The sequence below is a fragment of the Nocardia sp. NPDC020380 genome (assembly GCF_044386975.1).
In the GTDB taxonomy this organism is placed as follows: Bacteria; Actinomycetota; Actinomycetes; order Mycobacteriales; family Mycobacteriaceae; genus Nocardia.
Genome location: NZ_JBIRVQ010000004.1, coordinates 228,769 through 286,283, shown reverse-complemented (window position 1 = coordinate 286,283; position 57,515 = coordinate 228,769). Strand labels below are relative to the sequence as shown.

General features: G+C 66.3%; 47 protein-coding genes and 1 pseudogene (2 of these 48 only partly in view). 23 read left to right on the top strand and 25 right to left on the bottom strand.

Features of this window, described 5'->3' with window-relative positions:
- On the bottom strand, positions 1-98 hold the 5' portion of the coding sequence (locus ACH438_RS12050) for a S1 family peptidase (RefSeq protein ID WP_397004152.1). 595 nt of this gene lie to the left of the window's left edge; only the first 98 of its 693 coding nucleotides appear in the window; it begins with the start codon at positions 96-98; the stop codon falls past the left edge of the window.
- Positions 99-106: 8 nt separating this feature from the next.
- Complete coding sequence (locus ACH438_RS12045; RefSeq protein ID WP_397004150.1) at positions 107-499, bottom strand: hypothetical protein; 393 nt, start codon at positions 497-499, stop codon at positions 107-109.
- A gap of 399 nt (positions 500-898) precedes the next feature.
- Between ACH438_RS12045 and ACH438_RS12040 the strand changes: the two genes are divergently transcribed.
- Positions 899-2,071, top strand: a complete 1,173-nt coding sequence (locus ACH438_RS12040) for a cytochrome P450 (RefSeq protein ID WP_397004148.1) — start codon at positions 899-901, stop codon at positions 2,069-2,071.
- A gap of 10 nt (positions 2,072-2,081) precedes the next feature.
- Complete coding sequence (locus ACH438_RS12035; protein ID WP_397004146.1) at positions 2,082-3,308, top strand: cytochrome P450; 1,227 nt, start codon at positions 2,082-2,084, stop codon at positions 3,306-3,308.
- A gap of 63 nt (positions 3,309-3,371) precedes the next feature.
- On the opposite strand, the gene ACH438_RS12030 is transcribed toward ACH438_RS12035, so the two are convergent.
- Positions 3,372-4,427, bottom strand: coding sequence for a YeiH family protein (locus ACH438_RS12030; protein ID WP_397004144.1), 1,056 nt, complete (start codon positions 4,425-4,427; stop codon positions 3,372-3,374).
- A 296-nt stretch (positions 4,428-4,723) separates the two neighbouring features.
- On the opposite strand from ACH438_RS12030, the gene ACH438_RS12025 reads away from it, so the two are divergent.
- From ACH438_RS12025 to ACH438_RS12015, 3 genes are all read left to right on the top strand, one after another.
- On the top strand, positions 4,724-5,641 hold the full coding sequence (locus ACH438_RS12025; protein ID WP_397004142.1) for a LysR family transcriptional regulator: 918 nt from the start codon (positions 4,724-4,726) through the stop codon (positions 5,639-5,641).
- A gap of 102 nt (positions 5,642-5,743) precedes the next feature.
- Complete coding sequence (locus ACH438_RS12020) at positions 5,744-6,754, top strand: LLM class flavin-dependent oxidoreductase (RefSeq protein WP_397004140.1); 1,011 nt, start codon at positions 5,744-5,746, stop codon at positions 6,752-6,754.
- Between the two features lie 207 nt (positions 6,755-6,961).
- Entirely contained in the window at positions 6,962-7,846 is an 885-nt protein-coding gene (locus ACH438_RS12015) for an EamA family transporter (RefSeq protein ID WP_397004138.1), read from the top strand.
- A gap of 13 nt (positions 7,847-7,859) precedes the next feature.
- Here the strand turns inward: ACH438_RS12015 and ACH438_RS12010 are convergent, their stop codons facing one another.
- Positions 7,860-8,948, bottom strand: coding sequence for a dihydrodipicolinate reductase (locus ACH438_RS12010; RefSeq protein WP_397004136.1), 1,089 nt, complete (start codon positions 8,946-8,948; stop codon positions 7,860-7,862).
- Positions 8,945-9,772 (bottom strand): SDR family oxidoreductase, encoded by an 828-nt coding sequence (locus ACH438_RS12005; RefSeq protein ID WP_397004134.1) that lies wholly within the window; start codon positions 9,770-9,772, stop codon positions 8,945-8,947. Before ACH438_RS12005 ends, ACH438_RS12010 begins: the two co-directional genes overlap by 4 nt.
- 95 nt (positions 9,773-9,867) lie before the next feature.
- On the opposite strand from ACH438_RS12005, the gene ACH438_RS12000 reads away from it, so the two are divergent.
- On the top strand, positions 9,868-10,506 hold the full coding sequence (locus ACH438_RS12000; protein ID WP_397004132.1) for a TetR/AcrR family transcriptional regulator: 639 nt from the start codon (positions 9,868-9,870) through the stop codon (positions 10,504-10,506).
- 19 nt (positions 10,507-10,525) lie between these two features.
- Here ACH438_RS12000 and ACH438_RS11995 read toward each other — a convergent pair whose 3' ends face one another.
- Together ACH438_RS11995 and ACH438_RS11990 are read right to left on the bottom strand one after the other, a co-directional pair.
- A complete protein-coding gene (locus ACH438_RS11995; protein WP_397004130.1) occupies positions 10,526-11,827 on the bottom strand; it encodes a carotenoid oxygenase family protein in 1,302 nt (433 codons plus the stop codon).
- Complete coding sequence (locus ACH438_RS11990) at positions 11,824-12,429, bottom strand: hypothetical protein (protein ID WP_397004128.1); 606 nt, start codon at positions 12,427-12,429, stop codon at positions 11,824-11,826. Before ACH438_RS11990 ends, ACH438_RS11995 begins: the two co-directional genes overlap by 4 nt.
- A 97-nt stretch (positions 12,430-12,526) precedes the next feature.
- Here ACH438_RS11990 and ACH438_RS11985 point away from each other — a divergent pair, with 97 nt between their 5' ends.
- Positions 12,527-13,051 (top strand): PadR family transcriptional regulator, encoded by a 525-nt coding sequence (locus tag ACH438_RS11985; RefSeq protein WP_397004126.1) that lies wholly within the window; start codon positions 12,527-12,529, stop codon positions 13,049-13,051.
- 48 nt (positions 13,052-13,099) lie between these two features.
- On the opposite strand, the gene ACH438_RS11980 is transcribed toward ACH438_RS11985, so the two are convergent.
- On the bottom strand, positions 13,100-13,507 hold the full coding sequence (locus tag ACH438_RS11980; RefSeq protein WP_397004124.1) for a hypothetical protein: 408 nt from the start codon (positions 13,505-13,507) through the stop codon (positions 13,100-13,102).
- Here ACH438_RS11980 and ACH438_RS11975 point away from each other — a divergent pair.
- The gene (locus tag ACH438_RS11975; RefSeq protein ID WP_397004122.1) at positions 13,506-13,712 is read left to right on the top strand and encodes a hypothetical protein; all 207 of its coding nucleotides are present in this window, start codon (positions 13,506-13,508) and stop codon (positions 13,710-13,712) included. The genes ACH438_RS11980 and ACH438_RS11975 overlap by 2 nt on opposite strands.
- 220 nt (positions 13,713-13,932) lie before the next feature.
- Positions 13,933-15,579 (top strand): DEAD/DEAH box helicase, encoded by a 1,647-nt coding sequence (locus ACH438_RS11970; protein ID WP_397004120.1) that lies wholly within the window; start codon positions 13,933-13,935, stop codon positions 15,577-15,579.
- Between the two features lie 191 nt (positions 15,580-15,770).
- Here ACH438_RS11970 and ACH438_RS11965 read toward each other — a convergent pair whose 3' ends face one another.
- Entirely contained in the window at positions 15,771-15,944 is a 174-nt protein-coding gene (locus tag ACH438_RS11965) for a hypothetical protein (RefSeq protein ID WP_397004118.1), read from the bottom strand.
- Between the two features lie 108 nt (positions 15,945-16,052).
- On the opposite strand from ACH438_RS11965, the gene ACH438_RS11960 reads away from it, so the two are divergent.
- Entirely contained in the window at positions 16,053-16,862 is an 810-nt protein-coding gene (locus ACH438_RS11960; protein ID WP_397004116.1) for a ParA family protein, read from the top strand.
- A gap of 10 nt (positions 16,863-16,872) precedes the next feature.
- Here ACH438_RS11960 and ACH438_RS11955 read toward each other — a convergent pair whose 3' ends face one another.
- Entirely contained in the window at positions 16,873-18,063 is a 1,191-nt protein-coding gene (locus ACH438_RS11955; RefSeq protein WP_397004114.1) for a low temperature requirement protein A, read from the bottom strand.
- Positions 18,064-18,228: 165 nt separating this feature from the next.
- On the opposite strand from ACH438_RS11955, the gene ACH438_RS11950 reads away from it, so the two are divergent.
- From ACH438_RS11950 to ACH438_RS11920, 7 genes and pseudogenes are all read left to right on the top strand, one after another.
- Complete coding sequence (locus tag ACH438_RS11950) at positions 18,229-20,175, top strand: primary-amine oxidase (RefSeq protein ID WP_397004112.1); 1,947 nt, start codon at positions 18,229-18,231, stop codon at positions 20,173-20,175.
- 214 nt (positions 20,176-20,389) lie between these two features.
- The gene (locus ACH438_RS11945; protein WP_397004110.1) at positions 20,390-21,019 is read left to right on the top strand and encodes a fasciclin domain-containing protein; all 630 of its coding nucleotides are present in this window, start codon (positions 20,390-20,392) and stop codon (positions 21,017-21,019) included.
- Positions 21,020-21,034: 15 nt separating this feature from the next.
- On the top strand, positions 21,035-21,691 hold the full coding sequence (sigK, locus tag ACH438_RS11940; RefSeq protein WP_397004108.1) for an ECF RNA polymerase sigma factor SigK: 657 nt from the start codon (positions 21,035-21,037) through the stop codon (positions 21,689-21,691).
- Positions 21,688-22,431, top strand: coding sequence for an anti-sigma factor domain-containing protein (locus ACH438_RS11935; RefSeq protein WP_397004106.1), 744 nt, complete (start codon positions 21,688-21,690; stop codon positions 22,429-22,431). The genes sigK and ACH438_RS11935 overlap by 4 nt, the downstream gene beginning before the upstream one ends.
- Positions 22,432-22,470: 39 nt before the next feature.
- Positions 22,471-24,036, top strand: coding sequence for a molybdopterin-dependent oxidoreductase (locus ACH438_RS11930; RefSeq protein ID WP_397004104.1), 1,566 nt, complete (start codon positions 22,471-22,473; stop codon positions 24,034-24,036).
- 134 nt (positions 24,037-24,170) lie between these two features.
- A pseudogene (locus tag ACH438_RS11925) lies at positions 24,171-25,361 on the top strand (lipase family protein).
- A gap of 34 nt (positions 25,362-25,395) precedes the next feature.
- Positions 25,396-25,680, top strand: coding sequence for a hypothetical protein (locus ACH438_RS11920; protein ID WP_397004102.1), 285 nt, complete (start codon positions 25,396-25,398; stop codon positions 25,678-25,680).
- Here the strand turns inward: ACH438_RS11920 and ACH438_RS11915 are convergent.
- Positions 25,652-26,422: a CoA transferase subunit A gene (locus ACH438_RS11915; RefSeq protein WP_397004100.1), complete on the bottom strand. Its 771-nt coding sequence runs from the start codon at positions 26,420-26,422 to the stop codon at positions 25,652-25,654. The two genes, ACH438_RS11920 and ACH438_RS11915, sit on opposite strands and share 29 nt — an antisense overlap.
- 245 nt (positions 26,423-26,667) lie before the next feature.
- Between ACH438_RS11915 and ACH438_RS11910 the strand changes: the two genes are divergently transcribed.
- Together ACH438_RS11910 and ACH438_RS11905 are read left to right on the top strand one after the other, a co-directional pair.
- Positions 26,668-27,633 carry a GAF domain-containing protein gene (locus tag ACH438_RS11910; protein ID WP_397004098.1) on the top strand — a complete coding sequence of 322 codons (966 nt, stop codon included), beginning with the start codon at positions 26,668-26,670 and terminating at the stop codon, positions 27,631-27,633.
- A complete protein-coding gene (locus ACH438_RS11905) occupies positions 27,634-28,563 on the top strand; it encodes a PucR family transcriptional regulator (protein WP_397004860.1) in 930 nt (309 codons plus the stop codon).
- Positions 28,564-28,572: 9 nt separating this feature from the next.
- On the opposite strand, the gene ACH438_RS11900 is transcribed toward ACH438_RS11905, so the two are convergent.
- The 4 genes from ACH438_RS11900 to ACH438_RS11885 all read right to left on the bottom strand — a co-directional run bounded on the left by ACH438_RS11900 (position 28,573) and on the right by ACH438_RS11885 (position 31,160).
- Positions 28,573-29,355: a class I SAM-dependent methyltransferase gene (locus ACH438_RS11900; protein WP_397004096.1), complete on the bottom strand. Its 783-nt coding sequence runs from the start codon at positions 29,353-29,355 to the stop codon at positions 28,573-28,575.
- Positions 29,356-29,422: 67 nt separating this feature from the next.
- Positions 29,423-29,707, bottom strand: a complete 285-nt coding sequence (locus tag ACH438_RS11895; RefSeq protein ID WP_397004094.1) for a hypothetical protein — start codon at positions 29,705-29,707, stop codon at positions 29,423-29,425.
- Positions 29,708-29,849: 142 nt separating this feature from the next.
- The gene (locus ACH438_RS11890; RefSeq protein WP_397004092.1) at positions 29,850-30,668 is read right to left on the bottom strand and encodes a maleylpyruvate isomerase family mycothiol-dependent enzyme; all 819 of its coding nucleotides are present in this window, start codon (positions 30,666-30,668) and stop codon (positions 29,850-29,852) included.
- Positions 30,669-30,716: 48 nt separating this feature from the next.
- On the bottom strand, positions 30,717-31,160 hold the full coding sequence (locus ACH438_RS11885; protein WP_397004090.1) for a VOC family protein: 444 nt from the start codon (positions 31,158-31,160) through the stop codon (positions 30,717-30,719).
- Between the two features lie 94 nt (positions 31,161-31,254).
- Between ACH438_RS11885 and ACH438_RS11880 the strand changes: the two genes are divergently transcribed.
- The 3 genes from ACH438_RS11880 to ACH438_RS11870 all read left to right on the top strand — a co-directional run bounded on the left by ACH438_RS11880 (position 31,255) and on the right by ACH438_RS11870 (position 35,407).
- On the top strand, positions 31,255-32,649 hold the full coding sequence (locus ACH438_RS11880; protein WP_397004088.1) for a glycosyltransferase 87 family protein: 1,395 nt from the start codon (positions 31,255-31,257) through the stop codon (positions 32,647-32,649).
- A gap of 13 nt (positions 32,650-32,662) precedes the next feature.
- The gene (locus ACH438_RS11875) at positions 32,663-34,468 is read left to right on the top strand and encodes an AAA family ATPase (protein ID WP_397004858.1); all 1,806 of its coding nucleotides are present in this window, start codon (positions 32,663-32,665) and stop codon (positions 34,466-34,468) included.
- Positions 34,469-34,555: 87 nt separating this feature from the next.
- On the top strand, positions 34,556-35,407 hold the full coding sequence (locus ACH438_RS11870; protein WP_397004086.1) for a CPBP family intramembrane glutamic endopeptidase: 852 nt from the start codon (positions 34,556-34,558) through the stop codon (positions 35,405-35,407).
- Here ACH438_RS11870 and ACH438_RS11865 read toward each other — a convergent pair.
- The 7 genes from ACH438_RS11865 to gmd all read right to left on the bottom strand — a co-directional run bounded on the left by ACH438_RS11865 (position 35,339) and on the right by gmd (position 44,445).
- Positions 35,339-36,730, bottom strand: a complete 1,392-nt coding sequence (locus ACH438_RS11865; RefSeq protein ID WP_397004084.1) for a purine-cytosine permease family protein — start codon at positions 36,728-36,730, stop codon at positions 35,339-35,341. The genes ACH438_RS11870 and ACH438_RS11865 overlap by 69 nt on opposite strands.
- A 95-nt stretch (positions 36,731-36,825) precedes the next feature.
- Entirely contained in the window at positions 36,826-38,328 is a 1,503-nt protein-coding gene (locus ACH438_RS11860) for a DHA2 family efflux MFS transporter permease subunit (protein ID WP_397004082.1), read from the bottom strand.
- Positions 38,329-38,342: 14 nt separating this feature from the next.
- Positions 38,343-39,635, bottom strand: coding sequence for a flavin-containing monooxygenase (locus ACH438_RS11855; protein WP_397004080.1), 1,293 nt, complete (start codon positions 39,633-39,635; stop codon positions 38,343-38,345).
- A complete protein-coding gene (locus ACH438_RS11850; RefSeq protein WP_397004078.1) occupies positions 39,632-41,203 on the bottom strand; it encodes a glycosyltransferase family 87 protein in 1,572 nt (523 codons plus the stop codon). The genes ACH438_RS11855 and ACH438_RS11850 overlap by 4 nt, the downstream gene beginning before the upstream one ends.
- 32 nt (positions 41,204-41,235) lie before the next feature.
- Positions 41,236-42,159, bottom strand: coding sequence for a GDP-mannose 4,6-dehydratase (locus ACH438_RS11845; protein WP_397004076.1), 924 nt, complete (start codon positions 42,157-42,159; stop codon positions 41,236-41,238).
- A 1-nt stretch (position 42,160) separates the two neighbouring features.
- On the bottom strand, positions 42,161-43,426 hold the full coding sequence (locus ACH438_RS11840) for a class I SAM-dependent methyltransferase (protein WP_397004074.1): 1,266 nt from the start codon (positions 43,424-43,426) through the stop codon (positions 42,161-42,163).
- Positions 43,423-44,445: a GDP-mannose 4,6-dehydratase gene (gene gmd / locus ACH438_RS11835; RefSeq protein WP_397004072.1), complete on the bottom strand. Its 1,023-nt coding sequence runs from the start codon at positions 44,443-44,445 to the stop codon at positions 43,423-43,425. The genes ACH438_RS11840 and gmd overlap by 4 nt, the downstream gene beginning before the upstream one ends.
- Positions 44,446-44,530: 85 nt before the next feature.
- Between gmd and ACH438_RS11830 the strand changes: the two genes are divergently transcribed.
- On the top strand, positions 44,531-45,280 hold the full coding sequence (locus ACH438_RS11830) for a glycosyltransferase (protein ID WP_397004070.1): 750 nt from the start codon (positions 44,531-44,533) through the stop codon (positions 45,278-45,280).
- Positions 45,281-45,291: 11 nt separating this feature from the next.
- On the opposite strand, the gene ACH438_RS11825 is transcribed toward ACH438_RS11830, so the two are convergent.
- The 3 genes in view from ACH438_RS11825 to ACH438_RS11815 are tightly spaced (each overlapping or abutting the next) and all read right to left on the bottom strand, a layout consistent with a single transcriptional unit that may run on beyond the window.
- Positions 45,292-46,050: a thioesterase II family protein gene (locus ACH438_RS11825; RefSeq protein WP_397004068.1), complete on the bottom strand. Its 759-nt coding sequence runs from the start codon at positions 46,048-46,050 to the stop codon at positions 45,292-45,294.
- Positions 46,047-48,350, bottom strand: coding sequence for an acyltransferase domain-containing protein (locus ACH438_RS11820; RefSeq protein WP_397004066.1), 2,304 nt, complete (start codon positions 48,348-48,350; stop codon positions 46,047-46,049). The genes ACH438_RS11825 and ACH438_RS11820 overlap by 4 nt, the downstream gene beginning before the upstream one ends.
- Positions 48,347-57,515, bottom strand: the 3' portion of a protein-coding gene (locus ACH438_RS11815; RefSeq protein WP_397004064.1) for an SDR family NAD(P)-dependent oxidoreductase. Its footprint extends 2,693 nt past the window's final position; only the last 9,169 of its 11,862 coding nucleotides appear in the window; its start codon lies beyond the right edge, outside the window — the gene reads right to left on this strand; it ends in the stop codon at positions 48,347-48,349. Before ACH438_RS11815 ends, ACH438_RS11820 begins: the two co-directional genes overlap by 4 nt.

Here is a 57,515-nt window from a genome sequence, read left to right as displayed (position 1 = left end):
CCGAGAGTGACGGGGGCGGCCGCGTGCGCGGTGGCGGTGCCGGCCAGCGTGGCGGCGCCGGCCGTGGCGGTCAGGGCCAATACGGTGCGGAGCTTCATGATTCGGCCTACCAGTCCTGGACGATGCCGACCTGACCGCCCGGCGTGTACGGGTTCGAGGGATCGAGCAGGAACAGTCCGACGGTGCCGCCCGGATGTGCGGCGGCCTCGCCGATGATCTGGGCGTCGGAGGCGAAGATCCCGTTCTCGTCGGCCGGAATGGTCGATCCGTCCGCGAGCCAGATGACGTGCCCCTGCGGGGGCACCGCGGCGTCGATGAGGTTGGGGATGGGGCTGTTGGCGACCGCGGCGGTCTCTCCCGGATTGAGCCAGACGCCCGTGGCCCCGAAGTCCGGATCCGAGACGGGCTGGAATGCGGCGGCGGTACCCGCGTCGAGCACGGTGAGGGCGGCGGCGGTGGCGACGAGGCCGGTGGCGGCGGTGAAAAGGGTACGGCGCATGACGAGACTCCTTACGGATGGAAGATGTCACCTCAGGAATTGGGTGGCAGGTTCCGCGGATCCCCCGATCCAGCGAACTTTGAGCAAATCGTGTGGTTAGAGGATTCTCGACGTGGCGGCCCGGCGGAAGAGGAATGTGACCGGCACCACGGCCTGTCGCTGAACCGTTACCTGCCTGATGAGACCGACTGGTCCAGGAGGGTGCGGGACCCCCGTCGCGAGGCCCGCGACCTGCGTACGTTTCACAAAAGAAGTGCGTGTGCTGCGGTGCTGCTAGTGTGCGAGTCGTCGAAATGACCGGTCCGGCCGGTCTGCTCGATGAAAACTGTTCCTCGGTAGGGAGTTTCGTTCTTGCACCCGACAGGCTCTTACGCGCCCTACAACCAGTGCCCGCGAATCATGTTGGGCACCCCGGAGTTTGCCGCCGACCCGCACGCCGCCTACCGGGAGATGCGCCGGCAGCACGGTTCCATGGTGCCGATCGACCTGGCCCCCGATGTGCCCGCCACGCTGGTTGTCGACTACCGCACCGCGGTACGGATCCTCAACGATCCGGAACACTTTCCGGCCGACCCGCGCATCTGGCAGCAGGGCATCGCCGAGGATTCCCCCATCCGCCCGATGATGCAGTGGTACCCGAACGCGCTGCGCAATGCCGGCGCCGAACACGCACGGTACCGCCAGGCCTACACCGCCGCCATCGACGGAATCGACCTGCACGCACTGCATTCGACCGTCGAGGCCATCGCCGCGCCGGTGATCGCGTCCTTCGCCGCCGAGGGCGGCGCCGACCTGATCTCGCAGTACGCGCTGCCGCTGGTCTTCGAGACGCTGAATCGGATGGTCGGCTGCTCAATGGAATTGGGGCAGCGCGTGGCCACCGGTATGGCCGCGCTGTTCGACACCGTGAACGCCGCCTGGGGTATGCAGACGCTCAGTGAGGCGCTGCTGGAACTGATCGCACTGCGCCGCGTCGAGCCCGGCGACGACGTCACCTCCCGCATGGCGCACCACCCGGCCAATCTCAATGACGAGGAGATGCTGTACCAGCTGGTCAGCTTCTACGGCGCCGGCCTGGAGCCGATGCAGAACCTCATCGCCAACGCGCTGCTGCTCATGCTCACCGATGAACGCTTCGGCGGAGATGTGCTGGGCGGCAGCCTCTCCACCCGCGACGCACTCGACGAGGTGCTCTTCAACGACCCGCCGATGGCCAACTTCGCCATCAGCTACCCGCGCCAGCCGATCCTCATCGACAGCACCTGGCTGCCCGCGCATCAGCCGGTGCTGGTCTCCTTCGCCGCGTGCAACAACGATCCCGCCATCGCCGGCGGCGACCGCACCGGTAACCGCTCGCATCTGGCCTGGTCCGCGGGCCCGCACGCCTGCCCGGCCCGCTCGGTGGCCTACCTGGTGGCGCAGAACGCGATCGATCAGCTGCTGGACACGCTGCCCGACCTGGAGCTGGCCGTCCCGAAGGACGAGATCGGCTGGCGGCCCGGGCCTTTCCACCGTGCGATGGTCGCGCTGCCGGTGCGCTTCCCGACTTCTTCCGCGTTGAACATGCACTAAGGAGACGCTGATGTCACAAGAACCGATCGTCCTGGATCTATCCGGTACCGATATCCAGGGCGAGTCGGCCCGGATTCGCGCGCGCGGACCTGTTGCCCTGGTGGAACTTCCCGGCGGCGTGCCCGCATGGTCGGTCACCGATCAGGCCGTGCTCAAGGATCTGCTGGCCGGCCCCCGCGTCTCGAAGGACCCGCGCCAGCACTGGTCGGCCTTCATCAACGGCGAGATCACCGAGGCCTGGCCGCTGCTGCCCTGGGTCGCGGTCGACAATATGTTCACCGCCTACGGCGGCGATCACCGGCGCCTGCGAAAGCTGGTGTCCCCGGCCTTCACCCACCGCCGCACCACCGTCATGCAGGACCGCGTCAACGAGATCGTCACCGAGCTGCTCGACGACCTCGCCGCCCTGCCCGCCGGCGAGGTGGTGGACCTGCGCGCCCGCTACTGCTACCCGGTGCCGATCCGCGTGATCAGCGAATTGATGGGCGTGCCCGCACATCTGGGCCCCGATATGCACCGCTGTGTCGACGGCTTCTTCGACGGCTCCTTCACCGCCGAGCAGGCCCAGGCCAACTACGTCGAAATGTACGGCCTGGTGGGGCAACTCGTGGCCTACCGCCGCGACAACCCGGGCGACGATGTCACCAGCGTGCTCATCGCCACCCGCGACGACGACGGCTCGGCGCTGACCGAGAAGGAACTCGTCGACACCCTGATGCTGGTCATCAATGCCGGCCACGAGACCACCGTGAACCTGCTCGACCAGGCCATCACCGCGCTGCTCACCCATCCGGCGCAGCTGGCCGAGGTGACCGGCGAGCAGGTGCCGTGGTCCGATGTCATCGAGGAATCGCTGCGCTACCAGGCGCCGGTCGCGCACCTGCCGCTGCGATACGCGGTGGAGGACATCGAGATCGGCGATCAGATCATCACCAAGGGTGAGGCCGTTCTCGCCTCCTACGCTGGAGCCAGCCGCGACCCGCAGCTGCACGGCGACACCACCGACGAGTTCGACATCCACCGCAAGACCAAGGAACAGCACGTGGCCTTCGGCTACGGCGCGCACCACTGCCTGGGCGCACCGCTGGCCCGCATGGAGGCGACCACCGCGCTGCCCGCCCTCTTCGGGCGCTTCCCGGGGCTGCGCTTCGCCGTCGACCCGAGCGAGCTGACCCCGATCGGCAGCTTCATCTCCAACGGTCACACCGCACTGCCGGTGTACCTGAACGCCGAATAGCCACAGACACTTACGGAGTCGGCCACCGAGCACCGGTGGCCGACTCCGTTCGTCTTTGCGGACTCAGCGCCAGCCGGTGGCCGACTGCAGGGCGAGACTGCCGACCGCCAAGGTGACGGACAGGATCCCGCCGAACAGCAGCGGCCGCGTCCCCGCGCGGCGGATCTGCGCCCACGTCAGCGACGTGCCGATGCCGACCAGCGCCGCCGCGATGAGCCAGCCGCCGGCCAGCGAGATATCGGAATGCCACGACGCCGGAATCACGCCGGTCCCGGCGATCACCGACGCGACGAGGAACAACAACACGAACACCGGCACGATCTTGCGCACCGAGAGCCGTTCGCTCCCCGGCTCGGCAGTGCGCCGCCGCTGCATATGCAGGCCCAGGCACATCGGCACGATCATCAGGCTGCGCGCCAGCTTCACGATCACCGCGAAATGCGCTGCGGCCGCACCGAAGATCACCCCGGCGGCCAGCACCGAGGACGTGTCGTTGATCGCCGTCCCCGCCCACAGCCCGAAAGCGTCCTGCGACATGCCCAAAAGCCGCCCGACCGGCGGGAACGCCAGCACGGCAACCACATTGAACACGAAGATGGTGGCCAGCGCGTAGCCGACGGTATCGCGCCGCGGCTTCATCACCGCCGTGGCCGCGGCAATCGCCGACGCCCCGCAGATGGTGGTGCCGACCGCGACCAACGTGGCCGATTCCGCATCCAGGGCAAGCATCCTGCCCACGGCGAACGCGGCAATCGCTCCGATTACCAGCGTCCCGATCAGCACCGGAGCCGTCCGATTCCCCACGGCGAGCACCGCACTCACCGGCAACCCGAGCCCGAGCATCACAATCGCGGCCTGCAGCAACCGCTGTCGCGCGAACGCGAGCCCCGGCGCGAACCGGCCGTCATCCTGTAAAGCCTTCCCACCGACCGCTGCCACGATCGCGCCCGCGACCAATCCGAGCACGGGCGCCCCCACGACGGGCAATACCCGCCCGAGCACAGTGGCGAGAGTAGCGAGGGCCGCGGCGAGAGCCACACCCGGAAGATACGAGCGCATGCTGCACACGATCTCCTGTGACCCCGGCCACGAGTAGCCACCGATCTCGAAAGGACTCATAAACCGGAGTTATGAGTCCGTGAGCCGGGCGGCAAGCGGTTGCCGCCGGATCGACCGGACCCGCGCCGCGTCGCCGAGTGGGTATCCCGGGGCACCGGACGAGTTGGTTCCCTAGCGGGACTCGGGTCGACACCGCAAGTGATGACCGGGCCGTCCGCGGGGACCGGCTGGGGTGGTCCGCGCGGGTGGACCAGGCTCCGGCGGCGGGTCCGGCCAGGCATGGGTGTGCGGCCCGAGCGGTCTATCGCACGGGTACCGGCTGGCGCGATCGGCCGCGCGCCTGCTAATCAGGACTTATGCCATTGCCGCCCGGAACACCCGACCTCGAGGCGCTCGATCTGCTCGTCTCGGTCGCTGATCTGGGGAGTCTCGGCGCGGCGGCCCGGCGTCACGGCATCAGCCAGCCCGCGGCGAGTATGCGGATCCGGGCGCTCGAACGGCGGTTGCGGTTGCATGTGCTCGAGCGCGGGCCGAACGGATCCGTGCTCACCGATGCGGGCCGCACGGTGGTGACCCATGCGCGAGCGGTGCTCGCCGCGGCCGCCGCGTTGGTCGAGGGGGTCGCCGAAGTGCGGAATGCCGGGGCGTCCCGGCTCCGTATAGCGGCGTCGAAAACGATTGCGGACTATCGCATTCCACACTGGCTGGCCGCACTGCGGTCGATGCAGCCGCAGGTCTCGGTGGCGCTGGAGGTCGAGAACTCCTGCCAGGTGGCCGAATTGGTGCGGACGGGCAGCGCGGATCTCGGCTTCGTGGAAGGCCCGCATCTGCCCGATGGCCTCGCGGGCCGGGAACTCGGGTCCGACGACCTCGTGATCGTGGTCGGGGCCGGCCATCCCTGGGCGAAACGCAAGCGCGCGCTGTCCCTGCGGGAACTCGCCGAAACACCGCTGCTCTGGCGCGAATCCGGTTCGGGCACGCGCGATACGCTCTGGGAGGTGCTCGACGATTACGGCGTTCCGGCCGCGCCTGCGGCCGAACTCGGCTCGGCGGTCGCGATTCTGGCCGCGGTCCGTGCGGGTGTCGCGCCCGCGGTGCTGAGCCGCCTCGTGGCCGGGCCCGATCTGGCGGCCGGCGCGCTGCACGAGGTGCCGCTGGCCGATGCCACCGTGTTCAGCAGGCAGTTCCGGGCGGTCTGGCGTCCGGGCGCGCCACCGGAGGGTCCCGCCGAACTGCTGGTCGACTGTGCCGCCCGCATCGAGTCCTCGCGGTGAGGCCCGCCCGGAGACGGTCGGGAATCGGCCGGGAATGCCACCGGGGTTGTATGCGCTGTCATAGATTGAAATTGCTCGCTTCCCACTGAAAGGCTGCGCCGCATGCCCATCGCGCTTTCCATCCTCGACCTGGCGACCATCGCCCCCGGCCAGTCGGCGCGGGAGAGTTTCGCCAATAGCGTGGTACTGGCGCAGGCCGCGGAGCGCAGCGGCTATCGGCGGGTCTGGTATGCCGAGCACCACAATATGGATTCCATCGCCTCGAGCGCGACCAGCGTGCTCATCGGGCACGTGGCCGAGCACACCGACACCATCCGGCTGGGCGCGGGCGGGATCATGCTGCCCAACCATTCCCCGCTGGTGATCGCCGAACAGTTCGGCACCCTCGAGACGCTGTTCCCCGGCCGCATCGACCTCGGCCTGGGCCGCGCACCCGGCAGCGACCAGAAGACCATGTACGCGCTGCGCCGCGACAACTCCTCCGCAGACAGCTTCCCGCAGGATGTCCTGGAACTGCAGGGCTTTCTGAGCGGGAATTCGCGCATCCCCGGAGTCAACGCCGTTCCCCGCGCCGAAGGCATTGTGCCGCTCTACATTCTGGGATCGTCGCTGTTCGGCGCCCAGCTAGCCGCGCATCTGGGCCTTCCGTACGCCTTCGCCTCGCACTTCGCGCCGGGCGCCCTGCACGAGGCCGTCGCCGTCTACCGCGACAAGTTCCAGCCCTCCGAGCAGTTGGCCGAGCCGTATGTGATCGCCGGTGTCAACGTGTTCGCCGCGGACGATTACGAGACGGCCGCCGAACACCGCGCCATCGCCTACCGTGACCGCGCCCGCCGGATGATCCAGCGCCGGCCCGGACAGCACGATTTCAGCGATGACGAGATCGACGCCTTCCTCGCCTCGCCCAACGGCGCCCAGCTCTCGTCCATGACGAAGTACACCGCGGTCGGCACGCCGGATGAAATCCGTGCCTACCTCGCCGATTTCGCGGACTCGATCGGTGCCGACGAACTCATCACCGCGCACTATTCCCAGCGCATCGAGGACCGGATCCGTTCGGTCGAGCTCACCGCACAGGCGGTCGCGACGGTCGCCGATCCTGCTGTCAGATAAGGGTGTTAGGGTGCGTACGAGATCGTGCATAGGGTTCCGTACGCATACCGTCGGCAAGACAACACAATCAGGTAGTGCGTGGACTGGTCCGAGCTGCACCTAGGCGCTTCCCCCGTGGGGAGCGCCGACATCTGAAGGGACAAAAGCCTGGAGGACTCTCATTGGCATGCCCTGGATACCCGGGGTTGTTGACTGGAGTTCCCCGGAATGGGTATTGTCGCCGCCTCGTCGTCCCTGTCCTCGCAACCATTATCGGTGGACGTCCTGCTGGCCACCTTGGCGGCGGCCTGCCTGCACGCCACGTGGAATGCCATCGCGCACTGGATTCCAGACAAGACGGTGTCGTTCACCCTGGTGAATCTGGGTTCGATGCTGTGCGGAGTACCGCTGATCTGCCTTGCGGCCCCGCCGGATCCGCGCAGCTGGATCTGGCTGGGCGCCTCGGCGGTACTGCATCTGGCCTACAACGGCCTGCTCATGGCGTCGTATCGGCTCGGTGATCTGAGCCAGACCTACCCGCTCGCGCGCGGCACCTCGCCGCTCGTGGTGACGCTCGTCGCGGCGATCTTCCTGGGGGAGTTGCCGACCGCGAGCCAGATCGCCGGCGTCCTGCTGATCTCCGGAGGACTCGCCCTGCTGGTCTTCTGGGGCTACCGCACGCACCCCGCGTCACCGACAGCGATCCGGACCGCGGTAGCCACCGGAGTGATGATCGCGGCCTACACCACCTGCGACGGCATCGGTGTCCGCGCGGCGGGCAGCACCATCGGATATATCGGCTGGCTGATGGTGCTGGGCGAGTTCGGAGTTCCGATACTGGCGGTCGCACAGCGCGGCCGCGGACTCTGGAAACAGTTGCGGCCGTACCTATTACTCGGACTCTCCGGCGGCCTGTTCAGCGTGCTCGGCTACGGGCTGATCCTCTGGGCACAGACACGCGGCGGCCTGGCCGACATCGCCGCGCTCCGCGAATCCAGCATCATCGTCGGCGCATTGATCGGTGCCTTGTTGTTCAAGGAGGGCTTCGGCCGCGCCCGCATCGTCGCTACGTGCGCGGTCGCCGCAGGCATCGCGGTGATGTACCTGCGATGACCGCGCCGCCGGATCAGCGAATCGTGCCCACGCCCGGGACGAGTGGTAGATCCAGTGCGGTCACCCAGCCCGCGGGCAGATCGTTCACCGCGGGAACGGCATTCAGGGCGCGCATGCCGGTGGCGAGGCAGCCCGCGACCGCGGGAGTGCGGCCGGAACCGTCGGTGAACCGGAACGAGGTCTCCTGCGAGATCGACGGGGAGCCCAGGATATCCACGCGGTAGACGTCGTCGCGGGTGCCGGCGGGCCAGTCCGGGGCGCCGTCGAGGCCGATGCGGTTGACGTGTTCCAGGGTGATGACCTCACGGCCCTGGTAGATGCCGTTGATGGTGAAGCGGATGGCGGCTACGGTGCCTGCCTTCACGATGCCCTTGGCGGATTCGCGGTCCTCGGGTGTCACCCATTTGTCCCAGGTGGTGGTGATGTCGTCGAGTTCGATCCCGGCGGCGCGGGCGATCATCGGCACGGTCGGGCCCCAGGCCATGATCAGTACATCCGGATATTCCAGCAGCGCTTTGAATTCCGGCGGATGGCCGATGCCCATCTCGAACTCGTAGTCACCCTCGTAATCGGTGTAGTCGAGCAGCTCCGAGGCCCGCACCGACTGCACCTCGCCGCACAGGCCCATGAGGGTCAGCGGGAACAGGTCATTGGCGAAGCCCGGATCGATGCCGGTGGTGAAACATGATGCGCCGCCCTCGGTGCACGCGTCGGTGATGGGATCGCGCCACACGCTGGGCAGCTGGTCCATGGCGGGATACACCCACGGGGTCATGGCGGTGGAGCACACATCGATGCCCGCGCGCAGGAAAGCGCCGATGACCCGCATGTTCTCATCGGCGAACTGGGCGGTGGGGCCGTAGTGCACGACGGCGTCCGGGCGCAGCGCGATCAGCTCGTCGACCGAATCCGTGGCCAGCACACCGGTTTTCGCCATGCCGCAGAGGTCACCGGAGTCCTTGCCGACCTTGCCGGGATTGCTCACGCCGACGCCGACCAGTTCGAAACGCGGGTGGCGCAGGATCTCCGCCAGCACCATGGAGCCGACGACTCCGGTGCCCCACAGCACGATTCGCTTCTTCACGTGTACTCCTGCACTCATCGGTGGAACTCGCCGCAGTCGACGGTGAGCATCTGGCCGGTGACGGCCGTGGCCAGGTCGCTGGCCAGGAAGAGCGTGGCCCGCGCGACCTCCTCGGGCCCGGCCAGGCGCTGCAGATCCGTGGGCGCGGCCTTCTGGCGGTAGATCTCCTCGTGCGTCACGCCCGCCTGGCTCGCCAGCCAGTCGAAGTAGGCCTTGTTGATGTCCTCGTAGACATACGAGGGCGCGACGCTGTTGACGCGGATGCCGCGCGGGCCCAGCTCGGTGGCCAGCGACGAAGCCAGGTGCTGCAGTGCGCCTTTGGAGAGCTTGTAACCGGAGTACTCCGGCTGCGAGCTGTAGGACACGCACGAGTTGAGCATGATGATCGAGCCACGGGACTGTTCGAGCGCATCGGCGAACAGGGTCGAGAGCCGCAGCGGCGCGAACACATTGGTCTCGTTCGCGGTGCGGAGATGCTCGAGCTCGATCTGGCTGATCGGGTGCATCGGCGGAATCGCGAAGGCATTGTTGATCAGGCAGTCGACCCGCCCGAACTCGGCCAGCGTGCGCTCGACCACGGACTGCCGCTGTTCCTCGTCGGTGATGTCGGCGGGCGCGACCAGCACCTGGTGCCCGTGTTCGCGCACCTCGGCGGCCATCTTCTCGAGCTTCTTCTCGGTGCGGCTGACCAGCACCAGATCCGCGCCCATGCGGGCCGCCTCGATGCTGAGCGAATGGCCCAGGCCGGGCCCGACGCCCGACAGCACGATGACCTTGTCCTGCAGCAATGGCACCGGCTGATAGGCCTCGGCGGGTGCGGTGAGGTGCGGGGCAGCAGACACGATTTCTCCTCGGGTCCCCAGCAGTTACAGACTGTAACGACTATTGATGTGACAGACTGTAACGACTCCACCTCGCGCTGACAAGGACGGATTTCGTGACCGAACGCCCCCGCCTGGGCCCGCGCCGCGACCCCGCGGTGGACCGTGCCGTACTCGACGCCGCCCGCAGCCTGCTCGTCGAAAGGGGTTATGCCGCAACCTCGATCGACGCCATCGCGGTGCGCGCGGGGGTCAGCCGCCCGGCCATCTACCGGCGCTGGCCCTCCAAGGCCCACCTGGTGGCGAAGGCCGTCTTCCCCGATGTCGGCTCCGAGGTGGTCGCCCCCGACCTGCTCTGTGAGATCCGCAAGGTCATCCGCGGCACCATTCAGCTCTTCGGCTCGGCCGAGACCCGCGCGGCCATGCCCGGCCTCATGGCCGAAATGCGCGGCGACCCGAGCCTCTACGCCAAGCTGTCCGCCCGGCTGGACACCCCCACCCGCCGCGAACTGGCCGACTATCTGCCGTCGGACGGCGAACCCACCCGCCCGGGCCTGGACCCGAACACCCTGCTCGACACCATCGCCGGCGCCGCCCTGTTCGCCATGTGCATCCGCGATATCGACGACCTCGACGGCTTCGCCGCCTCGCTCGAGGATCTGCTGCTCTACGGAATCCTGGGCGCACAACAGCGAACCGGCGACCGGACCGGGGTGGCCGAGCCACCCGCGGACCGATCGCCGGTCGAATCCTGACGGCGCTGTCGGAAGGAAATCAGTTGTCGGCGAGCCAGCTGCCGTGGAAGCCGAACGGGACCCGCTGCGGCAGATGGATGGTCGCCACCGGCTCGGCCGTGAGGTCGGTGGCGTCGACGATGGCCAGATCGCTGCGATCGGTGGCCGCGTCGTAGACGTAGGTCATGAGATAGCCGGGGCCGCCGGGGTTTCCGTCGGCGGGGGCGAAGCAGGCCTCGGAAGGGATTCGGCCGGGGCCGAAGTCGTGGGTGAGGCTCGAACCGGTGGTCAGGTCATAGCGGATCAGTGCGCCCGCGTCCTTGCCGGCGACCGTGACATGGCCGAAGTTGGCGTTCTGACCGACCAGGCGCTCGTCGACGCGGGGGAATTCGGCTGCGCGATCGTCGATCTGCTCTTCGCTGACCGTGCCCGCGGCGAGATCGATGGTCCAGCGCCAGAGGCTGGCCTGCTCCTGTTCCTGCGAGTCCTTGCGCCACAGGCTGGCATAACGCATGACGTACAGGACGATTCGGCCCGGCTCGTCGTGGGCGTTGAGGGGATGGAAGACGTAGCAGGGATCGATGTCGAACCAGCGCACCTCCCCGAACGGATCGTCGCGGCGCAGGACGCCCAGGCGGGCCTGGTAGCTGTCGCTCCAGCGGTAGGGCATGCCGGTGCCGGCCTGCGCGGTCTCCAGGTCGAAAAGCACCGGCAGATCCATGAATACGACGTGCTCGGCGGTCAGGTTGAAATCGTGGAGCATCGACGCCGCGGGGACATCGATATCGCGGCTGACCTCGAGATCGCCCGCGGCATTGGCGCGATGGTAGGTCAGGTAGGGCTCGACCACGTCGTAGCCGAAGAAGTGCAGTTCCCCGGTGACCGGGCAGGTCTTGGGGTGCGCGGTCATGGCGGTGCGGAGCTTGCCGTCGAAGTCGTGCGGGCCGAGAGTGTCCAGATCGCAGGTCAATTCGTAGGGGAAGGACGATTCGACCAGTGCGAGGATGCGTCCGGCGTGCCGGATGACGTGGGTATTGGCCAGTCCCGCGGTGAGATCGCGGTGGCCCTCGGCATCGCGGCCGGGGGTGCCGTCGAGGAAGGTGGAGGTGCGGACCCACCGGTTGCGGTAGGACACCGCCTTCCCGTTCTCGATGCGGACGCCGTGCACCATGCCGTCACCGAGGAACCAGTGCGTGGAGGCGGCCGCGTGCGGGTTCGGGCCGTTGCGCAGGTACCAGCCGGAGAGTTCGGGCGGGATCTGCCCGGTGACGGGTAGTTCGAGGGCGGTGACCTCGTCCAGGACCGGGGCGTAGTTGCCGGTGAGGTAGGAGGGGACGTTCATGCGTCGTACCTGTTCTGTTCGATGCGATCGGACGGCCGGGCCGGATCGGCCGGCTGGGCGAGCAGGGTCCGCGCCTTCGCCTGGATGTAGGCGACGTAGCGCAGAGTGAAGACCACCGGGATCACGAAGGCCAGCACCTGCACGGTGGTGCGCGGGCCGGAGTCGTGCGCGAGGAAGGCCAGTGCGACGCAGCCGATGGCGAAGCTGGCGGTCCACACCGAGGTGAGGACGTAGGCGGTGCGGATGAAGAGCGGGTTGTCCCAGAGCTCTTGCGGTGTGGTCTGTTTGGCGATGGGCAGGGTGAAAGGCACACGCACGGCCAGTGAGATGCCGGCGATCACGGCGAGCACACCCGAGGAGATCGCGGGGGTGTAGGCGTGCAGGGCGGTGTTGGGATCCGTGAAAGCCAGCACCGTGAGCGCGGCGAAGAACACGCCGGAACCGATGTCGATGATCAGGGCCTCCGGCTTTTGCCCGGCGCGGAGTTGCATGGCGATGCCTGCCACGGAGATGCAGAGGGCGATGAGGGCCGACCATTCCCAGTAGTGCGTGGGGATGATGGCGTAGACGATCCAGGGGGCGAATGTGCGGAGATACATCATTTCCGGGAGCTCCTCCACGGCGACATTCCAGTTCTGACATGTCAAATCTTGGACCCTCGGGTCTCGACATGTCAATACTGGAATGTAGACTCAGGGTATGAGCCTCCGACACGCCCTGCTGGGACTGTTGTCCGCCAAACCCGCCAGCGGCTACGACCTGCTGGGTCGGTTCAAGGAGTCGCTCGCGAACGTATGGCCGGCCACCCAGAGCCAGATCTACACCGAACTCACCAAGCTCGCCGACGACGGACTGATCGCCGTCTCCGACGAGGGCCCGCGCGGCCGCAAGGAGTACACGATCACCGAGGTGGGCCGCGAGCAGCTCCGGACCTGGATGGAAACCACCGAGCCGAAACCGAACACCCGCAACGAGATGCTGCTGCGCGTGTTCTTCCTCGGGGAGCTGTCACCGGCCGCGGCCCGCGAATACCTGACCGGCATCGAGGAACGAGCCGCCAGGGGGCATGCCGAGCTGGTCGCGCTGAAGCAATCCGTCGAGTGGAACGACAACGACTTCTCCCGCCACGGGCGGATGGCCATGGAGTGGGGTGAGCGGATGTACACGATGAATCGGGAATGGGCGCAATGGGCGCTCGCGCAGCTGCCCGAACGCGAAGACTGAACCGCTGCGCGAACGCCCGCGCCGATCAGGCTCGCCCGGCCGCAGCGGTCACGCCAGGCTGACCAGCTTGTTCTGGCCGGTCACCACATTGTCGTTCTGATCGACGAGAGCGGCGCGGATCTGCACCTGCTGCCCGGCCTGCAAGGGTGACCCGCCCGCGGTGGTGGTCAGCACGACGGTCGCGGTGTGCTGGGAGCCGTCGCAGGTGACGCCGTTCTGCCCACCCGTTGCCGAGGGGCTCGACGCGGTCGGGTCGCCGACCATGACCTGCACACTCGTCGCGCCCGAGCCGGCGTCGCAGCTGTATCCGACCGCGACCGCGTTGGACGCGACATTCGTGACGTCGATGGCATTGTCGGCCAGCGCAGGAGCCGCGGTGAACCCCAGAGCCACGCATCCCGCCACGGCGGTGAGAGCGAGGGTCGCGCCGCGCCGGCGAATTCGAATGGTTCGCATGGTTTTTCGTTCCTCCTGTGTTGCGGACGATTTCCTGCGTGCTGATACGTCGAAGAAATGGAGCGCTGAACAGGGCGAGAAACACGCGCGGCCGGACCGCGCGGCGCATTCCATCCTGCCCGCGGCGTCCCGCCTCGCGTGGGAAAACGTCGCGATTGGCGCGTCGCGTCGCGGCGATCCGGTGGCTAACCGACCCCGGGTGTGAGTCCCCGAGATCATCAGCTATCCTTTATTGCGGCGCTGAGCATGCTCGCGCCTGCGTCGTAGATCGCAATCATTTCGCGACCAGCCCCAGCTGCGTGGCAACGCATTTCTAACGGCGATCGATTTTGCCCATCGGCAATCTCGCCACACGTGCCCTCGGCGCGGACCCGAAGTCCGCGCACCGGTCGGGCACCCCCTGCCCGAAAGGCACTGCAATACCTATGAATTCCGCTTCTCCTTCATTCGCCGCGCTCGGCGTGCGCGAACCCCTCGTCCGTACCCTGACCCGGGCCGGAATCACCGAGCCGTTCCCGATTCAGGCCTCCACCCTGCGTGATTCGCTGGCCGGACGGGATGTCCTGGGCCGTGGACGGACCGGCAGCGGTAAGACGCTGGCCTTCTCGATCCCCATGGTGGACCGGCTGGCGGGCGAACTCGCCGGCGCACGGACCCCGAAGCGCCCGGCCGGGCTGGTGCTCGCGCCGACCCGGGAACTGGCGACCCAGATCGCGGCCGCGCTGGAGCCGCTGGCCTCCGCGTACCGCATGACCGTCACCACGATCTTCGGTGGCGTGCCGCAGAACCGTCAGGTGCGGGCGCTGAAGAACGGCGTCGATATCGTCGTGGCCTGCCCCGGGCGGCTCGAAGACCTCATGAAGCAGGGCGCGATCAGCCTGGACGCGGTGGAGATCACCGTCATCGACGAGGCCGATCACATGGCCGACCTCGGCTTCCTGCCCGGCGTCACCCGGATCCTCGCGGCCACTCCGGCCGATGGTCAGCGACTGCTGTTCTCGGCGACGCTGGACAATGGCGTCGACAAGCTGGTCAAGCGGTTCCTGCCGCAGGCCGTGCGGCATTCGGTGGACGAGGCGACCTCGCCGGTCGCGGCCATGACCCACCACGTGTTCGAAGCTTCGGGTGCCGAGCCCAAGCGCGAGATCATCGAGAAACTCGCCTCCGGCACCGGACGGCGAATCCTGTTCACGCGCACCAAGCATCAGGCTCGTCGCCTGGCCAAGCAGCTGACCGTCGCCGGTATCCCGGCGGTGGACCTGCACGGCAACCTGTCCCAGGCCGCCCGTGACCGCAACCTGGCGACCTTCGCCGCCGGTAAGGCGCGCGTGCTGGTCGCCACCGACGTGGCCGCGCGCGGTGTGCACGTGGACGGCGTGGAACTCGTCGTGCACGTGGATCCGCCCGCGGATCACAAGGCCTACCTGCATCGTTCGGGCCGTACCGCCCGCGCGGGCAATGCCGGTGACGTGATCACCCTGGTGCTGCCCGCCGAGCGGCGCGACCTGGCCGCGCTCATGCGCAAGGCCGCCATCGATGTCACCCCGCAGAAGGTGAACGCCAACTCGCCCGCGGTGGCCGAACTCGTCGGCGATGTCGCGCCGCTGGTGGCGCCGTCGCGCGCGAGTCGCGAGGAACTGGACGAGCCCCGCCGCCCGGCCGCGGCCCCGCGCCGCCGCAATGGCGGTGGCGCCCCGCGACGCAGCGAGGGTGCCGCGCAAGGTGATCGCAGCCCGCGCCAGCGCACCGGTGGTGCCGCGCAAGGTGAGGGCGGCGCCCGCCGTCGCAGCGGTGGTGCGGCGCAAGGCAATAGCGGCGCCCCGCGCCGTGGCGGCAGTGACCTACATCGTGGCGGTGCCGGCGCGGCGCGCAATGATGGTGGATCGCAGCAGAAGTCGCGTGGTGACCGGGACGGCCGCACCGCCGCCAACTCGGCCTCGACCACCAGGCATCAGCGCCCGACCTCCGGCGCCCAGTCCGGCCGCCGCGGCGGCGCCGCGTCCCCCGCAGGCAGCACCGGTGGTCTGGCCGGTTTCTCGCGGGCCGGTGGCGGCGGCCGTCGCCGCGGCTGATCACACCTGATCCCAGCGAGTACGCCGCCGCGGCCGTCGAATCGGCTGCGCGGTTGATCGCATCCGGTTCTTACGAGTAAGCCGCCGCGGTCGTCGAATCGGCTGCGCGGCTGATCACGTCCGGCCCTTACGAGTTCGCCCCGCAGCCGAATCGGCTGCGGGGGCGTTCTTTTTCGTTCGTGAGGCTGTGCTCAGGGTGTGCAGGGCGTGGACGAGTACAGCGTGCCGATCAGGCACTCGGGATGCTGCACCGATCCGAAAGCGTCGCCGACCAGCGGAGAAATAGCACTGAAGAAGCCGTAGAGGGTATCCACGACCAATCCTGCGGCCAGATCGCTGTAGACCGACAAGAAGTTGGGGTCCATGGTTTCCCACCCTAGTACCACCGCCGGGCAACCTGGAACGGTTGGCGTGAGCAAGGACTCATCGAGGCCTGTCGATCAGGCTCGCGAACGTCCAGCTAATCTGGCGGCATGTCGGCAAACCTGGAAACGGCTGAAGTCGCACCGGCCGCAGCGCAGATCGTTGCTCTGTGCAATCAGAAAGGTGGCGTCGGCAAGACCACGTCGACGGTGAATCTGGGTGCCGCGCTTGCGGAAACCGGACAGCGGGTACTGCTGGTCGATCTGGACCCGCAGGGCGCCCTGTCGGCCGGTCTCGGGGTGGCGCACCACGACCTGACCCTCACGATCTACGACCTGCTGGGCAAGCAGGCGCCGCCCATCGACGAGGTGCTGATGCCGACCGGCGTCGGCAATATGGATCTGCTGCCGAGCAATATCGACTTGTCCGCGGCCGAGATTCAGCTGGTCAACGAGTACTCCAGGGAACACTCCCTGGCCCGGGTGCTCGATCCGATCCGCGACCGCTACGACTACATCCTGATCGACTGCCAGCCGTCGCTGAGCCTGCTCACGGTGAACGCGCTCGCGTGCGCGGACGGTGTCATCATTCCGATGGAGTGCGAATTCTTCTCGCTCCGCGGGCTGGCGCTGCTGACCGACACCATGGACAAGGTCCGCGATCGGCTCAACCCGCGCCTCAATCTGTGGGGCATCGTCGTCACCATGTTCGATTCGCGGCTGCTGCATTCGCGCCAGGTCATGGCCCGCGTCGCCGAAACCTTCGGTGACAAGCTCTATCGCACGGTCATTTCCCGCACTGTCCGCTTCCCGGACGCGAGTGTCGCCGGTGAACCCATCACCACCTGGGCCCCCACGTCGCGCGGCGCCGAGCAATACCGCGAACTCGCCCGCGAGGTGATCGGCCACTCCGCTGCCTGATTCGGGCGAATCAGGCAGCGGGTCGCCAGCGGCGGTGGGTGGGGGATTCGAGGGTGACGCTCGTGGCCAGCAGCGCGGCGAGCGCCGTGAGGACCAGGGCCACCGGGAGGTAGGGGGCCGCGGGCAGCAAGGCCAGGATGAGCAGCGCCGTGATCAGGCGGTGCAGCACAACGACTTCGGTGAAGCCGAGGAACGCGGCCCGTGTCAGGGCACTGGCGGCCAGGAAGAGGGCCACGCCGCCGAGGATGCAGGCCGCCGCGGTGTCGTTGAGGTGTCTGCCGCCGTTGGAGACCGCGATGCCGATCGATGCTCCGGTGAGGGCGAGACCCAGCTGCAGCGGCAGGTGCCCGAAGGTGTAGGCGTGCAGCAGTTTTCCGCCGCGATCCAGGGCCGCGTGGGCGCCGGGATGGGTGCCGCTGGCATTGAAGTACGTCCACCACAGGCAGGCGATCACACCGAACGCGGCGATGCCGGTGAGTCCGGCTGACAGGATGGTGCGGGCCTGCGTCAGGCCGCCGGTGAATCCGGTCACCGATTCGCCCAGCACGATGATCGTGAACGCGCCGAACCGATCCCGCAGATGGTCGGCCTCGTGTGCCACCCGGGTCAATGAGCGTCCCACGATCAGGGGGAGCAGCAGTTCGAAAACCATTGCCGCTGCCCACACTCCGTATCGTGGCGCGCCGTGCAGCAGGTACAGGCCGCCCAGCCAGCCGGCGGCACTGATCAGTGAGCCGCGGGTGAAGTTGCGGAACACCCGCCGCAGCGCCTGCTCGCCCCGCGCGTCCAACGCGTAGAGCGCGGCGACACCCGCACGGGCACAGAGATATCCGAGTACGAACCCCGCGTCGGCGCCCTTCGTGTGGCCGACGGCACCGGCGAAGACCGCCATGGCGACGACCCCCGTGAATCCCGCCATGGCGATGAGCCGGTGCGCGACCGTGTCGCGATCGGCGCGATTGGCTTGCACGGCATACAGCACCCAGGCCCACCACACGGGAACGAACAGCCCGGCCGCCGCGGCGATCGAACCGGCGGTCGGATGGGTGCCGACCCGATGTGTGATCTGCCCGATGGCAGCGACGAACACCAGGTCGCCGAACAGTTCGAACCAGGTGGCGCGGCGGGGTACCAGACTGCTCACTTCGTGCCCGTTGTCATCCGGAAGCCGCAGTGCCGGTTCGGAATCTCGATCGGTCACAAGCCGGTGAGCCTATCGGACCGGTTCGTTTGGTTCATCCCGGAGTGGCGCCGGCGGCGGGGGACCACCGGGTTCGCGGGGGATTAGCCGTATCGTCTGGCATGCGCGGGATGTGGGCGCACCATCGGGGATTCGCGAAATCAGACGAGCAGGCAGGAGACCGCTGTGGGCGACAACTTTCATCCGCTCGATCCGTTGGCGTCCGAGGAGTTCCGGGCCGTGGTCCGGGTACTCGGCCGCGCGCACGGGGTGGGGGCGGGCTGGCGGTACGCGTCCATCGAGCTGGTCGAGCCGTCGAAGGCCGAGGTGGCCGCCTTCGATCGTGACGGTGTGGCGCCGGAGCGGCGGGCGCTGGTGGTGTGCTTCGAGCGGGCGAGCAATCGGACGTACAAGGCGGAGGTCTCGCTGAGTGCGGACGCGGTGGTGTCATGGGCGCACGTGCCGGACGTGCAGGCCAACTTCACGATCGACGAGTGGGAGGAATCCGATGCCGCGCTGCGCGCGCATCCGGATGTGATCGCCGCGCTCGCCCGCCGCGGTATCACCGATCTGAGCCTCGTGTTCATGGACACCTGGACCTATGGCGCGGTCGTCATGCCGGAGAAGTATCGGGACCGGCGGCTGGGCTGGTCGGATGCGTGGGTGCGGTCCGAGGCGGGCGCGAATCCATATGCGGGGCCGGTCAATGGATTTCACTGCCTGATCGATATGAACACCATGGAGTTGCTCGAGATCGAGGACAGCTTCACCGTCGAGACGCCGTCGATCATGGGGGAGTACGTGCCCCGGCACGTTCCCGAGCGGATTCGCCGCGCGAGCACGCGGGAGCCCTTGCAGCCCTTGAACATTACGCAGCCGGAGGGGCCGTCGTTCACCCTCGACGGGCATCTGCTGCAGTGGCAGAACTGGTCGCTACGCATCGGATTCAATCATCGCGAGGGCATGACGCTGCATCAGGTGACCTACAACGATGCCGGGCGGGTGCGGTCCGTGGCGCATCGCATGTCGTTCGCCGAGTTGTTCGTGCCCTACCGCGATCACTGTGTCGACCACTACCGGCGCACCGCCTTCGATATCGGCGAGTGGGGCATCGGCTTCATGACCACCTCGCTGTCGCTGGGCTGCGACTGCCTCGGCGAAATCCGTTATCTCGATGCGGAATTGCACAATTCGGCGGGCGAGCCGCTCACGATCGCCAACGCCATCTGCATTCACGAAGAGGACAATGCCGTCCTGTGGAAGCACGTCGACCATCACGACGGGGCCGAGGTGCGGCGCATGCGCAGGCTCACCATCTCGTTCCATGTGACGGTCGCGAACTACGAGTACCTCGTGTATTGGCGGCTGCATCAGGACGGCAGTATCGAATGCGAGGTGCGGGCCACGGGGATCATGGTGGTCAGCCATTTCCCGGCGGGTGGCGCGCACCCGCACGGAACCCTCGTCGACGAACGGACGTACGCGCCGTTCCATCAGCATTTCCTGGTCGCCCGCCTGGACATGGACATCGACGGCACCGAAAACACCGTCTACGCAACGGAAACCGAGATCGTGCCCACCGGACCCGATAATCCGTACGGATTGTCGTTGCGGCAGAAGAACACTCCCTTGCGCACCGAGGCGGAGGGCAAACAGGACATGAATTTCGCCACGCAGCGTGTCTGGAAGGTGGTCAACGACAATGTGCGGACCGGCCTCGGCGTAGCACCGGCGTACAAAGTGGTTTCGGGCGGCGCGATTCCTTCCATGTTCGCGCCGGATTCGCCGATTCTGGCGCGCTGTGGCGCGATCGAGCACACCCTGTGGGTGACCCCGAATTCGCCCGAGGAGCGCTGGCCCGCAGGCGAATTCGTCACTCAGAGCGCCGGTGGACTGGGCCTGCCGGAGTGGACCGCCGCCAACCGTTCCATCGAGAACACCGATGTGGTCCTGTGGTACGTCTTCGGCATTCACCACATTCCCCGCCCCGAGGACTGGCCCATCATGCCCGTGGACACCGTGAACTTCTGGCTCAAACCGGTGGGTTTCTTCGACCGCAACCCGGCCCTGGACGTGACCGCCTCCCCGCCGGCCGCCTGCCACAGCAACGGGCAGCCCCCGCACCAGCACTGAACCCCGGTCCGCACGCCAATTCCTCCCAGGACCAAACCCCCTGCCCGAGCTGATCGAAATTACTTGTGTGCTCACCGGATACGTAATGAGCACCGGGGCCCGATCCGCCCCCGCCCAAAGATGGTCACCGGCCGTATCTCTCCCGACCCACGGCCGGTGACCTGCGGCGGCGCGATGCCCGAAGGATCGTCCGACTCGGAGGAATCGAATCATCATGTCTTTGATGCAGCGCACCCTGGTGCTGGCCATCGCCCTGACAGCGGCTGCCGCCGGTGTCACCGCCTGTTCCAGCGACAACTCCTCGACCAGCGGTAATGCCACTTCCGCGACCACCACGCCCGTGGGCGCCGACACCGATCTGGTCGGCGCGGGCTGCAAGACCTACGCACAGCAGGTGCCGACCGGCGCCGGCTCGGTCGGCGGCATGGCCAAGGACCCCGTTGCCGTGGCCGCCTCGAACAATCCCATGCTGAAGACGCTCGTCTCGGCGGTCTCCGGACAGTTGAACCCACAGGTGAATTTGGTCGATACGCTCGACGGCGGCCAGTTCACCGTCTTCGCGCCGGTCGACTCGGCCTTCGCGAAGATCCCGGCCGCGACCGTCGATGCGCTGAAGACCGATTCGGCGGGACTCACGAAAATCCTTACCTACCACGTGATTCCGGGCCGGATCGCGCCCGCGCAGATCGTCGGTTCGCACAAGTCGGTGGAAGGTGCGGACGTGACCGTCACCGGCTCCGGCGACAATCTGAAGGTCGGCGACGCCTCTGTGATCTGCGGTGGTGTGCAGACGGCGAATGCGACGGTGTACATGATCGATTCCGTGCTGATGCCGCCCGCCTGAGCGGGCGTGGCTCGCATGGCTACCGAAGAGAATGCCGGTGTTGTCTCGCTGTTCGGGGTGCGTGAACCCGATCCGGGCCCGTCCTGCCCGGCCACCCGGCCGGTCCGGGATATGGAGCTGATCCGCCGGCTCAGCGCGCTGCTCGCCGCCGTCGGCGCGGGGGACCGGGACGCCTTCACCGAGCTGTACCGGCTCACCAACCATCGGGTCTTCGGACTCGCGGTGCGCATGCTGGGCAATCGGGCGTCGGCGGAGGAGGTCACGCAGGAGACCTATCTGCAGGCGTGGTCGCTCGCCGGCCGCTACGACGAGCGGATGTCCAGTCCGATGGGCTGGCTGATGATGCTGACCCATCGGCGCGCGGTGGATCGCATCCGCAGCGAGCACTCCAGCGCCGGCCGCGAATCCGTTTACGGCCATTTGCATCTGGGCCGCGACCACGACGTTGTCGCGGAGACCGCCGAGCAGCATTTCGAAGAACGCGCGGTGGTCGACTGCCTCGGCACCCTCACCGAACTGCAGCGCGAAACCATCGCCCTCGCCTACTACGGCGGCCTCACCTACGGGGAGGTCGCGGAAAAGCTGGGCACGCCCTTGCCCACCGTGAAAACCCGCATTCGGGACGGATTGAAACGCCTCGCGGCGTGCCTGACAGGAGGTGTCCACCGATGAGTACCATCGAGCGGGCGGACGGGGACCTGGTCGAACTCGCCTTTCCCTACGCCCTGGACGCGGTCACGGACCGTGAGCGGGGTGAGATCGAGCAGCGGCGCGAGCACGCGAATCGGCTCACCGCGGCGCAGTTCGATGCCACCGTGTCGCAGGTGCGGACCACGCTGGAGGACCTGACCGTGGTCGATTCCTTCGCCGCGCCAAGGGAGTTGGAGGGGCGGCTGCTCGCCGCGCTCGATCAGATGATCCGGGCGGCTCGTAGCCGAACGCGTCACCGCTGGACTGCTTTCGGCTCGACGTCGTGGCCTGCGCGGCTGGTTGCGGCCGTGGCCGTCGTGCTCGCGCTGGGCGCGGCCGTCGTGGGTGTGGGGTATTTCCACGCGGATCGGGCGCAGCCGGGAGGGGTTTCGGCGGCCATGGTCGCCGCGCAGCCCGATGCGGTGCACCGCACCGCGACCGTCGGGGGCGGCGGGGAGCTGCAGATCCGTGCTTCGCCGAAAATGTCCACTGCCGTAGTGGCTTTCGAGGGAATTCCCGCGCCGCCGGCGGGGCGTTCCTATCAGGTCTGGCTGGTTCCGCTCGGCGGGACGCCGCGGTCGGTCGCGGTCTACGACTCGCTGCCGGCGCATCCGCTGGTGACCCGATTCGACGCGGTGGACACGCTGGCGGTCACCGTCGAGCCGGCGGGTGGTTCCGCGCAGCCGACCACTACGCCTATTGCCGCCATCAATCTGGATTGAGTTCGGCCCCGCCGGGACCGGGCAGGAGAAGGGACTGTCATGTCCGTATTCACCAGTCCCACTGACATTCCGGTGGCTGAGCGGCCGGTGCTTGCCCCGCGTTGGCGGGCGGTGGTGGCCGGTCTGCTCGCCGCCGCGACCGTGCTGGGTGTCGGGCATCTGGCTGCCGTGTTCCTCGATCCGAATGCTTCGCCGTTCTTCGTACTCGGCTCGACCATGGTCGATCACACGCCACATGCCATGAAAGACGCGGCGATTCGGCGGTTCGGCAGCCACGACAAGACGGCGTTGTTCGCGTCGATGGCTTTGGTGATGGCGGCGGGGGCGGCTGTGGTCGGGCTGCTGGAGCGGCGGCGGTCTATAGGCAGTGTGCTGCTGGTGTTGCTGGGCGGTGTCACCGCCATCGCGGCGTTGCAGCGGCCGACCGCGACCGGATTATTCGTGCTCCCAACGGTTCTGGGCACCATTGCCGGTGTTCTGGCCTTGCGGTGGCTGGTCGCAGGCGGCACAGTGCGGCGAGCACCGGTGGCGGGAGGGTTGTCGCGTCGTGGATTTCTGATCTCTGCGGTGAGCATCGGTGCGGTGGCGGCGGGTGCGGGGGCCCTGGGGGAGTGGCTGGGCAGCCGGCTGCGGGATGTGGCCGCGGACCGCGCCGGGTTCGTGGTGCCGCGACCTTCGGCGCCCGCTCCTGTGGTGCTGCCGGACGTGACGGTGCCCGTCCGGGGTGTGACTCCCTTCGTCACGTCGAATGATCAGTTCTATCGGGTGGATACGGCCTTGCAACTGCCCGCTCTCAGCAGCGTCGACTGGCGGCTGTCGATCCATGGAATGGTCGATCGCACAGTGGAATTCGACTTCGATCGGTTGCGGCGGCTGACACCGATCGAGCGGGTGATCACCATGACCTGCGTATCCGATGAGGTCGGCGGCGACCTGGCCGGGTCCGCGCGCTGGATCGGATACCCGCTGGCGGACGTACTCGCCGAGGCCGGAGTGCGACCCGGGGCGGATATGTTGTTGTCGCGCAGTATCGATGGATTCACCGCGGGTACACCGCTTTCCGCCGTGCTCGATGGGCGGGACGCCATGCTGGCGGTGGGGATGAACGGGCAGCCGCTGCCGATCGAACACGGGTATCCCGCGCGGCTGATCGTGCCCGGTTTGTACGGGTATGTCTCGGCTACGAAATGGTTGGTGGATCTCGAGGTCACCCGGTTCGCGGACGCCCGGGCTTACTGGACGCGGCGTGGGTGGTCCGATCACGGGCCCATCAAGACCGCTTCCCGGATCGATGTGCCGGCCGCGTTCGCCACCGTCGCGGCGGGGGAGGTGCTGGTCGCGGGTGTCGCGTGGGCGCAGCATCGGGGTATCGCAGGGGTCGAGGTGCAGGTGGACGACCAGCCTTGGGAGCCGGCGGTGCCGGCCGCCGAATACGGCATCGATACCTGGCGGCAGTGGATGTGGCGGTGGCAGGCCACGCCGGGCACCCACACGCTGCGTGTGCGTGCCACCGATGCGACCGGCGAGCTGCAGACCGCGCAGCGTAATCCGCCTTTTCCGAGTGGGGCCACCGGCTGGGCCAGCCGGGTGGTGACCGTGCGGTGAGTGGTCGCGATTCACGGACCAATTCGTCCGGTCGGTGTGTACGACTTCCTTCCGGTTGATTGCGAGATTGTTGCTGTCCCGTCCGGTGTGTGTCGTCCTGCTCGTCTCCCGACCCCCAGGAGTGACTTGTGAACTTGCCTCTGTCCGTTCGAAGGCTGCTGGCGCTGAGCGCGGGGTGTGCCGCGGTGGTCGCCGCGCCGCTGATTGTGCCGCCCGCCGCGCAGGCCGGCCCGGTGTATCCGATCGCCGACCCGGACGAGTTCTACGCTGCTCCGGGCAATCTGGCCGATTCCGCACCGGGTGACATCCTGCGGGTTCGCCAGGTATCGCAGCATCCGTGGCCTGGGGCCACGGTCTGGCAGTTGCTGTTCCACTCCACCAATTCGACCGGCGGCCCGATCGCGGCCGTCACCACGCTCATTTCACCCGGATCGGGTCCCCGCCCCTTGCTGTCTTATCAGCCGTTCGTGAATTCGCTCGGCCTGCAATGCGCCCCGTCGCACACCTTGTTCAATGGCGGCTTGCAGGAGGCCGGCGCCCTCGAAATGCTGCTGGCCCGCGGCTGGGCCGTCGCGGTTCCCGACCATCTGGGGCCGACCAGCGCGTACGGTGCCGCCCGACGAGGCGGTCAGATCACCCTCGACGGCATCCGCGCCGTGAAGCGCTTCGCACCTGCGGGACTGCAGGATTCGCCGGTGGGCCTGGCCGGCTACTCCGGTGGTGCGATGTCCACCGGCTTCGCCGCAGCTCTCGCGCCCGAGTACGCGCCGGAACTCCCCATAGTCGGTGTCGCACAGGGCGGGCTGCCCGTGAACCCCGGCAAGATGGCCATGCAGATCGGTGATAATCCCCATCCGCTCTTCGGTCTCGGGTTCGCGGTGGCAATGGGATTGGAACGTGAATACCCCGACCGCCTCCCGCTCGATCGGGCGCTGACCCCCGCCGGGTTCGCTCTCCGTGACCGCCTTGCCAATTCCTGTGTGGACGACATCATTTCCACCGGTGCGGGCCATGCGGTGAGCGAATACTTCACTTCTGGAATGGAATCCGACGCCGCGACCATCGACACTATGCATGCCAACGCGCTGGAAGTCTTCCCCGGAATTCCGCGTGCGCCCATCTACCAGTGGCACGGCGCCAACGACCAGGTGCCGCTCGACGAGGCTCTCGCCACCACCGGCCGCTAATGCGCCGCAGGCACTCCCGTGCAATTCGACATCATCCCCGGTGCCGACCACGCCGGAGCCATCCTGCCCGGCACGCTGAACGCCATCAACTATCTGGCCGACCGCTTCGCCGCCCATCCCGCACCCTCCAACTGCTGATCGGGAGACGAACGAGGGCGGAGCCCGTGCCGATATGGCACGGGCCTCGGTTTCGCCGCTGGATTCGTCCGGTGAGCGCGATGCGGGCCACTGCGTCATGTACGGCGGCGGGGCGGGTGGCGTAGTCGTACGCGGCGTCGTCACCGGTGTATTCGGGGTCGAATTCCTCGCGGTAACTGTGCTGGGTGAGGCCCCAGTAGGTTTTCGCGTGGTACGCCCACAGCGGCTCGGATTCCGCCGGGAAGCCCGCAGCCACGATGGCGGCGCGCGCTGCCGGATGCGATTGGTACTCAGGATAGTTCGCGAGGACCGGCGGTAGGAAGGTCAGCGGGTTGGCGGTATCCGACCAGAGCGTGCCCTCCCAGTCGATGCCGCCGTCGTAGAGCCACGGCACATTCTCCAGCTGCCAGCGCACCAGGTAGCCGCCATTGGAGAGGCCGGCCATGAAGGTATGCGCCGCGGGCCGTCCGTAGCGTTGTGTGACCGTCGCCTGTGCGGCGAGGGTGGAAGCGCAGATTGCCGTATCGGTCACCGCATTCCGCGTGTACGAGGGCGTAGTCGGTGGTGATCGCCTGCTCCAATACGTAACTGTTGCCGTCGAATTCGCGAGTCTCCTTCGCCGGGGAGGCCACCGCGATGGAGCCGTCCGCGGCATAACGCCACGGCATGCCGCCCTCGGCGATCTGGGTGCCGACTCCGGCCGGCGTGTCGAAGGCCGGGATTCCGGCGCCGCCGGCGCGCAACCGCTCGGCGAGCGTGCCTTGCGGTACCAGTTCCACTTCCAGTTCGCCGGCCAGATATTGGCGCGCGAACTCCCGGTTCTCGCCGACATAGGAGCTGGTCATGCGTGCGATGCGGCGTTCGGTGAGCAGGATGCCCAGCGCCCAGTCGTCGGTGCCGCAGTTGTTGGAGACCACGTGGAGTCCGGACGTGTCGCGGTCGCACAGTGCCTGGATCAATGTCATGGGGATGCCGCACAATCCGAATCCGCCGACCGCCAGGGACGATCCGTCCGGAATATCCGCGACGGCCGCCGCCGGCGACGTTACGAGCTTATTCATTGCCTCACCCGTCTTGCTTGTTCGTGTCGGGAGCCCGACAGTACGAAGCGGCGGGGAGCGCTGGCTACGGATGGCCGCCACATAAAAACGGGCCTGCCGATGTGCTGGACGGCGATATGTGTGTGAAAGGGATTTGCGCGGGCGCGAATATGTGTCTCAACTACATAGTCATGTTGCGTACGCAGTTCTAGTGTTCCAGGTCACACCTTTTTGGCTGGAGGCGGGAAACGCACACAATGATCGCCATGACCTGCGAGATCTTCCTGGAATTGCTCGAGCGGGAGGCTCCGGCTGTCGAATTCGAAGGCCCTATCCTTCAGGCCCGCGCCGCGGGCGCACCCGCGGCCACCCTGGCCGAACTCGAGGCGGCCAAACGGGCCGCGCTGCGGGTGCGGGCGCTGCTCGAGCGCCGCGCGCGCCGGGAAACCGAGCTCGCGGCGCTGTTCGATACGGCCAGCGATCTCGCCGCGCTGCGCGATGTCGACGCGGTGTTGCAGGCCATCGTGCACCGCGCACGCCGGCTATTGCAGTCCGACACCGCCTACATCACGCTGCCCGATCCGGAGCGCGGCGACACCTATATGCGGGTCACCGACGGATGCGGCTCCCAGGCGTTCCGGGAATGCCGCTTGCCGATGGGCGCGGGCCTCGGCGGATTGGTCGCGCAGACCGGAATGCCCTCCGCGACTTCCGATTACTTCGCCGACGAGCGCTTCCACCACACCTCCGGAATCGACTTCGCGGTGCGGGAGGAAGGCATCGTGGCCATTTGTGGTGTGCCGCTCAAACTGGGCAATCAAGTCATCGGTGTACTGTTCGCCTCCCATCGCGACGCCAGGCCCTATGCACCGGAGGACATCGCGCTACTGGTGTCGCTGGCCGCCCACGCCACCATTGCCCTCGACTCCGCCCGCCTGCTCTCCGAAACCCGCACCGCGCTGGCCGAATTGAGTGCCGCCAACACGGCCATGCACGCCCACTACAACACGGTCGAGCGCGCCGCTCAGGCCCACGACCGCATGACCGACCTGGTGGTGCGAGGCGGCGGCGTCGATGACGTCGCCGCCGTGGCGGCCGATATCCTCGGCGGCTCGCTTCTGGTGCTCGACGCGGACGGCCGCCGCATCGCCCGCGTCGATCCTTCCGGCGACTCCGATGACTACTTCGACGATGAGCCCGTCATCACCGAAATCACCGCCGCCGCAGCATAACTGGGCCGGACCGCGCACCTGAAGGACCTCTGGGCAGCCCGTGGCGGCGCCGGCAGCGAACCACTCTGCACCGTAGTACTGCACCACCCCGGCGAACTCTCCGGTTCGGACCAGCGCATTCTCGAACGAGCCGCCCTGGTCACCGCACTACTACTCCTGTTCCGCCGCAGCATCGCCGAAGCCGAAGGCCGAGTCCGCGGCGAACTACTCGACGACCTGCTGGGCGGCCGAGTCCCCGACCGCGAGGCCCTGCAAACCCGTGCAGGCCTACTGGGAGTCGACCTCACCCGCGCGCACGTACTGGTAGTGATCGACCACGCCAAACACCCCCGAGCCGCAACCTGGGCCACCGGCTACGCACTCGCCCGCCACGGCCTGGCCGCCACCCGCGGCGACCACGTCGTCCTCCTGCTCCCCGGCACCGACGCCACCATCACAGCCCGCCACGTCTGGCGCGAAATCGGCCTCTCCCTGGCAATCTCGGCCACAGTCGCGGGCTCGGGCCCAGTAGACCTCCCGGCCCGCGCCCCCGACGCGTACCGCGAGGCCGGCAGCTGCGTCCAAGCTCTCCACGCCCTCGGCAAACACGGAACAGCCGCCGGCGTCGACTCCTTGGACTTCGCCGGCCTCCTCCTGAGCCGCGAAACGGACGTAATCGCCTTCCTGAGAACAACTCTCGGCCGAGGAATCGACTACGACCACCGCCGCAACACCCTCCTCCTCCCCACCCTCGACGCCTACTTCGAAACCGGCTGCAGCCTGAGCCACAGCGCCAAACGCCTCCACATCCACGTAAACACCGTCTCCCAACGCCTCGAACGCATCACCGCCCTCCTGGGCGAAGGCTGGCAACACCCCAACCGAGCCCTGGAAATCCAACTCGCCCTCCGCATCCACCGCCTCCGCCAAGCAAACGTCTTCACCGGCTGAGCCGAGGGCTTACTCTGCGCTGGTCCGGGCGATCGCCAATAGGTGCGCGCTGGTGTTGATCATCAGTGGGTCCTGCTCGAGCAGTCGCGCACTGTGCAGGGCTGCGGTCACGAGGGACTGAAAGTTGTGTTGACCGGCGTGGTCGAGGGTGGGCCACGTCGGACCTTCGATGCCGTAGATCTCGACCTGACTGAGGCCGGCTGCCGCGACCTCGGCGTGGAGCTCGTCTGCGGTATGCCAATGAGTCCGAACGAATCCCGCGTGCCCGTCGTAGTCGCCCGTCGTGATCACCTCACGTACGGCAGGTACGAGCGCCTCGTCGAGCCGGCCGCTGGTGCCGGTCTCCAAAACCGACAGATAGCGACTGATCGCCGCCGCAATGAGCACGCCTCCCGGGCGAAGAACGCGCATCGCCTCACTCAAAGCCGTTGCGCGCTCGCTGGATTCGGTGAGGTGGTACAGCGGGCCGAGCATCAAGACGGCGTCGAAGGTGTCATCACGAGCGGTCAACCTCCGCGCATCGCCCACCTCCGCGGTCATGCCTCCCAGCGCCGCAGCAACCTCGACATGTTCCGGTACCGGGTCGACAAGATGCACGACATGCCCATCGCCCACCAGCCACTCGGCGTGCACCCCCGTCCCGCCCCCGACGTCAAGCACCCGCGCCGGCGTGGTCAGGACCCGGCGAATCAGTTCTTGCGTCCGCAGAAACTCCAGTCGACCGTGCGGAGACCTGGATAGGCGATCGTTCTCCGTCACGCCGGAATAGTGTTGTACGAGATCAGAAGTCATACCGAATGCTCGGTGGTCACCGGGCATGGCAGCAACGGATTATCGAGTGCGACCCGTTCCAGCGGTATCAGTTGTGCGAGCACAGCCATTCGGTGCCGTAATGCGCGGCGTTCCCGCCATCGAGGTGCACCCAATGCCCATCGCCTTCACAGGGCGCGCCCTCGGTCGGCGTGGGTCCGGGCGGCGGTGTGGGAATCACGCCGGGCAGCCCCCGGAACACGCCATCGGGCAGCGGGATCGAAATGCCCGGCACCGGCTGCCACACGTCGGCGTTCGCGGTGGCGGTCGTCAACAGTGGCGCGGCGAGTGCGGCGGTCACGGCCGCGGTCAGGATCACTGCACGCTGCTTCATCTGGTCCTCCGGTGGATACGGTTCGGAACAAGCTCTGGACAACCGTATATCTGTAGCTGAGAGGTAACTGTTAGAGCTTGTTGACCAGGATCACATGTGGGCGCCGACCACTTCGGTGGGTCGAGATCGGCGGCGTGTCACGTCAGGCAACCACGGCGAGTAGTGCCGTCGCTGCTTCGGTGAGTTCGCTGTCGCCGTGGAGTTCGGCACGCTGACGTGCCGTTTCGACGGTGATTCCACGGCTGGCCAACCGCCAGACCGTGTCCTGGTCCATGCGCACGGACGCGGCAGGGTCCTCGATATGGGTGGAGGTGAGGTCCCAGCTCGTCCCGTCGGATACGGCCATCCAGTGGCCGCCCGCCGGGCCGGTGATCTCGAACCGTACAGCGGTCCCACGCGGGCGAATTCGATCGTGCAGGGCGAAGGGTAGGGCATGGAGAAAGGTGACGAGCACCGGGTGCGTCAACGACCTGTCGTCGGCGCCCGGACGAGACACCGCATCTCGAATCTGCTGCTGATGAACCCAGAATTCGGTGTATTCGCGGGCTATGTCGAGCCAGGCCGGACTGGTACCTGGGCCCGCCCATGATACGTTCAGATGGGCGGGTCCCGTGAGATCGGTTGCCGCCCAGACGAGATCCAGCTGCGGCCCCAGATGGGCCAGCAGATCGATCATGAGTGGAGGGCTGCACTGGCGCATCGCGCGGACGAACTCGTCGTTGACGCGTGTCAGATAGGCCGGCAAGGTTTCGCCCTCGTCGAATACAGCACCACCGTATTCGTCCCGGCTGCCCGAAATTCGCCGTAGATAGTCGTTGAGGATATGTGCCGTCACATCACGGACATCCCAGCCAGGACACACTGTCGGCTTCGCCCAGTCAGCGGCATCCAGCGACCCGAGCAGCTCGAGTAGCGTCTGACGCTCGAGGGGGAACAGTGGTCGGGTGTCGAGTGGGAGCATGCCGTTCAGTTAACCGCCCGCACGGTGGTCCGTGCCAGCGATTTCTTCTCACTTCTGAATGCGCTCGGCCAGCGAGACGATGATCCCTTCGGGTCCGCGCACGTAGGCCATCCGCCACACGCCTTCATACTCGCCGATCCCTCCCACCAGTCCATAGCCGTCGGCTGCGACGTGATCCACCGCAGCCTTCAGATCCTTCACCTCGAAGGCGACATTACGCAGCCCCAGTTCATTGGCAGGCGCGGCAGGCGACCCCGGAAGGTGTTGCGGCCGTGCGAAGCTCGACAGCTCCAACGTCGTCCCGCCACCGGGTACCCGGAGCATGACGATCTCGGTGGCCGCCCCGGTCATCCCGATAACGGTGTCCAGAAACTCGCCCTCGACAGCCATCTTCTGATCGGCCTCCAGTCCGAGGCTGACGAAGAACGCCATCGCGGTGTCGATGTCGGCAACGGTGATGCCGACGTGGTCGAAATGCTGTGCGAAGCCCATCGGATACCTTCCTATCGTTTTCGACCAGCTTCCTCCAGCTGCAGCCGACCGTCACCTTCGCTCGATCATCGGCGCGTCCGGTTATCGTGTTCGGATGCATTCCGCGGGTGAGGAGATTTCCGGTAGTGGTCTCGACCGCGATACCGTGCGGCCCGAGCTACGTTGGGCTGCTGCCGATGTGACCGACCGGATGCTGATCGCCGGGTTCGTGCTGGCGGCGGCGGTACTCGTGTGGCATGTGTACGGGATACCTCTCGGCAACCCGTATTACGGGCTGTTCAGCAATGGCCTGGATTTGGAGGTGTATCGGGCCGGCGGGGCGGTGTTGTGGAACCGGGACGGCCTGTACGACGGGCCGGTGATATTCGGGATGGAATTCACCTACACGCCGTTCGCGGCGATGGTGTTCATTCCGCTGGCCGTGATCTCGTCGGTGACGGTGAAAGCCTTGTGGTCGGTGGCGACGATGGTCGCATTGGTGGCACTCATCTGGTGTTGCCTGCGTGCTCTGGGTTACCGGAATTCGGTGCGCACCTGGGTATTTGCGCTGCCGGTCGCCGTGATCTGCACCGCCCTCGAGCCGGTGCGCACGACCATCTGGCTCGGGCAGATCAACATCTTCCTCGTCTTGGTGATCACAGCGGATCTGCTGCGCCGATCGCCGGCCCGCCTGCGCGGGGCCGGGGTGGGCATCGCGGCCGGAATCAAGCTGACCCCCGCTTTCTTTCTGCTGTATCTGGCCTGCACGAGACAATGGCGTGCCTTGGGAATGGCAAGCGGCGCGTTCGCGGCGACCATCGCAATCGGCTTTCTCGCCCGCCCGGCGGACGCCTATTCCTACTGGAGCCGGCAGGTCAGCTCCGCAGGTCGTGTCGGCGCAGTCGACTCACCCGGCAACCAGTCCGTGAACGGTTTTCTCGCGCAGATGCTGCGATTCCTCGAGGTGGACCGCTACCGAGCAAACGTCTTCGGCATGAGCGTGTTCCAGCCACCGACCTGGATGTGGCTGCTCGCACTGCTACCGGTCATCGCCCTCGGACTCACCGCGGCCACGCTGGCCCACCGCGCCAACCAGGAACTACTGGCCATCACCATCACGGGCATGACCGCCGCCTGCGCGTCGCCATTCTCCTGGGGCCATCACTGGGTGTGGTTGGTGCCGTTGGCGATTCTCGCCTTCCACCACGCCCGCACAACCCGCACCTGGCTCGCCGCGATCCTCGTATTCGGAGTGGGCTTCAGCTGGTGGTGGACCTTCTCCGACCGCCCACCCATCGAGGGTTCCCCCCACCCGATCGGCATCGGCTTGTTCATGCTGCCCCGCGCCGACTGCTCGGTCTGGTGGGCCTACATCACCGTACCCACCTACGCCGGCTGCTTCCTCCTCACCCAACTGGTCACCAGCTGCTACACCATCCGCCGCTTCCGCCGCCTCCCGTCGAGCGAAAGTCGGTGGTCGGCTCCGCGGATGGCAGCAACACGTGGATAGATTGCTGGTCTTGGTGAACGGACTCCCCGGCGCGGGCAAGACGACATTGGGCGCGGCGCTATCTCGCCATCTGAACGCCTGGTTCCTGTCCAAGGACGCCATCAAGGAAGCATTGGCCGACTGCCTCGAAAACGCCTCGGAAATACCGGAACTGGGCGGAATTGCCATGGACACGGTCTGGGCATTGGCGAAGGAGTCGCCCACCGACGTCATCATCGACTCATGGTGGTTCAAGCCACGAGATCTGACCTTCGCCCGCGCAGGTATCAAGAAATCCGGCGCCGGCAGAGTCATAGAAGTCTGGTGCGACGTACCCCCAGAGCTCGCCCGAACCCGATACGCGTCAAGACAGCGCCCAGCCCTACACCGAGACCAGCAACACTTGGCCGAAAACTGGAACAACTGGTCCACCCACGCCACACCCCTAGGCCTGGCTCCCACCCTCAGAGTCGACACTACCCGCACAGTCGATCTCACCGACCTCGTCCGCCGGATCAGGACCCTCGGAAATCGACGAGCTGGACAAGATCGGCCGGTGATGACAGAGAACGGATCCGCTGAGTATTCGTGGGCGGATCCGAATACGTTGCTGGGGTTGATGGAGCGTGGGCGCGGGGCCTGTTTTGCGGGCGTGGGTAGGGAGCCTGAGCTGGCTGGTGAGTTGGTGGTGGGGTGCATCGTTCGGGATCCTCGGTGGGATCGGCAGGTTGAGCAACGGGGTTGGCTTTACGCGATGCTCGTTGCCGAGTCGGGGGTTGAGCTTTCTCGGTTGCGCGCGGCGTATGACGGGGCGGCCGATCCTCACGGTGACTCTGATGCTTGGTTGGTTACGGGTGTTCTTGGGCTGCTGGCTCGGCGGGGTGTCGAGGGGGCTGTGGGGGAGTTGCGGTATTACTTGCGGTTGGGGCGGGATTTGGGGCTGGCGTTGAATGCGTTGGGGCCGTTCGTGGATCGGCCTGACGCTGAGGGGGTGCTGGGGGAGGTGCTGGAGGTGGCTGATGACGAGGAGTTGCGGTCGGCTTTGGCATTCGGTGATTTGGCGGCGGCGCCGTGGCCTGAGTGGCGGCGGATCAGTCCTCGTATCGAGCGTGTTGCGGTGGCGGTTGAAGAGGATCAGTTGAGGTGGGAGCGTCCGCCGTGTGATCGGAGTGCGCGGGAGTCGATCGACCGGGAGAGAGTGATGCAGGCCGGGGTGGAGTTCGGGCTCATCACGTCGGCGGGAGTCGAGAACGGCTGGGAAGCAACGATTTTGAACCTCGGGCCGGAGTTGCTCCGCCAGGAGGGTTGTCCCTTCCAGGTGAGGCTTGCGGCGTCCAGGAGTCTGCGGCGGCTGCGTTCCCCACAAGCCTTGGCATGGGCTCGGGCCAGCGCCACTCTCGATGATGTCGCGGGGCAGACCGCGCTGTCCATGTTCGCCGGGCGCGCCGTGTCATCCGACGGTCCTCGGCTGCTCGAGCTTCTTGTCGAGTCCGCAGCACGCGGCAACGACCATATCTACCACCAGTGCGACCTGGTCTCGGCGCTCGGCCGTCTGAACCATGTCGCTGCGATATCCACAGTCGCAGCGATCTTCGATACCACCGTCTACTCCTACCTCCGCGAGAAATGCGCCTCCACGCTGGCCGGGATTGCGCCGGGCTTCGCGAACGAACGGGCGATCGAATGCCTCGATGACTGCGAGCCCGGGACGCGGGCGATCGGTATCCGGCTGGCAGATCTATCGATTCCTGGAGTGCGCGAGCGCATAGGTCGGGCTGCCGAGGATCCAACCGAGAAGGATGAGAACCGCACTGCGGCAGCCGCTCGTATTACTGAATGAGCCGGCGAGGTTCGGTACTCAGGAACCAGTGGTCGATCAGACCTGTGAGTGATGCTCGATCGGGCGTTGACCGACAGAGTTATACGCATGAGCAGCAGACCCGTTCATGCAGGTAATACGCAGGCTGGGGCGTCGGAGTCGCCGACTGCCGTAAGGGTTTGGGCGGCGCTCGCGGTCTACGTGCTGGCCACTCTTGCCGCGTCCGTTGTGTTGCTTGCGGTGCAGCCGCTGTCGGGGATCGGCCCGGCGGTGTTGTCGCTGGTTCAGTTCGGGCCGGCGTTGGGTGTGCTGGTCACCTGGTTGGCGTTCAGGAATACCGTCTCCAGGTTGCTGCCAGCACCGGTTTCCTCGCGGCGGGTCGGTATCAGTGTGCTGGTGACAGTTGTTGTCTGCGCGCTGTTCTTGCTGTTGGTGACGGTTGCGGCCGTTGTGTCGGACACCGCGATGGTCGGGCCGGTAGCGGTCGGCGGTGTGCCGTTCGTTGTGTTCGTGGTCCTGCAACTGATCGGCGCCTGCGGTGAGGAGATTGGTTGGCGGGGTTTCATGCAGCCGCTGCTGGAATCCCGGATGGCCAGGGTGGCAGCGATTTTGGTGACCGGGACGACGTGGGCTCTGTGGCACGTTCAGGCATTCGTGGCGGGTCCGGTGACCGGGATCTGCTTCTTCGCCTCGGCGGTTGGTTCAGCGATCGTGTTGGGGTACCTGAGCACTGGAAGCTTCCGGCAGCGGGTGCTGATCGCAGCGATCGGGCATTGGCTGATCAATATCGCCTGCTATCTGCTGGCCGGTGACAACACGTTGGATCAGCCACAGCTCGTCTTCATGGCAATCGGCACTGTGCTTGTCGCCGCGGGCGTGATGATGGCCCGGTCATTGCTGTGGCGGGACCGCATGGGGCGGACGCCAGATGGTGGCGGCGACTCCGTACAGGATGGCTGACACCACGCCCGCCACCACCGGCAACGGCAAGACGTTGTAGAAGAAGCTCGGTAGGAACTTATCCCCCCAATAACCGAGGACGAACCCTATGGCGACCGCAATGAGCGCGCTGGGGACGACACGATCGCGCCACCGATTCGGGCGCTCGTAGAACGCGGTCGCCGGCGTGCGCCGCCGCTGCACATACAACCAGTCCACCAGGATTACGAACATGAATGGCGTGATGACGTCCCCCGCATCGGTGATCAGCGTCTCGACGTGGTTGAGGATGCCCCATATAGCCAGGGCGGTACCGAGCACGCCGAGGCCGATGGTGGCCAGCGGCTGCTGCCAGCGGCTCGGCTTGTGGACGTTGTTGATCGCGACCAGCAGGCTCGCGGTCGACGGGTAAAGGTTCATCGCATTGGTGTGGATGACGGCGAGGGCAGCGCCGAGAGCAGCCACGAAACCCCACCCGCTGATGTGCGCGCCGAGCAACGCGATATTCCAGTCCCCGGTCGCCGACTGGGAGTAGGCGCCCAGAACGCCGAACACCAGGACGGCGAGCATGATTCCGACCGATGGCGCCAGGAAGTACGGAATCTTGGCGCGCCCCTTCGTCTTCTCCCAAGGCACCGCGAACCGTGTCGTGGTGGCGAGGCTGTAGATCCAGCCGAGAATCGAGAAGGTCAGCACCGTGGTCAGTGCCGTACCCCAGTTCATCGGCGTGGTCTGGCCAGGGTAGTGCAGCGTGTAGTGCGTGATCAGATAAATGGCCAAGGCCAGGTAGGCGGCGACCAGCAGCAGGGCCGTGTAGCGGTAGAACCGCTCCAGCCACTTCATGCCGAACAGCACCAGAACGACCTGTATGACGCCAACGATCACGTCCCACAGGTACACGGACGAATGCGTAATGGCAGCCAGAATTTCGGCGCCCACCTGCGTATTCAACCCGAACCAGCCGAACCCCACGATCGTGAGCAGAATCGAGAACAGCAGCGACCCGTCCCACCCATAGGTCTTGCGCGCGACCACCAGAGTGTTCAACGGAACCTGCCGCCCCATCTCGGAGGTCAGGCCGGCCGGAATGAACGCAATCAACCACGACACCACAATCGCCGCAATCATGTACGTCAACCCGTACTGAAACAGCAACGCCCCGATGAGCGGCGTAGTAGCCGAAGCGGACGCCATCAACCAGACGATGAAAATCTTCCACGACGTCTGAGTCCGCTGGCTGTCGGGAACCGGCGCCACCCCCACGGTCTCGATCTCGCCCCCGACCCTCCGCCCAAAGGTCACCGAGCCCCGCGCTCCGCCAATACGACGTCTGATCTGCACCATGACGAGAACCCCACATTCACTGCGTCACTTGCGAATTCGGCAAGACTACCAACGATCACACGCCGACCGAGGCAAGATCACGCAGACCGCCGACGTCAGGGTTCGGCGAGGGTTTTGTTGCGGGGGAGGAAGAGGGCTGTGAGGAAGGTGACGGCTATCAGGATGGTGGCGACGGTGAAGGTGTGGCCGAAGGCTGTTGCGGCGTGATGTAGGCCGGTTTCGAGGGCGCCTGGGGGGAGGGCGTGGGCTATGGCGGGGTTTTGGCGGGATGCTACTGCGGGGCCGGCGAATTCGGAGTTTTTGATGAGGGTGGTGAGGATTACCGACATGGTGGCGGTGCCTATGGAGGCGCCGGTTTGCTGGATGATGTTCATCATTGTGGAGCCGCGGGCGGTTTCGTGGGGGGAGAGGGTGCGGAGGGCGCCAGTCATCAAGGGCATCATGGTGAAGCCCATGCCTACGCCGATTACGAACAATGCACTCAGGAGGAGGGCGTAGGAAGTGTCCGGGCCTACTTGGGTCAGGACCGCTAATCCTGCTCCGATCAGGGCGATTCCGAAGGGGACTATGCGACCGGGGCCGGTTTTCTCGATGAGCATGCCCGCTATGGGGATGGCGACCATGGCGCCGAAGCCTTCGGGGGCGATGAGGAGGCCGGCGTGCAGGGTTGATTGGCCGCGGATTTGCAGGAAGTAGCTCGGGATCAGGAGGCCTGCGCCGTAGAAGGCCGCTGCGAAGACCAATACCGTGATCACGGCGGTGGTCAGGCTGCGATTTCGGAACAGGCGCAGGTCCAGTAGGGGGAACCTATTTCGGAGGGCGTGCCAGACGAAGACCAATATGAGCACGATGCCGATTGCCGCGGGGATGAGGACGCGGGCGGCCGCGATCGTGCCCATGACCGGGATCTGCGAGACCCCGAACAGGAATATCGCCAATCCGGGTGAAAGCAGCAGCATTCCGAGCAGGTCGAAGCGCTCGGTGGGTTGCGGTAGATCGCGGGGTAGCACGATCCTCGCCGAGATCAGCGCCGCGATGCCGATCGGCAGGTTGATCAGGAAGATCCAGCGCCAGGACGCGACCTCGATCACCCACCCGCCGAGGATCGGCCCGCAGACCGGCCCCAGCAGCATGGGCGCGCCGAGCACCGCCATGAGCCGCCCCATGCGTTGCGGCCCAGCCGCTTTGGTCACGATCGTCATACCCAGTGGCATGATCATGCCGCCGCCGAGTCCCTGAATGGCCCGGAAGGTCAGCAATTCGCCGATGTTCCCGGCCGTGCTGCACAACACCGACCCGACGGTGAACAAGCCCAGCGCGAGCATGAACGGCCGTTTGGTGCCGAATCGGTCTGCGCCCCAGCCGGTCAGCGGAATCACCGTGGCGAGGGCGAGGGTGTAGATGGTCATCGTCCAGGCGGCGACGGTGTAGCTGGTGCCGAACCGGGCCTGGAAGGTGGGTATGGCGACCGTGACGACGGTGGTGTCCAGGATGGACATCACCGCACCGAGCACCACCACGAGGGCGATCTTCAGCACGGTCGCGTCGAGCTTGTCGGTGGTGACGACTTCGGTGTCGGCGTCAGCGTCGGACGACATTCTTACCCCCGCGCTCAGCGTAATAGCTTGGCATGCCTGCGGATTTGATTACGATACTCCTGCTTCTCGACGACGAGCGGATATTGCCCGGCGTTGTACAAGCGGAGTCCCGCCCGTAGTTCTACCCGCCCCTCGCGCACGGTGGCATCGAAACGCGCTATGTGGCTGGATGTTTCGGCCCCGGCGCGCAGATAGTCGGCCACCAGCCCGGCCTGGGCCTCGTAGATGTCCCAGTGCGAGCCGATGGGCCGGACCATGCCCACCACGAACAGGTTCGGCGTGCCGGGCGGAAAGATATTCAGGTACAGGCCCGGTCGCAGCTGATCCGGGCTCCAGTTCAAATGCGCCCTGTCCACGAACGGATACGACGGCAGATATCCGGTCGCGAGAATGACCAGGTCCACCTTCTCCTCGGAACCGTCGGTGAAGGTGACCCGATCATCGTCGATGGACCGGACGCCCGGTTTGTAGCTGATATCGCCGTGCGTATAGGCGTGATGCAACTGATCGCCCAGCATCGGGATCACAAGCCCGTTCGTGAAGTCCGGCACCGGAATACCCAGCGCCGCCGACCGGTACCGGAGAAACCGAAAGAACATCTTGTACGACGCCCGCCGCAATGGCCGCCACATGGGCGTCTGCAGCATGCTGTCGGTGGTGCGCCCGAAGAGATACTTCGGCATGCAGTAGAAGCCCCGCCGGCTGCTGTGCAGCGTGGTCGCCGCCGTGACAACGCAGTCGGAGAGAATATCGGCGGCCGATTGCCCCGCGCCCACCACCAGCACCCGCCGATCGGTGAGCTGCGCCGGATGGTGATACTCATTGGCATGCAGCACCGGAATGCTTGCGGTGCCGTCGAATTCGACCCGGCGCGGCAGCCGATCGTGCCCGGTCGCGATCACCACCGCGGCATAGTTGTGGTCGCTCCCGTCGGCGAGAGTGACCCGCCACCCCGCCGACGGACCATCCACCGCGGGCCGCACCCGCCGCACCGCGCTGTGCAGGCGAATATGCGGCCACAAATCGTGCGCGTCCGCGAAGTCGTGCAGATACGCCAAGACCTGCTCGTGCCCGGGGTAGTCCGGATACTCGGCAGGCATCGGGAAATCGGTGAACGCCTGCAACGCTTTCGACGCAATGACATGGGTATTGCGACTCATCGGCGAATCGGCGCGCCCGGCGTCCCAGATGCCGCCGATATCATCGGCGGCCTCCAGCACATCGAACGACAGCCCACGCGCGGCGAACTGCCGGGCCGTGGCGAGTCCCGCCGCGCCCGCGCCGATCACGCAGTACCGACCGCTCATGTCGTGACCGTACGTTCCGGCGCCGCAGCGGAAACCTCCTCTGCCGCCGCGGTTTCCCGCGCGGTTCCGGACGCGGCCCGCCACGTCATATAGGTGACCGCCACATAGAGAATCAACTGCGCCGACAAGGTGAAGTACACGTTCTCCAAGTACAGAGCCACGACCGCCCAGACGATCGCCACCACCGCGATATTGATCCTCGTCGGATTCAGCATCCCGGCCGAATAGACAGCGAACAGCCAGATCGCCCCGACCGCGATGTACAGCCACGGCCCGAACGGTTCGCGGAAGGACGCCAGCGTCAGAATCCCCAGCCAGACCGCCAGATTCTCCGCACGGAACAACGGGCTATCCGGCTCGACGCGCGCCCTGCGATACAGCCGCAACGCCACCGCGACCACCAGCGCCAGCACGAGCACGGTGTAGATATTGGCGATCAGCAGCCCCGCTGAGTGCGGATTGCTGAAATGCCACCCCATCTGCCCGAGCTTGTACGGAATACCGAACGGCGCGTAGTTGATCAGCTGATTCGTCTTCACATCGAGCACGAAATCGAAGAACTTCCCACTGGCAATGTTCTTCCAGGTCCCGTCGGACAGGAAGCTGCGCCACGGACCCCACCCGAAGATCGCATAGGACAGCACCGAATAGATCACGCACCAGCCCGCCGTCCACGCGGCCGGCCGCCAGCGTCGCTGGATGAGCAGATACAACACCAGAATCCCGGGCGATACCTTCGCCACGATCGCGAAACCCAGTGCGGCGCCGCCCAAGATATGCCGCCCGCGATAGAACAACACCATCGCCGTCACCGCGCCCACATAGCAGAGCATCACGTGGATATTGCCCACCTGCAACGTCGACAGGGTCGGCAGGCTGATCCAGATCAGCGGCGTCAGCACGGCCAGCGCCGCGCCCACCCGTCCGCCGACCCACCGCGCGACACCCAGCGTGGCGGCGAGCAGCGTCACGATGTAGAGCACGTACCAGGTCGCGCGCAATGCGACGAAGCTGCTCGTGAACAACGTGAAGATGCGGGGCAGCAGCAGGAACGGCGGCGGATAGACGTAGACGTCCCGCTGCATCGGCACAATGCTCGGCAGAATCGAGTCCGCGTTCGGCGAGCTGTAGCGATGGATGTTGTAGAGGTTCTGCGGATCATGCTCGGCCACCCAGACACCGCTGATGTAGCCCGACATATGCGTGTGCTCGACCATGAACGTGTTGTTCGGATCGAGCGAATCGTGGACCTTGTAGGGATCGTCGATGAACAGCGCCAGCCGGGCCAGCATGACCACCACGACGACGATGACGAGCCCCCAGCCGATCCGGATCAATACCGGTTTGGTCCGGATGACATCGGTCCACTCGGCCGGAACCAGCGGCACTCCGACAATGAAAAGAACTATGCCGCAGACGATTCCGAACACGGCGGTGAGCGCCGAGGGAAACCTGAGCACGGCGGTGAACAGCATGATCGCGGGCACGAGCAGACCGACGGCGAACACACCGAAGAGGGCGGAATAGATATCGAGCGAATCGCGGAATCTGGACAGTGTTTTGGTCATATCTGATGGCCTCGTGATTCTGGCTGGAGCGATCAAAACCGATGTGAAGCGATCAACCGCACCCCCTCGGCTTCGAGCATGGCCCGGACCAGGCCGGGGAAGTCGACGGTCGGCTGCCAGCCGGTCAGCTCCCGCAGCCGGCGGGCATCACCGACCCGCGGCGATTCGCGCCGGGTGAGGACGCCGGGCTCCTCCCGGACGTGTTGTTGCCAGTCCAAACCCGCCATGCCGAAAGCGATCTCGCAGAATTCGGCGACGGTGTGGTGTTCGCCGGTGGCGATGACGAATTCGGCGGGCTCGTCGAGCGCGAGGATGCGGGTCATGGCGTCGACATAATCGGGCGCATACCCCCAGTCGGCGCCAGAGCCGAGGCTGCCCACAACCAGTTCGCCAGACTGATCGCGCTGAATGCGCGCGACGGCTCGGACTATCTTGCGGGAGACGAAGTTCTCCCGGCGCAGCGGCGACTCGTGATTGAACAAGATGCCCGTCGCGGCGAACAGGCCTTGCTCGCGATAGGCGCGGCAGGCCAGCAGCCCTGCGGCTTTCGTGACCGCATAGATCGAAGCGGGAGCCAACGGGCTCGTCTCGTCGAGGCACGGGGCGGCATGGGAGCCGAAAACGTGGGAGGACGCCGCATAGAACACTCGCGTCCGTGCGCCGGCAGTGAGAATCGCCTCCGCAAAGTGCTGCAGGGACAAGGTATTCACCAGATGCGAGCGGCGAGCCAGTCGGCCCCGATCCTCCGGTGGATCCTGCGCCGAATGCTGCACCGCGGCAAGCAAATAGACCTCCGCCGGACATTCGGTGGCGACCAACCGCTGCACCTCGGCCCGATCGGTGATGTCGACCGGTCCGCTGCGGCCCACCTCGATCACCCGACGCCCACGTGCCGTGAGCATCCGGGACAGCAACGTGCCGTCCTGCCCGCGCGCGCCGGTGATCACCACGGTCATGTCACACCACGCTCAATTGCGGCAGTGGAAAGACGAGCCTGCCGCCCGCCGCGCGGAACTCCCGCTCCCGCTCGATCAGCGTGTCCCGGAAATGCCAAGGCAGCACGAAGAATTGGTCGGGCCGATAGCGCCGCGCCTCGTCTTCGGAAACGATCGGGATCCCGGTCGAGGGCGTGAACTTCCCGAACTTCTCCTCATTGACCTCGGCGATACAAGGCAGATCCCCGGTATCGAGTCCGCAATACTGCAGCAGCACATTGCCTTTGGTGGAGGCTCCATACCCGACAGTGCGCCGCCCCGCGGCCCGTGACCGCTCGAAGAATTCCCGTATCGCCGCGCGATGCCTGCGGGCCCGCCGCGCGAAGTCCGCGTAGGCGTCGGGCTCGTCCAAGCCCAGGCGGGCCTCCTCGGCGCGCAGCCGCTGCACCGATTCCGAATCACGTCGATACGGCGTACCCGCCGGTGCGAGCGTCAGCGCGAAGCTGCCGCCATTGATCTCGTTCCGCGCGACCTCCAGCACCACCAGCCCGGATCGCTGTGCCATCCAATCCAGCTGGTGCAGTGCGTAATACTCCAGATGCTCATGACAGACCGTGTCGTACGAGGTGCTCGCCAGCATGGCCGGCAGATAACTCTGCTCGAGCACCCAAATCCCGTCGTCAGCGAGGCAGGCGCGAATGTCGGCCATGAAATCGAGTGGCCGGGGCAGGTCGTAGAACATGGCGATCGACGTGATCACCTTCGCTCGCCGATTGCCCAGTGCCGCGGTGATCAGCTCGCGGGAGAAGAAGTCCGGCAACAACAGCACATCCGGCGGGTAGTAGCGCCGGAATTTCTCCCCGACCGGGTCGATCCCGACCCGCGTCCCGGAACCTGGCGGATAACTCCGGAGCAGCGTCGCGTCATTGCTCCCGATATCCAGGACCAGATCGTCCGGGCCGATATCGACCCGGCGGAGTATCCCCGCCACCACCGCACGCAGATGGGCGACCATCGCCGAGTTCAGCCCGGACCGATACCCGTAGCCGTCCGAATACATGTCCCGCAGTTCAGCCGTATGCCGCAGTTGCACGAGTCCGCAGGTCCGGTCCCCATCCGGAATGCAGCGCACCAATTCGAGCGGATGGCTGGGCACGGCGGCCGCATCGGAACTCGGGAAGACACCGGTGAGCGCCATCGACCCGAGATCCAGCACCTTGTCGAGCGCGGAGTTCTCACACACCCGGCACCGGGTGATCGCGGCGGAATCGGTCGCACCGTTCATCATGCGCACTCCAGATCGTGTTCCACCATGAGCTGCACCAGGTCACAGAAACTCGTCCGGGGCCGCCAGCCGAGTTTCTGGTGCGCCTTACCGGCATCACCGATCAAGGTGTCGACCTCGCTGGGCCGGAAATACACCGGATCCACCTCCACCACGACCTTGCCGGTGCGCCGGTCGACACCCCGCTCGTTCACGCCGGAGCCTTCCCACCGCAGATCGATACCCACCGTTTCGAAGGCGATCTGGCACAGTTCCCGCACGGAATGCGTTTCCCCGGTGGCGATGACGTAATCATCGGGATCGGGTTGCTGGAGCATCAGCCACATGGCTTCGACGTATTCCTTGGCATAACCCCAGTCGCGCCGCGCATCGAGGTTGCCGAGGTAGAGCCGCTCCTGTTTCTCCCGGGCGATCCGCACCGCCGCCATCGTCACCTTCCGCGTCACGAAAACCTCACCGCGACGAGGTGATTCGTGATTGAAGAGCACCCCGTTGACCGCGTACATTCCGTACGCTTCCCGATGGTTGACGGTGATCCAGTAGGCGTAGAGCTTCGCGCAGGCGTACGGCGACCTGGGATGGAACGGCGTCGACTCGTCCTGTGAGGCATCGCTGATACCGCCGTAGAGCTCCGAGGACGACGCCTGATAGAACCGCGTGGAGATGCCGGTCTTGCGGATGGCGTCCAGAATACGCAGCGTCCCTATCGCATTGGTCTCCGCGGTGAATTCCGGGATCTGGAAGGAGATGTGCACATGCGACTGCGCGCCGAGGTTGTAGATCTCCTCCGGCTCGACCTCCTCCAGCACCCGATTGAGGCTGCTGGAATCCATGAGATCGCCGTAGTGCAGAATCAGCCGGCGCTCGGAATGCGAGTCCGCGTACAAATGGTCGATGCGGGTGGTATTGAAATTCGAAGCGCGCCGGACGAGTCCGTGTACCTCGTAACCGTGTTGCAGCAGATGCTCGGTGAGATACGAACCGTCCTGCCCGGTGATACCGGTGATCAATGCTTTCCGCATCGGCGCCCTCCTTTGTTCAGGATCCTCTTCGCGGCCCAAATGTCAACGGCTGTACGGGATTTCATGTCGGCGCTACAATCATTGGATGGCAGCTGATTCCGATGGATGCCTGATTCTGGTACCCACCTACAATGAGCGAAACAATGTCGGTCCCTTGCTGACCGGGATTTTCGAGCAGGGGTTGGATTTCGACGTTCTCTTCATCGACGACAACTCGCCCGACGGCACCGGGGAGGTGCTCGACGAACTCGCCAAGCAGTACGAGCCGCACGTACACGTGCTGCATCGGCCGGGAAAACTCGGGATCGGATCGGCGCATCGCGACGGCATTCGCTGGGCCTACGCCCACCATTACCCGGCCTTGATCACCATGGATTCCGACTTCGCGCATCCGCCGGCCTATCTGCCCGCCCTGCTGGCGGCCGGGCAGGGCCACGATGTGGTCATCGGATCGCGATATCTGGAGCGTGACAGCCTGACCGCGTGGAGCCTGTTCCGCACGGTACTGGCGCGCGCCGGGCATTTCCTCACGGTGACCATGCTGCGCATGCCGTTCGACGCGACGGTGGCCTTCCGCTACTACCGGCTCGATACGATGCCGCCGGGGGTTTTCGATCTCGTGCGGTCGTCGAGCTACTCGTTCTTCTTCGAGAGTCTGTTCGTATTGAACCTGAACGGGTTCGCCATCGATCAGATTCCGATCCACCCGCTCAGCCGGACGAGCGGTACATCCAAGATGGCGTCGCGCGATGTGGCGACGAGCATCGGCTTCCTGCTGCTGCTGTGCGCGGAGAAGTATTTGCGCCCATGGCGTTTGCGGCTGCGCACCGCGTGACCGGCGAGGCATCACCAGCGCCTGCTCGGAGTAATGGCCAACTGCGAGAGGGCAGTTCGGATCGCGGCCAGTAGCTGGGTGCGGTGCTCGGTGAGATAGAAATGCCCGCCGGGGAACAGCTCGACGGCACGCACGTCGGTGGCGATATCGCGCCAGGCCTCCAGTTGCGAGGGTGCGACATATCGATCGTCGCGGCCGCCGTAGACGAACACCGGACACGACAGCGGCGGACGCGGGATGTAGCGGTAGTCCTCGAGCAAAGCGAAATCGGCGCGCAGCGCGGGGAGGAAGAGCGACAGCACATCGGGCGCATCGAGTACTTCTGCAGGGATGCCGCCGTAATGGCCTACAGCATCGACGAATTCGGGGTCCGGCAGATCCGAGAGTCTGCTCGGCGGACGCGCAAGGTGCGGGGCCGTCGATCCGCTCACGAACAGCGCGGCCGGCGTGCCCTCGGCTGCCACCCGGCAGGCAACCTCATAGGCGAGCAAAGCGCCCATGCTGTGGCCGAAGAAGACGAGCGGAAAATCGGTGAACGGGCCGACCATATCGACCGCGGCTGTGGCCATTTCATCGAAGGTGAGCAATCGAAGATGCGACGCCGACCGGCGGCGCCCGGGCAACTCGGCAATCCCGACCTCCACATTATCGAAAGCGCGTCGCCACTCGGCATAGTTCGCCGCGCTACCCCCGGCATAGGGCCAGCAGATCAGCCGCAGCCGAGCGGATTCGACGCCGGTTCGATGCAGCGTCAGCGCGCGGCCGTTCATTCGTTCACCGCCCGTCCGGCCCAGGTCGAGGCCGATCCGGCCAGTACCGTCGCGGCATCGCGCATCAAGGTTTCGGCAATGTCGTCGACATGGCGGTTACGCCAATCCCGCAGCGGCGTATTGCGTACGGTGCGATTGAACGCACCGAGCGCGGGTCCGCTGCGTAGATGAAAAGCGGTCCGTTCCTCCGGTCCGGCGACGGTGGCCTGGCGTGCCGAGTCGACGAGGAACCGACGCAGTGCCCGGCCCATTCGATCCCGGAAATCGGCCACCGGCGTATCCCCGGGAAGCAGCTCCTCGACGAGATCCGCAGGCAACCAGCGCCGCGCATCGGCCAGCGCCGCCTCCGAGGGCACCCCATCGAGATAGTGGTGGTGCAACAGATTGGCTCGCGCGGCGAAGAATCCGCCCTTACCTACCGCGAAGTCCCGCCCGCCGATCTCGAATCGGTCCGCCGACGGCACCGCCACGAAGTCCGCGATATCCGTGCGCGCCAGCAGATCCTTCGCGGCCTCACCGAGCGCGGCCTCCACCGTGCACTGGTTGACCGATCCGGTGAGCACGAAGTCGGCGCCCATCACGAATGCCGCCGCCACTGCCGCGCCCGACCCGAGCCCACCCGCCGCACCGACCCGCACCGCCGCCGGATAGCGCGATTCATCGCGCAACTGGACGATCGCCGGGAGCAGATCCGAAAGCGAGATCCCATCGGCTTCGCCTGCCGCGCAGAGATCATCGGCCATCGGAGTGACGGCCGCGAGCGCCGCCTCAGAGGCACTGAGTTGACCCAGCGCAACAAGCTCGTCGAGCATGCGCGGTGGCGGTGGGTCCAGGAATGCGCGCGCAGCGGCGATTCCGGTGACCTTGACCATCACTGGTCGAGGGGCAGCGGTCGCACTCTGAAGATCGGGGCCGGAAGCGTCGAGCATCGGAACGGATGCGAGGTCTCCGAACCGATAGCGCACCAATGCCGCTGTTGGCATGTGCATTCCGGATATCTCGACGCGAGGGACGTCGCACTCACGGAAGAGCGCCAGTAGTTCCCCAGCGGCTGCCGGACGTCGGGGATCATCGGTGAGATTTGCTCCCCAAGGCGCGTGCGAAGGCAGCTCGGAGCCGAGGCGGTGCAGATCGGTTCGGATCCGATCTGCGGACAGCCCATCGGTTCCCAGGTAGGCGAGCACGCCCGATCGCGCCGCACGGGCGACCAGGTCCGGCCCGCCGATACCGAGCCACATACCGCCGATCGCGTAGGCGAGCCCGGTGCCGTGCGCTCTGCGGAAGACCGAGCTGCCGAGCTGGAGCGCGGGGTCATCGGTATTGGCCGGTGCGGGAAGCCGCGCGCCGACAAAATCGCCAGCGCCGGTGTCAGATTCGGCGACGGCCGCGGCGCGCGCGGTATCGACGGTGGAGATGCCCACCGGTGCCGAGCCGATAGCGACGAACAATGGTGTGAGCGGTGTGGTCGGGCCGACTTCGTAGAGGGTGTCCGTGCGGGCGGTCAGTGCGCGCATATTGGACAGCCAACGCACGGGTGAGCCGATCTGGTGAACGAGGTTCTGTGCCAGCTCATCGACCCGGTGAAAGTCGCCGGTGAAGTTCGAGGTGACCGCGGTGGCGCAAGAGGAGTCGATTCGTGGGAGATAGCCGCGCAGTTCGGCGGCGAATTCCGTTTCGGCGGAGGCCATCAGACGCGAGTGGAACGGTCCGCTGACCCGCAGCGGCACGAACCGCAATTCGGGAAGCGCCGCCGCCAGGGCTGCCCGCGCCGCGGTCAGAGACTCCCTCGTACCGCTGATGACCAGCTGAGCCGGCGAGTTCTCATTGGCTATCTCGGCGCCCGCATTCACCGCGACCCGCGCCGCGACAGTGTCGGCGATGCCGGACAGGATCAGCGCCGCCATGGTGCCGGATCCTTCCGGCACCGCGCTCGCCATGAGCCGGCCTCTCGAATGGACCAGCCGCACAGCGTCGGTGAGATTCAACGCACCCGCCGCGACCAAAGCGGTGTACTCGCCCAGGCTGTGCCCACCGAAAAGGGTTGCGACCAGGCCGAAATCCTCGGTGAGAGTGCGATAAGCGGCAATCGACATAGCAAGCACACAGGGCTGGGTGAACTCGGTCCTGTGCAGTCGTGTGTCGCGTTCGGTGCAGATATGCAGCAGGTCCTCGCTGATGGCGTCGCTTGCTTCCTCGAATACCGCTCTGGCGATGGGGAATTCGCGGTAGAAGTCTGCTCCCATACCGATCCGCTGGGAGCCTTGTCCCGGGAAGACCACCGCTACCGTATCGGCGCTCATCGGACCGCGCCTTTCAATCCGTCGGCCACGAGCAGTGGCGTGTCCGGTGCGGGCAGATAGTCGACCTCGGTGCAGTGCCGCAGGTAGACCGGTATGAGCTCGGCGATGGTCGCGCATTCGATGCCGGCGGCGGCCAGGATGCCCCGCGTGTATTCGCAGTCGGCGTACGAGCTTTCCTCGTAATGCACCCGCCCGAAGATCTCGACGCCGTACTTGAACATTTCGAGGGTCTGGCTCTCGTAGATCTCCCCGGATCCGCGAGCACGGACCTGCCGCTCGGTCACCTTGCGGTGGTACTCGTCGATTCCGAGATAGTCGACGGGATAACCCTGCGCACGGACGTAGGCGACGATGTCGTAGTAGCGGCGGATATCCGGATTCGTCAGGTGATAGGTTTCGCGGTAGGTCGGCCGCCCCATCGCGATGTGCAGCAGGGCGGCGCTGACGTAGTCGACCGGCGTGATGTCCCAATGGATGGGCGTGAGCATGGTTTCACCGGTCTCGACCATCGTCTTGAGGATGTCGTAGTACGCGCCCTTGACGCTCACCTCGGAGAACGGATAACGCCCGGTTCGGCTGTCGCCCATAATGTTTCCGGGGCGGACGATATCCCACAGCAGACCTTGTGCGGTCGCGGCCCGAATCAGTTTCTCCGCCTCGTATTTGGTCTCCTGATACGGCAGATGGTCATAGCCCTGCCCCATCTCCAGATCGCGCTCGGTGAATGGCGGATTATTGCCGTTGAGCCGGTCGCCGAGCACGCTGAAGCTGGAAACGTAGATCAGATACTTGTGTTTGGTGGCCAGCGCGAAATCGACGGCTCGGCGCGTGCCCTCGACATTGGTGGGAGCCAGCGCATCGTAGAAGGTGACCAGGGTGGTGCGTCCGGCGACGTGGATGGTCGCGTCGGTGTCCGCGGCCAGGCGTTGCCAGGTGGCGTCGTCCAGGCCCATCCGATCGAGGCTGACATCGCCGAGCAGGGCGGTCACCCGGGTCGCGAAGGCGGTGTCGAGCTTGCCCTCGGGGTCGTAGGTGCTCAGGAAGTGTCGGATGCGGCGGTGCGCGGCATCCATCGTGTCGCCGCGCACCAGGCAGGTGATCCGGGCGGTGGTGTGCTCGAGCAGGTCGGCGAGCAGCCGGCCGCCCAGCACACCGGTGACGCCGGTGACGAAGATGGATTCGATCGGCAGCGGCTCGGCGAACGTCACCACCGGGATGTCGGCCACGGCGGAGCCGTCCGCGCGGGCGGCGGATTCATCGGCCTGGGTGGCGGTGATGGCGCCGGTGTCGATCACGTAGTCCACGAAGGTGCGGATGGTGGTGTTGATTTCGATCGCCTCGGCGGGCAAGCGGACGTGATGCAGCTTCATGAGCCGATTCATCATCCGCACCGACACGATCGAGTCGAATCCGAAGTCCGCGAAGTCGGCGTCCAGGTCCAGGTCGGCCGGATCCGATCTGGTCAGTTCGGCGAACAGGCCACGGACCTGTTCGTAGAGTTCGGTGCGCAGTTCACCACTGTCTGTCTCGGAGGTGGCCGGGGGACTGGTGTTTTCGGCGGCTGCACTACGACCGTTCGCGTGCCCATTCACATGACCGTTCGTACTGGCAGTGACCGCGACGGAACGGTCCTTGCGCCGGTATTCCTCCGGAATGATCCAATGCCGCCTGCGCGCGAACGGATAGGTTGGCAGACTGACGATCAAGCCGAAAGGTTGGTCGTACAGCCTTTCCCAGTCCACGGCCCAGCCTGATGCCCACAGTTTGGCGAGTCGCTTCAGATTGCCGGCGGCCACCATGCGCTCCAGCAATGCGCGATCCGCAGTGGATTCACCGGGCAGCTCATCGGTCTCGCGATGGGTGCGCGCGACGCCGCGGAACACGGCCGGGTCGTCATCGGTGACTCGCCCGGTGGCGCGGGTCAGGCCCGTGATGGCCTCGTCGATCGTGCTCGCGAGCACCGCGACCCGATGTTCGAATGCCACGCGGCCCACCGCCAGCGTCCACGCGACATCACCCAGCCGAGGCCGGGTCTCCCGCAGATGCCGCACGAGTCGCTCGATCGCCTCGGTCAGTCGGTTGGCCTCGGTAGCCGAAACGACGATTACGCAGGGCGAATCGGTTGGCGTGCTGGGAAGTTCCGGTGCCGGATCGTCGTCTGCCAGGATCACATGTGCGTTCGCGCCGCCCGCGCCGAACGAGCTGACCGCGGTCAGTCGCGGCGCGCCAGAGGCGGGACGTGGCCAAGCGGTCGCCGTATCGATCACACGAAATGGCGTGGCGGCGAAATCGATTCCCGGATTCGGCGGATTCGAGTGCAGCGTCGGCGGAATCATGTCGTGCCGCAGCTGCAGCAGCGCCTTGACCACGCCCGCGGCTCCCGCTGCCGCTTCCAGATGCCCGACACTGGATTTCGCGGAGCCGATCCCGCAGTACCCGCGCTTGTCGCCGAATGCGCCGTAGGCCTTGGACAGTGCGGCGATCTCGATCGGATCGCCGAGCGCGGTTCCGGTGCCGTGCGCCTCGACGTAACCGATATCGCCCGCGTCGATCCCGCCGATGCGCAGCGTACGTGCGATGAGGTCGGCCTGCGCACGCGGATTGGGCACCGTGAAGCCATTGGTATGGCCACCGTGATTGATTGCGCTGGAACGGATCACACCATAGATACGATCCCCATCGACACGAGCGTGCCGGAGCGGTTTGAGCACCAGGGTAGCCACGCCCTCGCCCGGGACATAGCCGTCCCCGCCGGCGCCGAAGGATCGGCAGCGCCCATCAGTGGAGGCCCAGCGCCCGTGGCCGAGAAGCTGGTACTTGCCCGGATGGATCGACACATTGACCCCGCCGGCCAGCGCGTAGGCGGCCTCGCCGCGGCGCAGGCTCTCGCACGCGAGATGGATCGCCGACAGCGAGGCCGAGCACGCGGTGTCGACCGCCAGACTGGGGCCACCGAAACCGAGGTGATACGAAACCCGGTTGGCCACCGCCCAATAGCCCGCGATCGGGACATTGATGAGCGCCTGGTACTCGCCGTAGGTGACCCCGGCGAAGACGCCCGCATCGGGCAGGTCTCGCTCGCGCGCACTGCATTGGAGGCGTGCGGGCGTGTATCCAGCGTCTTCGAGTGCGGCCCAGCAGGTTTCGAGGAACAGTCGCTGTTGCGGATCCATTTCGTCGGCGTCCTTGGGGGATATCCGGAAGAAGCGCGCGTCGAAACAGTCCATATCGTCGATGAATCCGCCCCAGCGGGCGTAAGTGGTGCCCGGCTCGTCCGGGTCGTCGGAGAGGTAGTCGGCGTGGTTCCAGCGCTCCGGAGGGACTTCGACGATGCAATCGCGTCCGCCCAGCAGATTGGCCCAGAACTCGTCGATATCGGCCGCCATCGGGAACCGGCCCGCCATGCCTATGACAGCGATACCGTCCTCGGCAGGCTCGACGGGGTGGGATTCAGGTGTGCTGTGGGCCGGTTCAGCCGCGGCGTCAGCTGGTTCCGTCGCGGTCACCGGGGGCACGGCTCGCGGCGCGCGGGTGAGGACAGCCAGGCGTTCGCCATGCTCAGCGGCGAAGTATCCGGCGAGCTCGAGGATCGTCTGGTATTCGAAGAACAGGGTGCTCGGCAAGGGCCCGAAGTCTTCTTCGAGGCGGGTGTTCATGGTGCTGATGAGCACCGAATCGATGCCGAAGTCCTGCAAGGGAATACGCGTGCGGATGCGTGCGATGTCGAGCCTGCAATACTCGGACAGGAGCTGCTTGAGGTATTCCGTTGCGGCGCTCTCCGGGGTGGCGGCCTCGGGTGTATCCGATTGGGGCGCCGAACCCTGATCGACGACGCGATCAGCCAGTTGTGCCAGCGTGGTCGTGACGCCGAGAGCGGCAATCGGCAGGTCGCATCCGTACCGGCGATTGAGCTCGATGACGACCTGGGCGCGTGTCGACTCGTCGAAACCGAGTTCACCCGAGGGGGTGTCGGCACCAATATCCGCGACGGTGAGGTAGAGCAGCTCGGCGGCAATCCCCGCGCACGCTGCGATTACCTCGGCCGAAGAGAGTGCCACGTGCGTAGCCGGCCTGTCCTGCTCGGTACGGACAGGGGCTGCAGCAGTGAGTTCGGGCGCCCAGCAGCGCTCACGGGCGAACCGGTACCCCGGCAAGTGGATGCGGCGGCCCGGTACCGCTGATTCGTCCCGCAGCGCGACTGCTTCGCCACGTACCCATCCGGCTGCGAAATCGGCGGCGGCGACAGTTCGCGCCGGTCGGTCGATGGCGGCGACTTCCGATACGGCGCCGCTCCAGCCTCCGACGCAGTTGCCGCGATCGATGAATGCTGTCAACTGCTGCCGCAGTTCATCAATACTGTGCGCCAGCACCGCCATACGGTGTTCGAACGCGGTGCGGCCATGCCGGAGAGTTTCGGCTATATCGGCCGGGGCAAGGTCGGGATGTTCGGCGATATGAGTGCGCAGCGCCTGCGCCGCCGCGCGTAACCGATCCGGCGTGCGCGCCGACAGCATCACTACGACAGGTCCGCTCATCGAGCCCGCAGGGCGATTGTCCGGGTAGTCCTCGATCACCAGATGGGCATTGGTGCCGCTGAATCCGAACGAACTGACCGCCGCCCGCCGCGGCCCGGCCGGCCATTCCCGCGCCGCAGTATTCACATAGAACGGCGAACGAGTCAGATCCAGCAGCGGATTCGCGGATCCGAAATGGATCGACGGCGGCAGCACGCCCGCCCGCATGGACAGCAGGACCTTGCACAGACCCGCGATCCCGGCGGCATGCGAGGCATGGCCGATATTCGACTTCACCGATCCGATCGGGATGAACCCGGTCCTGTCGGTGTACCGGCGGAACGTAGTGGTCAGGGCATCGATCTCGATGGGATCACCCAAAGGCGTTCCGGTGCCGTGGGTTTCGATATAGCCCAGCGTGGCCGGATCGATTCCCGCACCGCGATAGACCGCGAGCTCCAACTCCGCCTGCGAACGGGCGCTGGGCGCGGTGATTCCATTGGTGTGGCCATCATGGTTCACCGCGATCCCGCGGATCACGCCGTGAATGGGATCCCCCCTGCGCACGGCGTCGGCGAGTGGTTCGAGCACCACCACGCCGACGCCCTCGGCGATCACGAATCCATCCGCGGCCGCATCGAACGTGGCGCAGCGCCCGGTGGGCGACAGCATGCCCAGCGCGGACGCGAGCAGGTGATACTCCGGGGTCACGAATACGGAAACCCCGCCTGCCAAGGCGAATTCGCATTCGCCGGCGGCAATCGCCCGGCAGGCCTGATGCAAGGCCACCAGCGCCGAGGAGCATGCGGTGTCCAGGCCGACACACGGTCCCGTCAGGTCCAGGTGATACGCCACGCGAGCGGGGAGGATGGCGGGGCTGTTGCCCGTGAAGACGTAATGGGAGCTCAGCGCGGAGTGTTCGCGCAGTAGGGTCGCGTAATCCGAACCGGGAGCGCCCGCGAAGACACCGCATCGGGTGCCGCGCAGCGAGGTCGGATCGATCGCCGCATCCTCCAATGCCAGCCAGCTGTGTTCGAGGAACAGTCGCTGCTGGGGGTCCATGTAATCGGCTTCGGCGGGAATGATGTCGAAGAAGGTCGGGTCGAAGCGGTCGATATCGCTCAGCAGACCGGCCCATTTGGAGTTCGTGGTGCCGGGGACCGGCGGGCCCGGGCGGTAGTAGTCGGTGACGGGCCACCTGTCCGGCGGGATCTCGGTGACCGAGTCGACTCCGGCAATGAGGTTGCGCCAGAATCCGTCCAGGTCGTCGGCTCCGGGGAAACGGCCGGACATGCCGACTATGGCGATATCCATCGTGTCCGGCGGCGTGGTGCGGTGGGGGACAGCGGGGACTTGTTTCTCCGTCTGTGGTCGGGAGGACTTCAGTTCTTCCGCAATGCGATGACCCAGTGCTCGCACCGAGGGGTACTCGAAGAGCACCGTGGGACGCAGCGCCAGCCCGTAGCGACTGTTGACCTGCTCGACGAGTCGTACGGCCAGGATGGAGTCCACGCCGTAGTCGGCGAAGGATCGGTCGGCCCGGATATCGGCAGTGGTCATCCCGAGCGTGGTGGCGACCAGCGCGATGAGCTCTGGCTCCGGATCGGCAGCGGTGCTGTGGGTATCCGGTGCGACGGTGTGGAGTGCAGGCTCTGTACCGGGCGGGGCAAGAGCAGGCACCGGGCTCACCGCGGTCAGCAGCCGGAATCCGGGATCCTCGGCGTCGGCGGTGAGTCCAGGACCATAGCTGTGCAGGTCGGTGAATCCAGCGCTGGAAAGCGCATTGCGCCAGCCGGTCTCGGACAATAGCGGTGAATGGGGCAGACGCAGCTCCGGATCTGAGTATCCGTGCCAGCCGTCGAGCAATCCGAAGGTCAGCGCTACCGCTTCCAGGTCGGCGGTGAGCTCGCTCAACGCGAGCACGCCGTCGGTGGTCAGTAATCGACGAACGGAATCCAGTGAGGTGGCTATCGAAGTGGTCGCGTGCAAGACATTGGCGGCGAGCACGAGATCGAAGCTGCCTGCCTCGAATCCCTGTGGCGCCGGGTCACGCTCGATGTCCAAGACACCGAACCGCAACTGTGGATACGCGGAGAACTCGCGCCGGCCGTGTGCGAGGAAGCTCGGCGAAACATCGGTGTAGTGATACTCGACAGCGAGATCGAGCGGCGCGAGAGCCGCGAGCACGGCGTGCGTGGTCGCGCCGGTGCCCGCCCCCACCTCGAGGATTCGTACCGGCGCGGCACTCGCCCGCTCGCGCGTCGCCTTCGCTACGAAATCGGCGACCAGCCCATTGGTGAAGTCATAGCCGGCATTGCCTCGGTAGATGCCGGCGACGAGGTCCGTATCCCCGTGCGGGAAAAGCACTTCCGTCGCGGACGTGGTGCCGCGTAATACGTCGGCGCAATGCGCTGCGCAGGCATCGAGGAGGCGTACGTAGGGCGCGGTCTGTGGGAACCGGGCGAGCAGATCCGCGCGCATCCAGGCGCATCCCGGGGCAGGTCCGGTGACCGTGATCCGGTCGGCATGCCGCTCGACGAAGCCGTGGCGAGTGAGAGTTTCGAGGCAATACGCCAAGTACCGCCGGTGGCGTGGAGTGATGTGGAGGCGGTCAGCGATCTCGGAGTCGGGCCATTCACCTGGTGTGAGGCCCATCTGGGTCAGCGCGCCGAACATGAGTGTCGCGGCATACCGGCCCAGATCGATTCGGCTACTGTTCAAGTCGATAGCGAGTCGGGTTGTCGGGATGAATTTGCCAGGCGCAGAAGGTGATTCACTGGTCGGTGTCGGTGTCGGTGTCGGACCGATCCAGCAGACCCTGCGCTCGAACGGGTATCCGGGCAGGGCGATTCGGCGCACGGGTGCACCATGCCTGCTCTGCCAGTCGACATTGCGCCCTGCGACCCAAGCCTCCGCGGCGTCTTCGGATGAGGCAGTGAGATCGACTGTGCCAGTGCTGGGTTCGATGCTGATCTCACCCGCAAACCAACGTCCTGGCTGTCCGGCGAGATATTGCTCCAAGGCATCGGCCGCGGCGGCCGGACTTTCGGCGACAGTGGCGAAACGGTGGTACAGGGCGGGTCTGCCCTGCTGAAGCGTGCGGGCCGCATCACCGACCTCGGCTGGATCCATATCCCGTAAGCGCGCCGCGAGCGCGCGGGCGTACTCGTGTAGCTGGGTCTCGGTGCGTGCCGAGAGCACCACGGTTTGGGCGCCGGCGGCCGGGCCCGGGACGCGCTCATCGAGGAACTCTTCCACCACCACATGCGCATTGGCGCCACCCGCCCCGAACGCACTGACACCTGCCCGCCGTGGCGTGGGAGAGCCGTCGGCCATCGGGCGCGGCCAGTCTTCGGCCTGCTGCGGCAGATAGAACCGGGACTCCGCCAGTCCGAGTTGCGGATTGGGCGGGTCGGCGTGCAGCGTCGGCGCGATCCGGCCGTGCTGAAGCTGGAGCAGCACTCTGGTCAGTCCCGCGATGCCCGCCGCGGATTCCAGATGACCGATGCTCGACTTGGTCGACCCGATCGCGCATTGTCCCGGTGAGCGATCGAAAACGGTTCGCAAACCGGCAATTTCGATGGGATCTCCGAGCGCTGTCCCGCTGCCGTGGGCCTCGAGATAGCCGATGTCCGCCGGATCCACACCCGCTTCACGCAATGCCCGGTCGACGGCCTCGGCCTGCGCACCCGGGTGCGGAACGCTGTACCCGGCGGAATGGCCGCCGTGATTGATGGCGCTGCCGGTGAGCAGCCCATAGATCGTGTCCCCATCGGCGAGTGCGGCATCCAACGGCTTGAGGTACAACGCACCCGCACCCTCACCGGGCACATAGCCATCGGCATCGGCGCCGAACGGACGGCATTGCCCTGTGGCCGACCGCATTCCGAGGGTGTCGAGCAGTACGAACTTGTCCGGGTGCAACAGCAGATTCACGCCGCCTACGAGCGCGGCATCGCAATCCCCGTCGAGAATGCTGCGCCGAGCCAGATGCAGGGCCGTCAGCGACGACGAACAGGCGGTGTCGACCACCAGACTCGGCCCGCGCAATCCCAGGCAATAGGACACACGATTGGCGATGGAGGACGGCAACGACGCCACCGCGACCGGTGACTCCGCTTGCGTGGCCTCTACCCCTAGCAGCCGGTAGTCGGCCCACGTGACACCTACGAACACACCGACCCGATCACCGGTCGACCCGAGCGCACCGGGCTGATAGCCGGCATGCTCCAGTGCGGCATAAGCCTGTTCCAAAAACAGCCGCTCCTGCGGATCGAGCAAGGCCGCCGTCGCGGGTGGAATCCGGAAGAACAATGGATCGAAGCCCGCGACATCCTCGAGAAAGCCGCCTTTGTACGCGATCGAATCCGCGCCCGGATGTCCGTCCGACAACCGTCGACCTGGAGGCACCGGCCCGACCGCGTCATGCCCGGTCACCAGGTTGTGCCAGAACTCATCGAGGTTCTCGGCCCCTGGATAGCGGCCGGCCATCCCGACCACCGCGATTGCAGTCCGGGCGGCCGGGGGCTGGGCAGGGCCAGTGATCGCTGTCGCCTGCGCTGCAACAGTATTCGACGCGATCGCGGGCCCGCGGTCGTCGGCGGGCGTGAAAGTGGTCTCCCATGGCTGTGCCGCGAGGACAGGTGCCAAT

What these genes read in the sequence shown, in the direction of transcription:
- ACH438_RS11825 (WP_397004068.1), bottom strand. Translation starts at nt 46,050, where the DNA reads ATGAACGGCCGCGCGCTGACGCTGCATCGAACCGGCGTCGAATCCGCT.
- ACH438_RS11995 (WP_397004130.1), bottom strand. Translation starts at nt 11,827, where the DNA reads ATGAACGTCCCCTCCTACCTCACCGGCAACTACGCCCCGGTCCTGGAC.
- ACH438_RS11840 (WP_397004074.1), bottom strand. Translation starts at nt 43,426, where the DNA reads ATGATGAACGGTGCGACCGATTCCGCCGCGATCACCCGGTGCCGGGTG.
- ACH438_RS11975 (WP_397004122.1), top strand. Translation starts at nt 13,506, where the DNA reads ATGGTTTTTCGTTCCTCCTGTGTTGCGGACGATTTCCTGCGTGCTGAT.
- ACH438_RS12035 (WP_397004146.1), top strand. Translation starts at nt 2,082, where the DNA reads ATGTCACAAGAACCGATCGTCCTGGATCTATCCGGTACCGATATCCAG.
- ACH438_RS11890 (WP_397004092.1), bottom strand. Translation starts at nt 30,668, where the DNA reads ATGCTCCCACTCGACACCCGACCACTGTTCCCCCTCGAGCGTCAGACG.
- ACH438_RS11830 (WP_397004070.1), top strand. Translation starts at nt 44,531, where the DNA reads ATGGCAGCTGATTCCGATGGATGCCTGATTCTGGTACCCACCTACAAT.
- ACH438_RS12030 (WP_397004144.1), bottom strand. Translation starts at nt 4,427, where the DNA reads ATGAGTCCTTTCGAGATCGGTGGCTACTCGTGGCCGGGGTCACAGGAG.
- ACH438_RS11920 (WP_397004102.1), top strand. Translation starts at nt 25,396, where the DNA reads ATGGCACGGGCCTCGGTTTCGCCGCTGGATTCGTCCGGTGAGCGCGAT.
- ACH438_RS11865 (WP_397004084.1), bottom strand. Translation starts at nt 36,730, where the DNA reads ATGGTGCAGATCAGACGTCGTATTGGCGGAGCGCGGGGCTCGGTGACC.
- ACH438_RS11915 (WP_397004100.1), bottom strand. Translation starts at nt 26,422, where the DNA reads ATGAATAAGCTCGTAACGTCGCCGGCGGCGGCCGTCGCGGATATTCCG.
- ACH438_RS11985 (WP_397004126.1), top strand. Translation starts at nt 12,527, where the DNA reads ATGAGCCTCCGACACGCCCTGCTGGGACTGTTGTCCGCCAAACCCGCC.
- ACH438_RS12040 (WP_397004148.1), top strand. Translation starts at nt 899, where the DNA reads ATGTTGGGCACCCCGGAGTTTGCCGCCGACCCGCACGCCGCCTACCGG.
- ACH438_RS11970 (WP_397004120.1), top strand. Translation starts at nt 13,933, where the DNA reads ATGAATTCCGCTTCTCCTTCATTCGCCGCGCTCGGCGTGCGCGAACCC.
- ACH438_RS11980 (WP_397004124.1), bottom strand. Translation starts at nt 13,507, where the DNA reads ATGCGAACCATTCGAATTCGCCGGCGCGGCGCGACCCTCGCTCTCACC.
- ACH438_RS12025 (WP_397004142.1), top strand. Translation starts at nt 4,724, where the DNA reads ATGCCATTGCCGCCCGGAACACCCGACCTCGAGGCGCTCGATCTGCTC.
- ACH438_RS11895 (WP_397004094.1), bottom strand. Translation starts at nt 29,707, where the DNA reads ATGAAGCAGCGTGCAGTGATCCTGACCGCGGCCGTGACCGCCGCACTC.
- ACH438_RS11850 (WP_397004078.1), bottom strand. Translation starts at nt 41,203, where the DNA reads ATGACCAAAACACTGTCCAGATTCCGCGATTCGCTCGATATCTATTCC.
- ACH438_RS11930 (WP_397004104.1), top strand. Translation starts at nt 22,471, where the DNA reads ATGTCCGTATTCACCAGTCCCACTGACATTCCGGTGGCTGAGCGGCCG.
- ACH438_RS11885 (WP_397004090.1), bottom strand. Translation starts at nt 31,160, where the DNA reads ATGGGCTTCGCACAGCATTTCGACCACGTCGGCATCACCGTTGCCGAC.
- ACH438_RS12020 (WP_397004140.1), top strand. Translation starts at nt 5,744, where the DNA reads ATGCCCATCGCGCTTTCCATCCTCGACCTGGCGACCATCGCCCCCGGC.
- ACH438_RS11870 (WP_397004086.1), top strand. Translation starts at nt 34,556, where the DNA reads ATGAGCAGCAGACCCGTTCATGCAGGTAATACGCAGGCTGGGGCGTCG.
- ACH438_RS11935 (WP_397004106.1), top strand. Translation starts at nt 21,688, where the DNA reads ATGAGTACCATCGAGCGGGCGGACGGGGACCTGGTCGAACTCGCCTTT.
- ACH438_RS12010 (WP_397004136.1), bottom strand. Translation starts at nt 8,948, where the DNA reads ATGAGTGCAGGAGTACACGTGAAGAAGCGAATCGTGCTGTGGGGCACC.
- ACH438_RS11845 (WP_397004076.1), bottom strand. Translation starts at nt 42,159, where the DNA reads ATGACCGTGGTGATCACCGGCGCGCGCGGGCAGGACGGCACGTTGCTG.
- ACH438_RS11880 (WP_397004088.1), top strand. Translation starts at nt 31,255, where the DNA reads ATGCATTCCGCGGGTGAGGAGATTTCCGGTAGTGGTCTCGACCGCGAT.
- ACH438_RS11820 (WP_397004066.1), bottom strand. Translation starts at nt 48,350, where the DNA reads ATGAGCGCCGATACGGTAGCGGTGGTCTTCCCGGGACAAGGCTCCCAG.
- ACH438_RS11965 (WP_397004118.1), bottom strand. Translation starts at nt 15,944, where the DNA reads ATGGACCCCAACTTCTTGTCGGTCTACAGCGATCTGGCCGCAGGATTG.
- ACH438_RS12015 (WP_397004138.1), top strand. Translation starts at nt 6,962, where the DNA reads ATGGGTATTGTCGCCGCCTCGTCGTCCCTGTCCTCGCAACCATTATCG.
- ACH438_RS11990 (WP_397004128.1), bottom strand. Translation starts at nt 12,429, where the DNA reads ATGATGTATCTCCGCACATTCGCCCCCTGGATCGTCTACGCCATCATC.
- gmd (WP_397004072.1), bottom strand. Translation starts at nt 44,445, where the DNA reads ATGCGGAAAGCATTGATCACCGGTATCACCGGGCAGGACGGTTCGTAT.
- ACH438_RS12045 (WP_397004150.1), bottom strand. Translation starts at nt 499, where the DNA reads ATGCGCCGTACCCTTTTCACCGCCGCCACCGGCCTCGTCGCCACCGCC.
- ACH438_RS11860 (WP_397004082.1), bottom strand. Translation starts at nt 38,328, where the DNA reads ATGTCGTCCGACGCTGACGCCGACACCGAAGTCGTCACCACCGACAAG.
- ACH438_RS11900 (WP_397004096.1), bottom strand. Translation starts at nt 29,355, where the DNA reads ATGACTTCTGATCTCGTACAACACTATTCCGGCGTGACGGAGAACGAT.
- ACH438_RS11855 (WP_397004080.1), bottom strand. Translation starts at nt 39,635, where the DNA reads ATGAGCGGTCGGTACTGCGTGATCGGCGCGGGCGCGGCGGGACTCGCC.
- ACH438_RS11960 (WP_397004116.1), top strand. Translation starts at nt 16,053, where the DNA reads ATGTCGGCAAACCTGGAAACGGCTGAAGTCGCACCGGCCGCAGCGCAG.
- sigK (WP_397004108.1), top strand. Translation starts at nt 21,035, where the DNA reads ATGGCTACCGAAGAGAATGCCGGTGTTGTCTCGCTGTTCGGGGTGCGT.
- ACH438_RS11910 (WP_397004098.1), top strand. Translation starts at nt 26,668, where the DNA reads ATGACCTGCGAGATCTTCCTGGAATTGCTCGAGCGGGAGGCTCCGGCT.
- ACH438_RS11945 (WP_397004110.1), top strand. Translation starts at nt 20,390, where the DNA reads ATGTCTTTGATGCAGCGCACCCTGGTGCTGGCCATCGCCCTGACAGCG.